42 protein-coding genes and 1 pseudogene (1 of these 43 running past the window's edge) are annotated in these 57,671 nt (G+C 71.3%); 19 read left to right on the top strand and 24 right to left on the bottom strand.

What is annotated here, in order from left to right:
• A protein-coding gene (locus ABZU74_RS26160; RefSeq protein WP_355428886.1) for an NTP transferase domain-containing protein crosses the window boundary here: on the top strand, positions 1-470 show its 3' portion. Its footprint begins 139 nt before the window's first position; the window shows 470 of its 609 coding nt (coding positions 140-609); its start codon lies beyond the left edge, outside the window; its stop codon occupies positions 468-470.
• Here ABZU74_RS26160 and ABZU74_RS26155 read toward each other — a convergent pair.
• From ABZU74_RS26155 to ABZU74_RS26135, 5 genes are all read right to left on the bottom strand, one after another.
• Positions 430-1,098 carry a TMEM175 family protein gene (locus ABZU74_RS26155; protein WP_355428883.1) on the bottom strand — a complete coding sequence of 223 codons (669 nt, stop codon included), beginning with the start codon at positions 1,096-1,098 and terminating at the stop codon, positions 430-432. The two genes, ABZU74_RS26160 and ABZU74_RS26155, sit on opposite strands and share 41 nt — an antisense overlap.
• Positions 1,099-1,207: 109 nt before the next feature.
• Complete coding sequence (locus tag ABZU74_RS26150; RefSeq protein ID WP_355428880.1) at positions 1,208-2,584, bottom strand: GH1 family beta-glucosidase; 1,377 nt, start codon at positions 2,582-2,584, stop codon at positions 1,208-1,210.
• A 29-nt stretch (positions 2,585-2,613) separates the two neighbouring features.
• The gene (locus tag ABZU74_RS26145) at positions 2,614-3,453 is read right to left on the bottom strand and encodes a carbohydrate ABC transporter permease (protein ID WP_130401223.1); all 840 of its coding nucleotides are present in this window, start codon (positions 3,451-3,453) and stop codon (positions 2,614-2,616) included.
• Positions 3,446-4,438 carry a sugar ABC transporter permease gene (locus ABZU74_RS26140; RefSeq protein ID WP_355428877.1) on the bottom strand — a complete coding sequence of 331 codons (993 nt, stop codon included), beginning with the start codon at positions 4,436-4,438 and terminating at the stop codon, positions 3,446-3,448. Before ABZU74_RS26140 ends, ABZU74_RS26145 begins: the two co-directional genes overlap by 8 nt.
• A gap of 70 nt (positions 4,439-4,508) precedes the next feature.
• Positions 4,509-5,807 carry a sugar ABC transporter substrate-binding protein gene (locus ABZU74_RS26135; protein WP_355428875.1) on the bottom strand — a complete coding sequence of 433 codons (1,299 nt, stop codon included), beginning with the start codon at positions 5,805-5,807 and terminating at the stop codon, positions 4,509-4,511.
• 236 nt (positions 5,808-6,043) lie between these two features.
• Here ABZU74_RS26135 and ABZU74_RS26130 point away from each other — a divergent pair, with 236 nt between their 5' ends.
• Both ABZU74_RS26130 and ABZU74_RS26125 read left to right on the top strand, forming a co-directional pair.
• Entirely contained in the window at positions 6,044-7,243 is a 1,200-nt protein-coding gene (locus tag ABZU74_RS26130) for an ROK family transcriptional regulator (protein ID WP_355428872.1), read from the top strand.
• Between the two features lie 228 nt (positions 7,244-7,471).
• Positions 7,472-10,105: a discoidin domain-containing protein gene (locus ABZU74_RS26125; RefSeq protein ID WP_355428870.1), complete on the top strand. Its 2,634-nt coding sequence runs from the start codon at positions 7,472-7,474 to the stop codon at positions 10,103-10,105.
• Positions 10,106-10,212: 107 nt separating this feature from the next.
• Here ABZU74_RS26125 and ABZU74_RS26120 read toward each other — a convergent pair whose 3' ends face one another.
• Complete coding sequence (locus tag ABZU74_RS26120; protein ID WP_355428867.1) at positions 10,213-11,535, bottom strand: FAD-dependent oxidoreductase; 1,323 nt, start codon at positions 11,533-11,535, stop codon at positions 10,213-10,215.
• 345 nt (positions 11,536-11,880) lie between these two features.
• Here ABZU74_RS26120 and ABZU74_RS26115 point away from each other — a divergent pair, with 345 nt between their 5' ends.
• The 3 genes from ABZU74_RS26115 (at position 11,881) to ABZU74_RS26105 (ending at position 14,646) form a co-directional block, all read left to right on the top strand.
• On the top strand, positions 11,881-12,237 hold the full coding sequence (locus tag ABZU74_RS26115) for a YciI family protein (protein WP_355428865.1): 357 nt from the start codon (positions 11,881-11,883) through the stop codon (positions 12,235-12,237).
• A gap of 2 nt (positions 12,238-12,239) precedes the next feature.
• Complete coding sequence (locus tag ABZU74_RS26110) at positions 12,240-13,448, top strand: RNA polymerase sigma factor (protein ID WP_355428862.1); 1,209 nt, start codon at positions 12,240-12,242, stop codon at positions 13,446-13,448.
• 67 nt (positions 13,449-13,515) lie between these two features.
• Positions 13,516-14,646, top strand: a complete 1,131-nt coding sequence (locus ABZU74_RS26105) for a glutamate--cysteine ligase (RefSeq protein WP_355428859.1) — start codon at positions 13,516-13,518, stop codon at positions 14,644-14,646.
• Positions 14,647-14,672: 26 nt separating this feature from the next.
• Here ABZU74_RS26105 and ABZU74_RS26100 read toward each other — a convergent pair whose 3' ends face one another.
• Positions 14,673-16,457: an N-acetylglutaminylglutamine amidotransferase gene (locus ABZU74_RS26100; protein ID WP_355428856.1), complete on the bottom strand. Its 1,785-nt coding sequence runs from the start codon at positions 16,455-16,457 to the stop codon at positions 14,673-14,675.
• 146 nt (positions 16,458-16,603) lie between these two features.
• A complete protein-coding gene (locus ABZU74_RS26095) occupies positions 16,604-17,035 on the bottom strand; it encodes a MarR family winged helix-turn-helix transcriptional regulator (protein ID WP_355428853.1) in 432 nt (143 codons plus the stop codon).
• Between the two features lie 97 nt (positions 17,036-17,132).
• Here ABZU74_RS26095 and ABZU74_RS26090 point away from each other — a divergent pair, with 97 nt between their 5' ends.
• Complete coding sequence (locus ABZU74_RS26090; RefSeq protein WP_355428912.1) at positions 17,133-18,911, top strand: ABC transporter ATP-binding protein; 1,779 nt, start codon at positions 17,133-17,135, stop codon at positions 18,909-18,911.
• 44 nt (positions 18,912-18,955) lie between these two features.
• Here the strand turns inward: ABZU74_RS26090 and ABZU74_RS26085 are convergent, their stop codons facing one another.
• The gene (locus tag ABZU74_RS26085) at positions 18,956-19,918 is read right to left on the bottom strand and encodes a TetR family transcriptional regulator (protein WP_355428850.1); all 963 of its coding nucleotides are present in this window, start codon (positions 19,916-19,918) and stop codon (positions 18,956-18,958) included.
• A gap of 110 nt (positions 19,919-20,028) precedes the next feature.
• Here ABZU74_RS26085 and ABZU74_RS26080 point away from each other — a divergent pair.
• From ABZU74_RS26080 to ABZU74_RS26065, 4 genes and pseudogenes are all read left to right on the top strand, one after another.
• Positions 20,029-20,937: pseudogene (locus ABZU74_RS26080) on the top strand (ABC transporter ATP-binding protein); the annotation flags it as partial.
• A 92-nt stretch (positions 20,938-21,029) separates the two neighbouring features.
• Positions 21,030-22,655, top strand: a complete 1,626-nt coding sequence (locus ABZU74_RS26075) for an anibiotic ABC transporter (protein ID WP_355428847.1) — start codon at positions 21,030-21,032, stop codon at positions 22,653-22,655.
• Positions 22,656-23,180: 525 nt separating this feature from the next.
• Complete coding sequence (locus tag ABZU74_RS26070) at positions 23,181-29,360, top strand: hypothetical protein (RefSeq protein ID WP_355428844.1); 6,180 nt, start codon at positions 23,181-23,183, stop codon at positions 29,358-29,360.
• On the top strand, positions 29,357-31,501 hold the full coding sequence (locus ABZU74_RS26065) for an MBL fold metallo-hydrolase (RefSeq protein ID WP_355428842.1): 2,145 nt from the start codon (positions 29,357-29,359) through the stop codon (positions 31,499-31,501). Before ABZU74_RS26070 ends, ABZU74_RS26065 begins: the two co-directional genes overlap by 4 nt.
• Before the next feature lie 80 nt (positions 31,502-31,581).
• Here the strand turns inward: ABZU74_RS26065 and ABZU74_RS26060 are convergent, their stop codons facing one another.
• Entirely contained in the window at positions 31,582-32,412 is an 831-nt protein-coding gene (locus ABZU74_RS26060) for a hypothetical protein (RefSeq protein ID WP_355428839.1), read from the bottom strand.
• Positions 32,413-32,771: 359 nt separating this feature from the next.
• On the opposite strand from ABZU74_RS26060, the gene ABZU74_RS26055 reads away from it, so the two are divergent.
• Positions 32,772-33,221, top strand: a complete 450-nt coding sequence (locus tag ABZU74_RS26055; protein WP_355428836.1) for a ribonuclease domain-containing protein — start codon at positions 32,772-32,774, stop codon at positions 33,219-33,221.
• Between the two features lie 75 nt (positions 33,222-33,296).
• Positions 33,297-33,662 (top strand): barstar family protein, encoded by a 366-nt coding sequence (locus tag ABZU74_RS26050; RefSeq protein WP_355428833.1) that lies wholly within the window; start codon positions 33,297-33,299, stop codon positions 33,660-33,662.
• Between the two features lie 157 nt (positions 33,663-33,819).
• Here the strand turns inward: ABZU74_RS26050 and ABZU74_RS26045 are convergent, their stop codons facing one another.
• The 8 genes from ABZU74_RS26045 to ABZU74_RS26010 all read right to left on the bottom strand — a co-directional run bounded on the left by ABZU74_RS26045 (position 33,820) and on the right by ABZU74_RS26010 (position 44,447).
• The gene (locus tag ABZU74_RS26045) at positions 33,820-35,313 is read right to left on the bottom strand and encodes an FAD-binding oxidoreductase (protein WP_355428830.1); all 1,494 of its coding nucleotides are present in this window, start codon (positions 35,311-35,313) and stop codon (positions 33,820-33,822) included.
• A 152-nt stretch (positions 35,314-35,465) separates the two neighbouring features.
• Complete coding sequence (locus ABZU74_RS26040; RefSeq protein WP_355428827.1) at positions 35,466-36,200, bottom strand: HD domain-containing protein; 735 nt, start codon at positions 36,198-36,200, stop codon at positions 35,466-35,468.
• Between the two features lie 82 nt (positions 36,201-36,282).
• Entirely contained in the window at positions 36,283-37,635 is a 1,353-nt protein-coding gene (locus ABZU74_RS26035) for a polysaccharide lyase family 1 protein (RefSeq protein ID WP_355428824.1), read from the bottom strand.
• A 35-nt stretch (positions 37,636-37,670) separates the two neighbouring features.
• Positions 37,671-38,849, bottom strand: coding sequence for a Gfo/Idh/MocA family oxidoreductase (locus tag ABZU74_RS26030; protein WP_355428821.1), 1,179 nt, complete (start codon positions 38,847-38,849; stop codon positions 37,671-37,673).
• Positions 38,850-38,874: 25 nt separating this feature from the next.
• Positions 38,875-40,368 carry a mannitol dehydrogenase family protein gene (locus ABZU74_RS26025; RefSeq protein ID WP_355428819.1) on the bottom strand — a complete coding sequence of 498 codons (1,494 nt, stop codon included), beginning with the start codon at positions 40,366-40,368 and terminating at the stop codon, positions 38,875-38,877.
• A complete protein-coding gene (locus tag ABZU74_RS26020) occupies positions 40,359-41,663 on the bottom strand; it encodes an enolase C-terminal domain-like protein (protein ID WP_355428816.1) in 1,305 nt (434 codons plus the stop codon). Before ABZU74_RS26020 ends, ABZU74_RS26025 begins: the two co-directional genes overlap by 10 nt.
• The gene (gene uxaC, locus ABZU74_RS26015; protein ID WP_355428813.1) at positions 41,660-43,093 is read right to left on the bottom strand and encodes a glucuronate isomerase; all 1,434 of its coding nucleotides are present in this window, start codon (positions 43,091-43,093) and stop codon (positions 41,660-41,662) included. The genes ABZU74_RS26020 and uxaC overlap by 4 nt, the downstream gene beginning before the upstream one ends.
• Before the next feature lie 25 nt (positions 43,094-43,118).
• Positions 43,119-44,447 carry a Gfo/Idh/MocA family oxidoreductase gene (locus tag ABZU74_RS26010; protein WP_355428810.1) on the bottom strand — a complete coding sequence of 443 codons (1,329 nt, stop codon included), beginning with the start codon at positions 44,445-44,447 and terminating at the stop codon, positions 43,119-43,121.
• Positions 44,448-44,683: 236 nt separating this feature from the next.
• Here ABZU74_RS26010 and ABZU74_RS26005 point away from each other — a divergent pair, with 236 nt between their 5' ends.
• Genes ABZU74_RS26005 through ABZU74_RS25980 form a run of 6 tightly spaced genes read left to right on the top strand, consistent with a single transcriptional unit; the run spans position 44,684 to position 50,639 of the window.
• On the top strand, positions 44,684-45,814 hold the full coding sequence (locus tag ABZU74_RS26005) for a LacI family DNA-binding transcriptional regulator (protein WP_355428807.1): 1,131 nt from the start codon (positions 44,684-44,686) through the stop codon (positions 45,812-45,814).
• Between the two features lie 19 nt (positions 45,815-45,833).
• On the top strand, positions 45,834-47,183 hold the full coding sequence (locus ABZU74_RS26000) for an extracellular solute-binding protein (protein ID WP_355428804.1): 1,350 nt from the start codon (positions 45,834-45,836) through the stop codon (positions 47,181-47,183).
• A gap of 28 nt (positions 47,184-47,211) precedes the next feature.
• Entirely contained in the window at positions 47,212-48,195 is a 984-nt protein-coding gene (locus tag ABZU74_RS25995) for a sugar ABC transporter permease (RefSeq protein WP_355428802.1), read from the top strand.
• Positions 48,195-49,094 carry a carbohydrate ABC transporter permease gene (locus tag ABZU74_RS25990; RefSeq protein WP_355428799.1) on the top strand — a complete coding sequence of 300 codons (900 nt, stop codon included), beginning with the start codon at positions 48,195-48,197 and terminating at the stop codon, positions 49,092-49,094. The genes ABZU74_RS25995 and ABZU74_RS25990 overlap by 1 nt, the downstream gene beginning before the upstream one ends.
• On the top strand, positions 49,078-49,797 hold the full coding sequence (locus ABZU74_RS25985) for a hypothetical protein (RefSeq protein ID WP_355428796.1): 720 nt from the start codon (positions 49,078-49,080) through the stop codon (positions 49,795-49,797). The genes ABZU74_RS25990 and ABZU74_RS25985 overlap by 17 nt, the downstream gene beginning before the upstream one ends.
• Positions 49,794-50,639, top strand: a complete 846-nt coding sequence (locus ABZU74_RS25980) for a PmoA family protein (protein WP_355428793.1) — start codon at positions 49,794-49,796, stop codon at positions 50,637-50,639. Before ABZU74_RS25985 ends, ABZU74_RS25980 begins: the two co-directional genes overlap by 4 nt.
• A gap of 19 nt (positions 50,640-50,658) precedes the next feature.
• Here ABZU74_RS25980 and ABZU74_RS25975 read toward each other — a convergent pair whose 3' ends face one another.
• The 6 genes from ABZU74_RS25975 to ABZU74_RS25950 all read right to left on the bottom strand — a co-directional run.
• Positions 50,659-52,881, bottom strand: coding sequence for a hypothetical protein (locus tag ABZU74_RS25975; protein ID WP_355428791.1), 2,223 nt, complete (start codon positions 52,879-52,881; stop codon positions 50,659-50,661).
• Positions 52,882-53,052: 171 nt separating this feature from the next.
• The gene (locus ABZU74_RS25970; RefSeq protein WP_355428788.1) at positions 53,053-53,832 is read right to left on the bottom strand and encodes a hypothetical protein; all 780 of its coding nucleotides are present in this window, start codon (positions 53,830-53,832) and stop codon (positions 53,053-53,055) included.
• 21 nt (positions 53,833-53,853) lie between these two features.
• Positions 53,854-54,315, bottom strand: a complete 462-nt coding sequence (locus ABZU74_RS25965) for a hypothetical protein (RefSeq protein WP_355428785.1) — start codon at positions 54,313-54,315, stop codon at positions 53,854-53,856.
• On the bottom strand, positions 54,312-55,241 hold the full coding sequence (locus ABZU74_RS25960) for a hypothetical protein (protein WP_355428783.1): 930 nt from the start codon (positions 55,239-55,241) through the stop codon (positions 54,312-54,314). Before ABZU74_RS25960 ends, ABZU74_RS25965 begins: the two co-directional genes overlap by 4 nt.
• Entirely contained in the window at positions 55,238-55,753 is a 516-nt protein-coding gene (locus tag ABZU74_RS25955; RefSeq protein WP_091398506.1) for a phage tail protein, read from the bottom strand. The genes ABZU74_RS25960 and ABZU74_RS25955 overlap by 4 nt, the downstream gene beginning before the upstream one ends.
• Positions 55,734-57,671 (bottom strand): baseplate J/gp47 family protein (locus tag ABZU74_RS25950; RefSeq protein ID WP_355428780.1); only part of this gene is annotated, 1,938 nt, incomplete at its 5' end. The genes ABZU74_RS25950 and ABZU74_RS25955, both read right to left, overlap by 20 nt.

Genomic DNA, 57,671 nt, shown 5'->3' with positions numbered 1-57,671 from the left:
TGGTGCTCGGCGCGGAGGCCGACGAGGTGCCCGACCTGCCCGGCGCGGTGCCGGTCCGGCACGACCGCTGGCCCGACGGGCTGGGCTCGTCGCTGCTGCGGGGCCTGGCCTCGCTACCGGCCGACGTACCGGCCGTCGTCGTGGTCCTGGTCGACCAGCCGCTGCTCAGCCCGGTCGCGGTGCGCCGGGTGCGCGCGGCGTACGCCGGTGGCGCGGTCGTCGCGGTCGCCACCTACGCCGGCCGCCCCGGGCACCCGATCCTGCTCGGCCGGGAGACCTGGCCGCTGCTGAGCGGGTACGCCGTGGGCGACCGGGGCGCCCGTGACCTGCTTCGCGACCGGCCGGACCTGGTGGTCGAGGTGCCCTGCGACGACGTCGGCTCCCCGGTCGACGTGGACACCCCGGCCGACCTGCTCCGACTTCGCCCGCTCAGCGACGGGTCAGCCAGCGGGGCAGCCCCTCGCTGGTGACCGCGTGATAGGCGATCATGACGATGACGCCGATCAGGCCCAGCAGCGGACTGACGAACCAGCCGAGCAGACCGCTGAGCCCGTACAGGATCAGGCCGGTGACCGGTCGCAGCCGCTGCATTCGCACGTACTCGGGGCTCACCCGAGAGTCGAGCAGCGCCGGGTGGCGGTGCAGATAGCCGAAGAACACCAGCCACGGAGCCGACATCAGGGCCGCGGCCAGCGCGTACAGGGCGACGGCCGCGCGTTGGTCGTCGGTGTCGCCGTGGGTGAACGCCGACGCCAGCACCGCGGTGGGGAAGGGGATGATCACCGCGCCGAAGAGCACGCCGAGATTGATCCAGCTCAGCGTGAGCGTGGTGCCGCGGATCAGCCGCAGCAGCGCGTGGTGGTTGAGCCAGAGCACCCCGATGTAGACGAAGGACACCACGAACGCCAGGTAGGAGGCGCCCTCGCCGAGCAGACCGGTGAGCAGCTCGCCCTCGTGGTATTCGGGCACCCGCAACTCGATGACCAGCAGCGTGATGACGATGGCGAAGACGCCGTCGCTGAAGGCCGTCATCCGGTCGGTGGCGGAAATTCGCCCCTTCGGATCGGGCTGCTCGACCTCGTCGGGTGCTGCGGACATTGCCGCAGGCTAGCCACTCGGCAACGCGGTCGGTGGCGGTTTCCGCCGATCGGGACGGGAACGGCCGCCCGGAGTCGACACCCCGAGCGGCCGCTCGCGCCGCCCCCGTTCAGGCCACCGGCGTCGCGGTGCCGGTCGCGCGGGCGAGCCGCTGGTGGGCGCGGATCACCTCGGCGTAGCGCAGACCGCTCGCCTTCACCGTCCGACGCTGGGTGGTGTAGTCGACGTGCACCAGCCCGAAGCGCTTGTCGTAGCCGTACGCCCACTCGAAGTTGTCCAGCAGCGACCAGACGAAGTAGCCGTCCAGGGGAACCCCTCGGGCCACCGCCGACGCGCACGCGGCCAGGTGCTGCTCCAGGTGGTCGGTGCGCTCCTTGTCCTCCACCGTGCCGTCGGCGGTGACCTCGTCCGGCCACGCCGAGCCGCTCTCGGTGACGATGATCCGGCCCGGCCGGTACTCCTCGTGCACGTCGACGAGGAGCCGTTCCAGGCCCGCCGGGTACATCTCCCAGCCCATCGCCGTCTCCACCGAGCCGGGCACCGGCACCTGCCGGGCGTACGGCGCCGCGCCGGTCGGGTCGTCGACCACCAGCTGACGGAAGTAGTAGTTCACCCCGAGGAAGTCCGTCGGCGTGGCGATCACCGCCAGGTCGTCGCCGCGTACCGGCGGCTCGACCCCGTAGGTGGCGATCATGTCGGCGGGGTAGCCACGCCCGTGGATCGGGTCCAGCCACCACCTGTTGACGTGCCCGTCGGCCCGGCGGGCCGCCGCGACGTCCTCGGGCCGGTCGGTCGCCGCCTCGATCGGGCTGAGGTTGAGCACCAGGCCCACCGAGGCCGGCCGGGCGGCGTTGGCCCGGATCGCCTGGGTGGCCAGCCCGTGCCCGAGCAGCACGTGGTGCGAGGCGTGCACCGCCCGGGTCAGGTCCCGCTCGCCGGGGGCCATGTTCCCGTCCAGGTGACCGATCCAGCACACGCAGAGCGGCTCGTTGACAGTGCACCAGTCGGCGACCCGGTCACCGAGGCGGGCGGCGACCACCGCGGCGTAGTCGGCGAACGCCTCGGCGGTGGCGCGTTCCGGCCAGCCGCCCCGGTCCTGCAGGACCTGCGGCAGGTCCCAGTGGTAGAGCGTGACGAACGGCCGGATCCCGTCGGCGAGCAACGTGTCGACGAGCCGGTCGTAGAAGTCCAGCCCGGCGGCGTTGACCCGCCCGACGCCGTCGGGCATCACCCGGGGCCAGGCCACCGAGAACCGGTACGCGTCCACGCCGAGTCGGCGCAGCAGCGCCAGGTCCTCCGGCCACCGGTGGTAGTGGTCGCACGCCACCGCGCCGGTGTCGCCGTTGTCGACGTTGCCGGGGGTCGCCGAGAAGGTGTCCCAGATGGACGGCGCCCGGCCGTCGACGTCGACGGCCCCCTCGATCTGGTACGCCGCCGTGGCGACACCCCAGAGGAAGTCGGGTGGCAGCTTGGACAGGTCGGGCACGGGTCGGTTCTCCTCTGGGGTTGGATGACTCACTTGACCGCGCCGGCGGTGAGGCCGGCGACGAAATAGCGCTGCAGGGCCAGGAACCCGACGACGACCGGGATGCTGACCACCAGCGAGGCAGCCATGATCTGGTTCCAGTAGACGTTGAACTGGGTGGAGTAGCCCTGCAGGCCGACGGCCAGGGTGCGGCTGCCCTCGTCGGTCATCACCGACGCGAAGAGCACCTCACCCCACGCGGTCATGAACGCGTACACGGTGACCGCGACGACGCCGGGCACGGCGGCCGGCAGGATGACCTGGAACAGGGTGCGCAGCGGACCGGCGCCGTCGACCTGCGCCGCCTCGTCCAGGCCCCGGGGGATCGAGTCGAAGTAGCCGACCAGCATCCAGATCGAGAACGGCAGCGAGAAGGTCAGGTACGTGATGACCAGGCCGGTACGGCTGGCGTACAGCTCGATGCCTGTGGCGTTGCCCAGGTTGACGTAGATGAGGAACAGCGGCAGCAGGAACAGGATGCCGGGGAACATCTGCGTGGACAGCACCGTCACCGAGAAGACACCCCGACCGCGGAACCGGTACCGGCTCACCGCGAACGCGGCGAAGATGGCCACCGCCACCGAGCAGACCGCCGCGATGCTCGACACCACCAGGCTGTTCACCAGGTACCGGGCCAGCGGCACGGTGCTCCACATGTCGACGAACGGTTGCAGGGTGGGCCGGCTGGGCCACCAGGTGAAGCCGTTCTGCACGTCCTGCAACGGCTTTGCCGCCGAGGTGACCATCACGTAGAGCGGGATGACGACGAAGAGGGCGAGCAGGGTCAGCACGATGCGCCGGCCCCAGCGCTCACCGGCGGTCTCACGCATGGTCGTCCCTCCGACGGTTGGTGATCAGCAGGTAGGCGGCCGAGACGACCAGCAGGAACAGCAGCAGGGCCACCGACATCGCCGACCCGGAGCCGAAGTCCCAGGTCTTGAAGGAGCTGCGGTAGATGTGGATGGAGATGAGGTCGGCCTGCTCCGGCGCGGAGCCGCCGAACAGCACGAACGGGGTGTTGAAGTCGTTGAACGTCCACAGGAACAGCACCAGCAGCAGCACCAGGTTGACCGGCCGCAGCATCGGCAGGGTGACCGAGCGCAGCCGGCGCCAGAACCCGGCGCCGTCGATCGCGGCGGCCTCGTACAGCTCGCCGGGCACGTTCTGCAGCCCGGCCATCAGGCACAGGAACGCGAACGGCCAGTTGCGCCAGACCGACACGACCAGCAGTGACCAGAAGCTGTTGTCGCCGATCAACCAGAACGGCCGATCGTTCATCAGCCCGAGCTGGTCCACGAGCACGTGGTTGACCAGGCCGGTGTCGCGTTGCAGCAGGAAGCTCCAGGTGATCACGGCGGCGTAGACCGGCAGCGCGTACGGGGTGAGGAAGAGCGCCCGCAGGATCGCCCGGCCCCGGAACGGCCGTTGCAGGACGACCGCCGCCGAGATGCCGAGCAGCCAGGCGAACCCGACCGAGAGCAGGCTGTAGGCCAGGGTGACCCAGAACGAGTGCAGCAGCTCCTTGCCGGCGGCGCTGTTCAGGTCGAGGGTCGCCCGGTAGTTCTCCAGCCCGACGAAGGGCGCGGTGGACCAGTCGCGAATGTGGAACTGGGTCAGCTCCAGCAGGCTCATCCAGACCCCGACCACCATCGGGATCACGTGGATGGCGAGTTCCAGCACGACGGCCGGTGCGAGCAGCAGATACGGCAGGAGCGAGCGGCGGGGGCCGCGGGGCCGGCGGGCCGGCCCCCGGGCCGGCGACCCGGCCCGGGGTTCGCGCCGGTCGGCGTCCGGCGCGGTGGTGCTGGTTGCCATCGGGGTCCTCTCGGAGGCGGTGGCCGTGGCCGGGCTCAGCGCCCGACCACGGCCACCGGTGACGCCTCGGTCAGCGCATCTTCTGCTGCGCGTCGGTCAGCTTGGCCTTCACCGACTCCTCGGTGACCGGCTTGCCGCTGGCCGCGTCCGCGAACAGCTCCTTCATCGCGGTGCCGACCAGGGTCTCGAAGGTGCTCTCGTCGGGCACCTGCGGCAGCGGGGCCGCGGTGGTGACAAGGGTCTCCTGGATGGTCTTCTGCTCGGTGGCGCTGAACGCCGGGTCGGAGGCCGCGGTCTTCACCGCCGGCAGCGAGCCGTACGTCTTGTTGAGGATCGTCTGCTCCTCGTCGCTCGTCATGAACTTGACGAAGTTCAGCGCGCCGTCCTTGTTCTTGGTGTGCTTGAAGACCGCCATGTTGATCCCGGCGACCATGCTGTTGACCTTCTTGCCGCCGGCCGGCGGGCTGGCCAGGAACGGCACCGGGGCCACCCCGTACGCGTCGGCGGGCATGTTCTGCGTCTTCAGGTTCGACCCGGCGGACTGCCAGAGCAGCATGGCGGCCTTGCCGTTGGCGAAGTCGGAGACCGACTGGTTCTGCGCGTACTCGGCGTTGCTCGGGTTGGTGATCTTGTCGGCGGCCATGAAGTCGACGTACCGCTTGATCGCCGAGACGTTCTGCGGGGTGTCGAAGGTCGGCTTGCCGGCCGAGTCGAACCACTCGCCGCCGTACTGCTGGCTGAAGGTGAAGGCGTGGTGGGCGTTCTCCGACGGGTTGGCACCCTCGATCGCCAGGCCCCACTTGCCGCCGGTGCTCAGCTTCTTGCCGTACTCGGCGAGCTGCTCCCAGGTGGTCGGCGGTGCGGTGATGCCGGCGTCGGCGAACGACTTCTTGTTGTAGTACAGGCTGTACGCCATGCTGTAGAGCGGCACGGCGGCCGGCGGCTTGCCGGGGGCGCCGGCGGCGGCGAGCGCGGCGGGCACGATCCGGTCCTTGCCGCCGACGGCCTGCAGGGTGGCGTCGTCGAACTCGACGAGCGCGCCGGTGGCCTGCAACGACGCCGACCAGGTGTTGCCGATGTTGACCACGTCCGGGCCCTTGCCGGAGGCGGCGGCGGCCAGCAGGCGGTTGAGCAGATCCGACCAGGGGACCACCTCGACGGTGACCTTGATCCCGGTCTGCTTCTCGAACTTGTCCAACTCCGGCTGGAGGATGGTCTTGTCGGCCTCCAGGCTGGCGCCCTGGTTGCTGGCCCAGTAGGTGAGCGTCTTGGGCGATGCGGCGGAGTCGTCGCCGGAGCCACCGCAGGCGGTCAGCGAGGCGGCCGCCAGTACGGCGGCGGTGAATATCCCGAGGTGTCGTCTCGACACGGGTCAGCCCTTCCGGTGCGTGGTGGGGGTCCGCCGACCTTCGTCGCCGATAGGGGTCGGGCGACGGGTGGCCGGCTGCGGACAGGGTTCGGGGGTGCGCCGTCGGGGTCCGTCGGCGTTTCCCGGGAGTTACATCACGGCTTAATTTATGTCGTCATTAAAGTTGCTGGCAGGTGGGTCGTCAAGCACGAGGCGGTTACAGTCGCCTCGAACGGCCGACCGGAACGAGGTGACGAGTGGAGCTGGCGCGTGCCACCAACCGCAGCGTGCGGCTGCGCAACCGGTCCGCCCTGCTGACCAAGCTCTTCCTGGACGGCCCGCTCACCCGGCAGGACCTGGTGCGCAGCACCGGGCTGAGCCAGCCCGCGGTCAGCAACGTGGTGGCCGACATGATCGACGAAGGGTTGGTCGCCGAGGCCGGCGCCGCCGAGTCCGACGGCGGCAGGCCCAGCATGCTGCTGCGGATCGCGCCCCGCTTCGCCTTCGTGATCGGCGTGGACGTCGGCGAGACCCGGGTCCGGGTGGAGCTGTTCGACTTCGCGATGACCCTGCTGGGCAGCGTCGAGTACCCGCTCGACCCGGCCCGGACCGAGCCCGACCTGGTGGCCGGGCACGTGCTGGCCGGCATCGACGCGGTCACCGGCTCGGCGGGGGTGGCCCCCGGCGACGTGCTCGGCGTCGGCATCGGCGTCTCCGGCGTGGTCGAGCAGGGCGCCGAGGCCGTCGTGCACGCCCAGGCCCTCGGCTGGGACCGGGTGCCGCTGGAACGGCTGATCGGCGCCGGCACCGACCTGCCGCTGCACATCGACAACGGCGCGAAGACCCTCGGCCAGGCCGAGATGTGGTTCGGCGCCGGCCGGGGCGCCCGGCACGCCGTCTTCGCGCTCGTCGGCTCCGGGGTGGGCGCGTCGGTGGTGACCAACGGCGCCACCTACCGGGGCGCGTCCAGCAGCGCGGGGGAGTGGGGGCACACCACACTGGTGTACGGCGGCCGGGCCTGCCGGTGCGGCGCGCGCGGCTGCCTGGAGGCGTACGTCGGGGCGGAGGCGATCATCGACCGCTACCGGGAGGCGCGCCGGGGTCGAGCGGTGCCGGGTGAGGACGAGGAGTCCCAGATCGCCGCGCTCGTCGCCGCGGCCGAGACCTCGGTGACCGCCCGCCGGGTGCTGGACGACACCGCCGGCTACCTCGGCGCCGGGGTGGCCAACCTGATCAACCTGTTCAACCCGGAGCGCGTGGTGCTCGGCGGCTGGGCGGCGATGGCGCTGGGCGACCTGCTGCCGGCCGTGCGGGAGGCGGCCGGCCGGCAGGCGTTGCGCCAACCGTACGAGCAGGCGTCGATCGAGCTGTGCCGGCTCGGGGTGGACGCGGTGGCGCTGGGCGCGGCCACCCTCCCGATCGCCCGCTTCCTCACCGAGGGTGGCGTCCGCCGCTGACGAGGCGCGACTCCGCAGCCGTCGGCAAATTACCCAAAAAGAATCCTCGGGATAAATAACGAAGTTATAGATCGATGTCTTGACGCCGTCGCAATCTCGCCGCAACACTCCTACGAGAGCGCTCTCCGACCCGCGACGCCGCATCGGCGGCACCACCCACGGCGCCACGGGGCGAGCCGATCCCATCCGCGCGGCACCCCCCGTAACCCCCTATCGACAGGCGATGTCATGACATCTCATGCAACATCCGCACGCCCGCGTCCTCGAAGGGCCGTCCGGCACCTGCTCGTCGGGCTCACCGTGGCCCTGGTCGCGGCGCTCACCCCTGCCGTGGCCACCGCGCCCGCGCAGGCCGCGCCCACCCTGCTGTCCCAGGGCCGCCCCGCCACCGCCTCCTCCAGCGAGAACGCCGGCACCCCGGCCTCCGCCGCCGTCGACGGCAACACCGGCACCCGCTGGGCCAGCGCGTTCAGCGACCCGCAGTGGCTCCAGGTCGACCTGGGCGCCCGGGCCACCATCAGCCAGGTCAACCTGCTCTGGGAAGGCGCCTACGGCCGGGCCTTCCAGCTGCAGACCTCCGACGACGGGGCGACCTGGACGACGATCTACTCGACCACGACCGGCACCGGCGGCACCCAGAACCTCACCGTCACCGGCGCCGGCCGCTACGTCCGGATGAACGGCACCGCCCGGGGCACCGGCTACGGCTACTCGCTCTGGGAGTTCCAGGTGTACGGCGAGACCGGCGGCAGCACGCCCACCTGCGGCAGCACCAACGTCGCGCAGGGCAGCCCGGCGACCGCCTCGTCCACCCAGGACGCCGGCCTCGCCGCGTCCGCAGCCGTCGACGGCAACCCGGGCACCCGCTGGGCCAGCGCCGCCAGCGACCCGCAGTGGCTGCGCGTCGACCTCGGCAGCACCCGCACCATCTGCCGGGTGACGCTCACCTGGGAGGCCGCGTACGCCCGGGCCTTCCAGCTCCAGACCTCGGCCGACGGGTCCACCTGGACCACCATCTACTCGACCACCACGGGCACCGGCGGCACGCAGAACCTCACCGTCACCGGCAGTGGCCGTTACCTGCGGATGTACGGCACCGCCCGGGCCACCGCGTACGGCTACTCGCTCTGGGAGCTGGCGGTGAACACCACCGGCGGCACCACCGAACCGCCGGCCGGCACGACCGACCCGTACAACCCGAACCTCGGGCCGAACACCTTCGTCTTCGACCCGAGCACGCCGACGTCGACCATCCAGAGTCGACTGAACACCCTCTTCACCCAGCAGGAGACCAACCAGTTCGGCCCGCAGCGCTACGCGGTGCTGTTCAAGCCCGGCACCTACACCGCCGACGTCAACCTCGGCTTCTTCACCCAGGTCGCCGGCCTCGGCATGAGCCCCGACGACGTCAACCTCAACGGCCACGTCCGCACCGAGGCGTTCTGGATGGGCGGCAACGCCACCCAGAACTTCTGGCGGGCCGCCGAGAACCTCTCGGTCACCCTGCCCGCCGGCCAGACCGTCGAGCGGTGGGCGGTGTCCCAGGCCGCGCCGTACCGACGGATGCACCTGCGCGGCGCGCAGAACCAGATCCAACTCTGGAACGGCGGCGACGGCTGGTCCAGCGGCGGTCTGATCGCCGACACCCGCATCGACGGCCTGGTCGTCTCCGGCTCGCAGCAGCAGTGGTACTCGCGCAACAGCGAGTTCGGCAACGGCTGGACCGGCTCGGTCTGGAACATGGTCTTCCAGGGCGTCGTCGGCGCGCCGGCGCCGAGCTTCCCCAACCCCTCGCACACGGTCATCGCCCAGACCCCGCAGGTCCGCGAGAAGCCGTTCCTCTACGTCGACGGCAGCGGCGAGTACCGGGTCTTCGTGCCGGCGCTGCGCACCAACTCCACCGGCACCAGCTGGTACAACAAGACCCCGGCCGGCTCGTCCATCTCGCTGTCGCAGTTCTTCGTGGTCCAGCCCGGCACCAGCGCCGCGACCATCAACGCGGCCCTCGCCCAGGGGCGGCACCTGCTCTTCACCCCGGGCGTGCACCACGTCACCGAGCCGATCCAGGTCAACCGGGCCGACACGGTGATCCTCGGCCTCGGCCTGGCCACCATCCAGGCCGACAACGGCAGCGTGGGGATGCGGGTGGCAGATGTGGACGGCGTGAAGGTGGCCGGCCTCATGTTCGAGGCCGGCACCACGAACTCTCCGGTGCTGATGGAGGTCGGGCCGTCCGGCTCGTCGGCGAGCCACGCCACCAACCCGACGTCGCTGCACGACGTGTTCTTCCGCATCGGCGGGCCGCACGTCGGCAAGGCCACGAACACGCTGACCGTCAACAGCGACAACGTGATCGGCGACCACATGTGGCTGTGGCGGGCCGACCACGCCGCCAGCGGCGTACCCACCGGGTGGACGCTGAACACCGCCGACACCGGGCTCACCGTCAACGGCGACAACGTCACCATGTACGGCCTCTTCGTCGAGCACTACCAGAAGTACCAGACCATCTGGAACGGCAACGGCGGGCGGACGTACTTCTACCAGAACGAACTGCCCTACGACGTGCCGAACCAGGCGGCCTGGATGAACGGGTCGACCCGGGGTTACGCCGCGTACAAGGTGGCCGATTCGGTTACCAGCCACCAGGCGTTCGGGCTGGGGAGCTACAGCTACTTCAACGTCAACCCAGCGGTGGTCGAGGAACGGTCCTTCGAGGTGCCCACCAACCCGAACGTGCGCTTCACGAACATGGTCACCGTCTCGCTCGGTGGCGTCGGCACCATCAATCGGGTGATCAACAACGCCGGTGGCACCGCGAACGCGGCCAACCAGACGGTGTACCTGACCACCTACCCCTGACCGGGGCGCCCGCGCCGGCCGGTCCTCTGTGACCGGTCGGCCGGGTAGCACCCAGGGCCGTGGCCGGCCCGGTCCCGCCGAGACCGGGCCGGCTGCGGTCGTGCCGCTCAGCCGGCCAGCACCTCGGCAGCCGCCCGTTCACCGGCGCGCACCGCGCCCTCCAGGTAGCCACTCCAGCGGGTGGCCGTCTCGGTTCCCGCCCAGTGCACCCGCCCCACCGGCGCCCGCAGGTGCGGGCCGTACGCCCGCCAGGTGCCCGGGGTGAGCGCACCGGAGAAACAGCCGCGGGTCCACTCGTCGGCCGACCAGTCGTACTCGACGAGGTCCACCAGGTCCACGGCCTGTGGCCCGACCACGCTGGCGAACGCCTCCAGCAGGCATCGCCGACGCCGCGCGGGGGACATGCCGCGCAGCGTGGCGGCGTCGGTGGAGTAGCTGAAGCCGGTCAGCACCCCGAGCGGCGACGTCGGGGTGGAGTTGTCGACAGTTTCGGTGAGCGGACCGGCGCTGGTGGTGGCCACCCCGGAGCGCCCGTCGGCACGCCAGAACGGCTCCGGGTAGACGGCGTGCACCTTCAGCGCCGAACCCATCGGCATGCGCTGGGTGAGGCCGTCCCGCACCGGGGGCAGCGGCGGGTCGTACCGGATCCGGCCGGCCAGCGCCGGGGCCAGCGCGACCACCACGGCGTCGCCGTCGATGCGCCCGGTGTCGGTCCACGCGGTCGCGCCGTCGACGGTCTGTTCGATGGCCCGGACCGGAGCGGCCAGCGTCACCGTCCCCGGCGGCAGGGCGGTGGCCATCCGCTCCGCCAGAGCTGGCGGCCCGCCCACGATCCGGTCCTGTTGCGCGCCGCCGGCCATCCCCAGCAACAGGTCGGTCCCGCCGGCGCTGCGCAGGTAGAACAGCAGGTGCAACAGGGACAACTCGTCCGCACCGGTGGCCAGCAGCCCGCCGGCGAGCACCCGCCCCAGGTAGTCGGCGGTGACGTCGTCCCCGGCCGTGGCGGCGAGCCACCCACCGAGGGTCGTCCGGTCCCACAGTGCGGCCTCCGGCGTCGCCCAGGGCGCGTCCGGGTCCAGTCGTGCGGCGTACTCGTCGAGCAGGCCGAGCACCCGGCCGACCTGCGCCGGCGGCTCGGCCCGGGGCGCACCGGCCCAGAGCAGTGTGGGCGCGCCGACCGAGGCCGAGGCGAAGGTGGCCAGCCCGTGCTCGGCGACCAGGGCGTACATCCGGTCCTGGGTCGGGCCGATCCACTCGGCCCCCAGGTCGAGTTGCGTGAGCTCGGGCAGCCATCGGGTCAGCACCCGACCGCCCACCCGGTCGCGGGCCTCCAGCACGCGAACCTGGGCGCCGGCGCGGCTCAGCGCCAGCGCGGCCGCGAGACCGGAAAAGCCAGCACCGACCACGACCACCCGCAAGCCGTCGACCACACCGGGGTCTACCCGCAACCGGCGCGGGCATGACTACCTGTTCCGGTCGCGGCCCGGGCGGGGGGACACCCACCTGTCCTTCGTCCTTTGCTCTGCACCCGCCGATGCGACACCCGGCCCTGCGCTCCCGTCGCCTCGGCGGGTGCAGAGCAAAGGGGGCGCCACCCTCGGGCCGGGTCGGGTCGGGCGCCGAGCGCACCCGTCGCCTCCGCGGGTGCAGAGCAAAGGGCGCCGGGGTCGAGGCGGGCGCCGAAAAGTTTCTGCCGACCTGTCGATTGGGGCGGCTGCCGATCGTATGGAGGATGAGAGGTCGGCGAGAGGCCGGCCGCCCCGCGAGGAGGAACGATGACGTTGTACCTGCTCAGCATTCACCAACCCCAGGGCGAGCTGCCACCTGAGCCGGAGTTCCTGGCCGGGGTGATGCGTCAGCTCGGCGAGCTGCGCAACGAGCTGGCGTCCACCGGGTCGTGGGTCTTCGGGCAGGGCCTGCACGGCCCGGAGACCGCAACCGTGCTGCGCCCGCGCGACGGCGAGGTGCTGATCACCGACGGACCGTTCGTGGAGGGCAAGGAGTACCTGGGCGGCATCACCATCATCGACGTGCCGGACCTGGACGCCGCCCTGGACTGGGGCCGCCGCTACGCCTTGGCGACCACGCTGCCGATCGAGGTCCGCCCCTTCCAGGGTGGGGCCGGAGACTGATAGTGCCCGACGTGGAGGCGGTGTTCCGCGCGGAGTACGGGCGCGCGGTCGCCGTCCTGGTTCGCCTCCTCGGCGACATCGACCTCGCCGAGGAGGCCGTCCAGGAGGCCTTCGCCACCGCGGTAACGCGGTGGCCGACCACCGGCCCGCCGCCCAGCCCGGCCGGTTGGATCATCACCACCGCCCGCAACCTGGCCATCGACCGGCTGCGGCGGGAGGCGTCTCGGCCCGACCGGCACGTCCAGGCGGTCCTGCTGTTCGCCGCCGACGAACCCGTCGAGGAGGGACCCGTGCGCGACGACCGGCTACGGCTGATCTTCACCTGCTGCCATCCGGCGCTCGCCCCGAGCGCCCGGGTCGCCCTCACCCTGCGGCTGCTCGGCGGCCTGAGCACCGCCGAGATCGCCCGAGCCTTCCTGGTGCCCGAGCCGACCATGGCACAGCGGCTGGTCCGCGCCAAGTCGAAGATCCGCAATGCCGGGATCCCGTACCGGGTGCCCCGCGACGCCGACCTGCCCGACCGACTGTACGGCGTCCTCGCGGTGCTCTACCTGATCTTCAACGAGGGGTACACGGCCAGCGAGGGCCCGCACCTGGTCCGCGTCGAGCTGTGCGCCGAGGCGATCCGTTTGACCAGGCTGCTGGCGGAGCTGATGCCGGACGAACCGGAGGCGGTCGGCCTGCTCGCGCTGATGCTGCTCACCGAGTCCCGTCGTGCCACGCGGACCACCGCCGCCGGCGACCTCGTTCCGTTGCCCCGGCAGGACCGGGGCCGGTGGGACACCGAGCTGATCGCCGAAGGACAGGCGCTGGTCCGCCGCTGCCTGCGGCGTGACCGCCCCGGCCCGTACCAGATCCAGGCCGCGATCGCCGCCGTGCACAGCGCCGCGAGGCGCACCGCCGACACCGACTGGGCGCAGATCCTTGCGCTGTACGACCAGCTGACGGTGGTCGCCCCCGGCCCGGTGGTGGCGCTGAACCGGGCCGTCGCGCTCGCCGAGCTGTCCGGCGCGGCGGTGGCGCTGGCCGAGGTGGACCGCCTCGACCTGGCCGGCTACCACGTCTACCACGTGGTCCGGGCCGACCTGCTGGCCCGCCTGGGCCGGGGCGGGGAGGCCGTCGAGGCGTACCGGACGGCTGTCGCCCTGACGGACAACGCTGCCGAACGGGCCTTTCTCACCGCACGCGCGACGGCCCTGGCGATGCCCTGAGGGGCGTTTGCCGCAGGGCCGGCCGGGAACCCGAGGCACCCGGCCGCAGCAGGGGATGGGAGGGGTCATGGCGTACCGGACCGCTGTCGACACCGCACCCGACCTGTCCACCCTCACACTCGGCGTGGAGGAGGAGTACCTGCTGCTCGACCCGGACAGCGGCCGGAACCTGCCGGTAGCCGACCAGGTGCTCGCCGCGCTGCGCGGACCCGCCCGGGACCAGAGCCGGCAGGAGTTCCGGCACAGCATGGTGGAGATGGTCACCCCGGTCTGCGCCGACCTCGCCGAACTGCGCGACCACCTGGTGGCGCTGCGCCGCTCCGCCGCCGAGGCCGCCACGGCGGCCGGGGCCCGGCTGGTGGCGGTCGGCGCCACCCCGGTGGCCGAACCGCACCGGACGGTCCCCGACGAACCGCGCTACCACGCGATGTCACGTCGGTACGGGCCGGTGGCGCACGACCCGGCGGTGTGCGGCTGCCACGTGCACGTCGGGCTGCCCGACCGGGAACTGGCAGTGCAGGTCTGCAACCACCTGCGGGTGTGGCTGCCGGTGGTGCAGGCGATCACCACCAACTCGCCGCTGCACGACGGGTACGACACCGGGCATGCCAGCTGGCGCTCGATGCAACTGGAACGCTGGCCCAGCATCGGACCGACGCCGTACTTCGACTCCGCCGCCGACTACGACCGCACCGTCGACCAGCTGATCGCCGCCGGCATCATGCTCGACGCGGCAATGGTCTACTGGTACGCCCGCCCGTCGTCGGCCTACCCGACAGTGGAGGTGCGGGTCGGTGACGTCTGTACCGAGGTGGACGACGCGGTGCTGGTCGCCGCCCTGGTCCGGTCCCTCGTGGCTACCCTCGCCGACGAGGTACGCGCCGGGGTGAGCGCCCCGGACGTGCGGGACTGCCTGGTGGCCGCGGCGCACTGGCGGGCCGCCCACGACGGTCTCGACGGCGAGCTGATCGACCTGCGTGCCGGTGGCACCCGACCCGCCTGGGCACTCGTTGACGAGCTGATGGCGGTGATCGCCCCGGCCCTGCTGCGCCACGGCGACCTCGGGTACGTGTTGGCCCAGCTGGCCCGGCTGCGCCGCGACGGCACCGGCGCCGCCCGGCAGCGGCAGGTGCTGGAGCGCGCCGGGGACCTGCGCGCGGTCCTCGACGACCTGATCACCCGTACGGCCACCGGCTGACCCCGAGCCGCAGCGGACCCGGGGGTTCAGCGGATGTCGTGGGTCTGGAGCCACAGCTCCAGCAGGCCGAGCTGCCACAGCTTGTTGCTGCCGGCCGCCGCCTCGGCCCGGTCCGGCTCGGTGAGCAGGTGGGCCACGTACTCCGGGCGGAACAGCCCCCGCTCCCGCGCGGCCGGCGCCTGCAACGCCTCGGCGACCAGCTCGCGCACCGGGCCGTCCACGTTGCGCAGCGCCGGCACCGGGAAATAGCCCTTGGGCCGGTCGATCACCTCGGCGGGCAGCACCTCCCGGGCGACCTCCTTGAGCACACCCTTGCCGCCCTGGGCGACCTTGTGCTCCGGCGGGCAGTGCGCGGCCAGGGTGACCAGGTCCTGGTCGAGGAAGGGCGTGCGCACCTCCAGACCCCACGCCATGCTCATGCTGTCCACCCGCTTGACCGGGTCGTCGGGGAGCATCAGGTGGGTGTCCAGGCGCAGCACGGCGTCCAGCGCGGTCTGCGCCCCGGGCGCGGCGAGGTGCCCGGTGATCAGGTCCCGGCTGGCGTCGTGCTCCAGCGCGTACGCCGGGCCGACGATGCGGCGCAGCTCGTCGTGGTCTCGGTCGAAGAACGCGGTTGCGAACGTCTCGGCGGCGCCGTGCCGGGGCGCCTCGACCAGCGGCTGGTGGTAGCCGTAGCCGGCGAACACCTCGTCGGCGCCCTGCCCCGACTGGGCCACCTTCACGTGTTGCGCCACCTGCTCGGAGAGCAGGTGGAAGGCGACCACGTCGTGGCTGCCCATCGGCTCGGTCATCGCCAGCACGGCCCGTCGGACGGCGGGCACCAGGTCGTCGTCGGCCAGTCGGATCCGATGGTGGTCCGTGTCGTACGCGCGGGCCACCAGGTCCGAGTAGTGGAACTCGTCGCCGGACTCGCCGTCGCGGCTGTCGAAACCGATGCTGAACGTGCGTAGGTGTTGCTGGCCGGCCTCGGCGAGCAGCGCCACGATGAGGCTGGAGTCCAGTCCGCCGGAGAGCAGCACCCCCACCGGCACGTCGGCGACCAGCCGTCGGCGTACCGCCGAGCGCAGCGCGTCGCCGATCGCGGCCCGCCAGTCGGCGGCGTCCATCCCCGCGTCGGCGGGCTCCCGCACGTAGTCGGGTCGCCAGTAGACCTCCTCGCGGCTGCGCCCGTCCGCCTCGATCACCCGCAGGGTGGCCGGTGGCAGCTTGCGCACGCCGCGCAGCACGGTGCGCGGCGCGGGCACGATGGAGTGCCAGGACAGGTAGTGGTGCAGCGCCACCGGATCGACGCCGGTGTCGACGTCGCCGGCCCGCAGCAGCGCGGGCAGGGTGGAGGCGAACCGCAGCCGCCCCGGTGTCTCGGCGAGGTAGAGCGGTTTGATGCCGAGCCGGTCGCGGGCCAGGATCAGCCGCCGCCGGGCCCGGTCGACCAGCCCGATCGCGAACATGCCGACCAGGTGGTCGACGAAACGTTCACCCCAGTGCGCGTACGCCACCAGGATCACCTCGGTGTCGCTGGTGGAGTGGAAGGCGTACCCGGCCCGGCGCAGCTCCTCGCGCAGCTCCGGGTAGTTGTAGATGCAGCCGTTGAAGACCAACGCCAGGCCCAGGTCGTCGCGGACCATCGGCTGCCCGCCCGCCTCGGACAGGTCGATGATTGTCAGCCGGCGGTGCCCGAGGGTCACCCAACCGTCGGTGAACAGGCCCTCGTCGTCCGGGCCGCGTGAGCGCATCGCCTCGGTCATCCGGGTGACCGCCGCCGCGTCGGGCGAGTGGCCGTCGAATCGCGCCTCCCCGCTGATCCCGCACATCAGGCGAGGCGGTGCTGGTTCAGGGCAGACATGGCCCTCCTGTCAGGTCTCCCCGACTGGTGGTGGCGGGGCCCGCGGTGGGAACGGGGCCGCTGGCTACCCGAGCATCAGGCGGGCAAACGCGCAGGTGATCCCGCGCGTCCGGCTCAGCCGCGCAGGGTGCGCAGGATGCGGGCCAGCTCGGTGCGGTCGGTGTCGTTGAGGTGGCCGAAGAAGCGGTCGGCCTCGGCCCGACGCGCGGCCCGGATGGCGGTGCTGACCCGGTCGCCCTCCTCGGTGAGCGCGACAAGGGTGGCCCGCCGGTCGGCCGGGTCGGGTCGGCGCTCGACCAGCCCCCGGGTCTGGAGGTCGTCGACGACCTCGGTCGCCGAGCGGGGCGCGATGCGCAGGTGCTCGGCGAGGGTGCCGGGGCGCACCTCGCCGTGCCGGGCCAGCACGCCGAGGGCCCGGGACTGGCTGGGGGTGACATCCCAGGGCGCCAGTGAGTCGCGGGTCTGCCGGCGCAGCCGGGACGCCACCGCCCAGAACGTCTCCGCCAGGCTCTCGTCGTCCGCGCTGTCGACGGTGTGCTCGGTCACCGGAATACGGTAGCAGGAGATGTGGTTGCTACCTCATGATGAGGTAACCTCAGCAATATCGCCGACGAAAGGCAGCACCCCCTTGGAACCCACCCCGATGGGCCGCGAGCGCGGCCACCGCACCCTCAGCGCCGAAGAGAAGTCGCAGGCCCGTCAGGTGTCGCTGCGCCGCATCGGCCGCCTGTTCACCCCGCACCGGCCCGCGCTGGCCGCCGTCACCGCGATCATCGTGGTCTCCTCGATCATCGCGATGGCCACCCCGTTCCTGCTGCGTGCCGTGATCGACCGGGCCCTGCCGCAGGGCGACGTGACGCTGCTGGTCTGGCTGGTCCTCGGCATGGTCGCCGTCGCGGCGGTGACCTCCGCCCTCGGCGTCGTGCAGACCTGGATCTCCACCCAGGTCGGCCAGCGGGTCATGCACCGGCTGCGGACCGACGTCTTCAGTCACCTCCAGCGCCAGTCGCTCGGCTTCTTTACCCGCACCCGCACCGGCGAGGTGCAGTCGCGGATCACCAACGACATCGGCGGCATGCAGTCGGTGGTCACCTCCACCGCCACCGCCGTCGCCGCCAACCTCACCACGGTGGTCGCCACCGCTGTCGCCATGGTCGCGCTCTCCTGGCAGCTCTCCCTGGTCTCGCTCGTGGTGCTGCCGCCCGCCATCTGGCTGACCCGCCGGGTCGCCCGGATGCGTCGCGAGATCACCGCCCAGCGGCAACGCGAACTCGCCGACCTCAACGTCACCGTCGAGGAAGGGCTCTCGATCAGCGGCGTGCAGCTGGCCAAGACCCTCGGCACCGGCCCCGCGCTGATCGACCGGTTCACCGCCTCATCGGCCCGCCTGGTCGACCTGGAGCTGCGCAGCGAGTTGGCCGGCCGCTGGCGGATGGCCTCGATGAGCATCATCTTCGCCGCCGTACCGGCGGTCATCTACCTCGCCGCCGGGCTGCCCGGCACCGCCGGCACGCTGAGCATCGGCACCCTGGTCGCCTTCACGGCCCTGCAGGGCGGCCTGTTCCGGCCGCTGATGGGGCTGCTCAACGTCGGTGTCTCGCTCACCGCGTCGCTGGCGCTCTTCGCCCGGATCTTCGAATACCTGGACCTGCCCGTCGACGTGGCCGACCCCGCCGAGCCGGTCCGCCTCGACCCGGCCCGCGTGCGCGGCCACCTGCGCCTGGAGGACGTCACCTTCGGCTACCCGGGCAGCGACACCGCCGCCCTCGCCGGGATCACCCTCGACGTGTCCGCCGGCACCAGCCTCGCCCTGGTCGGCGAGACGGGCTCCGGCAAGAGCACCCTCGCCGGGCTGGTCAGCCGGTTGCACGACCCGACCGCCGGCCGGATCACCATCGACGGCGTCGACCTGCGCGACCTGCGCCTGGCCGACCTGGCCGCGATCGTCGGCGTGGTGAGCCAGGAGACGTACCTGCTGCACACCACCGTCCGGGAGAACCTGCGCTACGCCCGGCCGGAGGCCACCGACACCGAGATCGAGGACGCCGCCCGCGCCGCCCAGATCCACGACCTCATCGCCGGGCTGCCCGACGGGTACGACACAGTCGTCGGCTCCCGCGGCCACCGGTTCTCCGGCGGTGAGAAGCAGCGCCTGGCCATCGCCCGGACGCTGCTGCGCGACCCGCGCATCCTTGTGCTCGACGAGGCCACCAGCGCGCTGGACACCGAGACCGAACGTGCCGTGCAGCGGGCGTTCGACGTGCTCGCCCAGGGTCGCACCACGATCACCATCGCGCACCGGCTCTCCACTGTCCGCGACGCCGACCAGATCGCGGTGCTCGACCACGGTCGGATCGTCGAGGCCGGCACCCACGACAGCCTGCTGGACCGCAACGGCCGCTACGCCACGCTGGCGGCCTGAACGTCGGCTCAGAACCGTCTCGAAAATGTCTTGAAACTGTCTCGTTATGACGCGGTCAGGTGCCGGTAGACGGTCGCCCGCGAGACCCCCAGCGCGGCGGCGATGGCGTCCACCGAGTGGGTGCCCGCCGCGTGCATCCGCCGGGCCGCCTCGACCTGCTCCCGGCCCAGCGCGGGCGGCCGTCCCGGCCGCCGTCGCCGGTGCGCCGCCGCGCTCGCCGCGCCCTGTGACGCCGGGTTCGCCCTCCCCGGGGCGGCGTCCCTCGCGCTCACGTGCGTCGGGGTCTCCCGCGCCGGCGCCGGGACCGTCGTGGTCACGCGCAGCCCGGCCGCGAGGTCGGCGCGCGCCCCGGCTGCCGTGTCCGCGTGCGACCGGGCTGCCGTGTCCGCGTGCGGCCCGGCTGCCGCGTCCGGGGGCGGCGCGGCTGCCGCGTCCGTAGGCAGTGGGGCTGCCGCGTCCGCGGGCAGTGGGGCCAGCAGTCGGCGTACGCCGTCGAGCATGTCGGCGCGCAGCACCTCGTCCGACACGTCGGTGAAAAAGACGATCGGATCACTGCATGCCGAAACCGCCTGCACCGCCCGAACCCGCTCCCGACGCCCGGCGTCCGGCCCGGCGATGAGGTCGTTGGCCCGCATCGCGATCACTATCAAGCGGTGGTACGTGTCGCCCCGGCCGATCAGCGCGATGTCGTGGAAGAGCATGCCGAGCGGTCGGCGATGGGCGAGCATGATGTCCACCCAGCCCTCCAGCACCGTCCACCGGGCCAGCTCGGTGGGTTGAGTCTGGGCCGAGTCGAGCAGCGCCTCCAGGTCGGCCACCAGGGGCTCGACCAGGGCGGCGAGCAGGTTCTCCTTGGTCGGGAAGTGGTACAGGATCGCGGTCTTGGTCAGCCGTAGCCGCTCGCCGATCTGACGCAACGAGGTGCGCTGGTAGCCGTGTTCGGCGAACAGGTCGAGCGCGGCGCGCAGGATCCGGGTGCGGGTGTCGTCCGCGGGATCGGCGGTCATGCCAGCCAGCCTAGCGACGCCCTGACCGGTGGGCACGATCCACCGTTGATTCGACTGACCGGCGGTCAGTAGAGTGGAGACGGTCGACGCAGCCAACGGCAGGAGGGGCCATGCCCGTCATCTCGATCGGCAACCTGGTCAAGACGTTCGGCGCCATCCGGGCACTCGATGGGCTGGACCTGCACGTCGAGCAGGGGGAGGTGCACGGCTTCCTCGGGCCCAACGGCTCCGGAAAGTCCACCACCATCCGCATCCTGCTCGGGTTGCTCCGCCGCGACTCCGGCGACGCCCAGGTGCTCGGCGCCGATCCGTGGCGCGACGCGGTCCGCCTGCACCGCCGGCTGGCGTACGTGCCGGGCGACGTCAGTCTCTGGCCCAACCTCACCGGCGGGGAAGCCATCGACCTGCTCGGCCAGCTGCGTGGCGGCCTCGACCGGCGTCGCCGCGACGAGCTGCTGCACCGCTTCGACCTGGACCCGACCCGCCGCTGCCGCACCTACTCCAAGGGCAACCGGCAGAAGGTCGCCATCGTCGCCGCCTTCTCCTCCCCGGTGGAGCTGTACGTGCTCGACGAGCCGACGTCCGGCCTCGACCCCCTCATGGAGGCGGTGTTCCAGGACGAGGTCCGACGGGTCAAGCAGGCCGGTGCCACGGTGCTGCTCTCCAGCCACGTGCTCGCCGAGGTCGAGGCGCTCTGCGACCGGGTCAGCATCATCCGCGAGGGCCGTACCGTCGAATCCGGAACCCTCGCCGAGCTGCGCCACCTCACCCGGACGGCGGTGACCGTCGAGACCGCCCGCCCGGTCACCGGACTGGACGCGCTGCCCGGCGTGCACGACGTGCACGAGGTCGACGGCCGTACCCACCTGGAGGTCGACCCCGCGCACCTCGACGCGCTGCTCGGCCAGCTCATCCGCTTCGGCGTCCGCGCGCTGACCAGCACGCCACCCACCCTGGAGCAGCTGTTCCTGCGCCACTACGGCGACGACCCGGCCGTCGCTGCCTCGGACGCCGGCGCCGCGGACGATCCCGCCGCCGGCGCCTCGGACCCTCCGGCCGCTGGCGCCTCGGACGCCGATGCGCACGCTGAGGCCCCGCAGGGCGGTGCCCGGTGAGCGCCCTCACCGGCACTACCCGGCTGGCCCGGCTCGTGCTACGCCGCGACCGGATCCGCCTCGCCATCTGGATCCTCGGCACACCCCTGCTCGGCTATGCCCTCGCCAGCAGCGTCGCCGGCATCTACCCCGACCAGGAGGCCCGGCTGGGTTACGCCACCACCTCGGCGTCCAGCCTGGTCGCCCGCGCCTTCAACGGCCCCATCCACGGCACCGACCTCGGTGCCGTGGTGGTCGCCGAGACGTACGTGACGCTGGCCCTGATCGTCGCGCTGCTGAGCACCTTCGCGGTGACCCGGCACACCCGCCAGAACGAGGAGACCGGCCGGGCCGAACTGCTCGGCGCCAACGTGGTCGGCCGGTACGCGCCGCTCACCGCCGCGCTGCTCGTCGTCGTCGCGGCGAACGCCATGGCCGCCGCCCTGCTGGCGGTCGCGCTTGTCGGCGCCGGTCTGCCGCTCGCCGGCTCCGTCGCGGCAGCGGCCGCGATCGGCGGCGTCGGGGTCGCCTTCACCGCGATCGCCGCGGTCACCGCCCAGCTCTCCGTCACCGCACGCGGCGCCAACGCGCTCGCCGCCGCCACTGTCGGGCTCTCCTTCGTGCTGCGCGCCGCCGGGGACGTGCTCGGCGAACAGAGCGCCGACGGCACCCGCGTACGCAGCGCCTGGCCGTCGTGGATCTCCCCGCTCGGCTGGGGCAACCAGGTGCGAGCCTTCGACGGTGAACGCTGGTGGGTGCTCGCCCTGCCCGTCGTCCTGCTGCTCGCCGGGGTGGCGCTGGCGTACGCCCTCGCCGAGCGACGCGACCTGGGCGCCGGCCTGATCGCCCCCCGACGCGGTCCGGCCACCGGCGCGCCACGGCTGCTCAGCCCCACCGGGTTGGCCTGGCGGATGCAGCGCGGCACGCTGCTCGGCTGGGCGGTCGGTGTGGCGGCGCTCGGCCTCCCCATGGGCGTCGCCGCCGACGAGTTCAACGACATGATCGACGCGAATCCGGCCGCCGCCGAAGCGATCAACGCGATGGGCGGCGGAGACGACCTGATCAAGGCGTACCTGACCGCGATGCTCGGCCTCTTCGCGCTGACCATCGGCGCGTACGTCGTGCAGGCCCTGCTGCGCGTACGCGGCGACGAAGCCGACGGAGTGCTGGAGGCAGCGCTCGCCACGGCTGTCAGCCGCACCCGCTGGCTCGGCACCCAGGTGCTCGCCGCGACGCTCGGCGCGGTCGCCCTGCTGCTCCTCGCCGGCGTGACCACCGGCCTCGGCTACGGCATCGTCACCGGAGACCCGCTCGGCCAAGCCGTCGAGCTGGGCGGCGCCGCGCTGTTGCGGCTGCCCGCCCTGCTCGTGGTGGCCGGGGTGGTGACCGCGATCTTCGGGCTGTTGCCCCGCTGGTCGGTGGTGCTGTCCTGGACGGCCCTGCTGGTCTTCCTGCTCCTGGGGCAGCTCGGCGCGGTGCTGGAGTTGCCGCAGGCCGCGCTCAACGTCTCGCCGTACACCCACCTGCCGGCCGTGCCCGCCGTCGACCCGGCGGCGCTTCCCCTGGTGGTGCTGGCGGCGGTGGCCGCGGCCCTGCTCGTCGTCGGCGTGGCCGCCTTCCGCCACCGCGACGTCCCGTCCTGACGTGTTCCCTGCCCTGAGGGGGCGGGATTCCGAGCACTCACGACGGTTCGGCAAGGCGCCCGACGCCACAGTGGACTCTCAAGGGATTCTGAGCGGCGAGGTTGGTGGAACACCTTCGGGGGCGTGCTGACCGGTGTTGAGAGGTCCGCGTTGGGAGGCCGGCCTCCGAGCCTTCGGCACGAATCGGGTGGCAAGTTTGACATCGACACCGACTCGCTGGGCACGGGGCGCGTACGAACGTATGGCTCTTGCGTTATTTGCGCTTCGACAACGAGTGGCGATGGGTAGGAGCGTTCGGCATCGCTGCCGGACCGGTAGCGGCCCCGCCGCAGCCGTAAGGGCAAGGCATTAACGCCGAACGGACGAATTCCATGATCGAAACCCAACCGGACACGACCTCGCCAGCCTCCGGGCTGGACCGGCATGTCGAAGAGTGCAATGGTGTTTCACAAATCTTCTGGGCGGCTCACCTGCCGCACTGGGGCTGGGCATTCGTTACCTGTTCGGCGCGAACGAGGAGAGCCATTGCTGACGACCTCGGGCCAAGGTGATTACGCCTTCGACCGCGCGGATGAGGACGCCGGGGCGCATCAGTCGCTCAGCGAGAGTGAGGTGCGCGAGTTCCGACGCGCCCACCTGGCGAAGTCGGCGGCGAACGACCTTCCGACCGAGGAACTCGCAGCAGAACTCCGGCTGCTCTCTGGGGCGGGGATGTCGAACCTCCAGCGCCTGCTGAAGGTTCGAAACGGAGCTCCGATGGCCGTGGTAGCCCAGTCGATGCGGTCGTGGCTGGCGCGTGCGAACGAGCAGGGTGCGGCGAACGCTCTGCACAGTGCGCTACACCATGGCGTGGGTGCCGCCGCGCTCACCGCCCGGCTGACCGAGAGGGAACTCGCCGGGCTGCTTGCGGCAGAGCCGGCCCAACTGAGGTTCTTGAGCGACGCCGAGATCCGGTATCCCTTGCTCGACAGCGGGCAATTCGGATCGACGCCGAGGGCCCGCACCGCCATCTGGTCGTCCATGGTGAGCAGCGGACATGCGGGCTCGGTCGCGGCGCTGGGCTGGCTCGTCGCCGACCCGCCACAGGGCTGGAGCGACGAGCAGCGTCATCTGCTAATCGAGGTGTGGCAGCAGGTCCGGGAACGCGTTCCATCGTTGCCGGAACAACCCGCATCACTCAGCCACCTCATAGATGTCGTGGTCGGACTGCAGCGAGACGGTAGCTTGGACCCGACCGCACCGGATCCGTCGATGTCGACGGCGGATGCTGACGAGGTTGATCCGGCGGAAGGCAATCCGTCGGGTCCGAACGCCTTCGACTATGAAGTGGAGGCGCCGCCGCAAGACTTGGCCGTTACCGTCGAGCAGTGTGACAGCGTCGAAGCCGCTCTTGTGGACGTCCGGCGTGACGACCTCCCGGCGCTGGTGCGGGCGCTTGAAGCGGGTGCGGCGCCACCGGATGCTGAACTCAAACGGATTGTCGGGCTTGCGCAAACCATTAAAGCCCTGTTGGATCGGGTAGCTACCGCCACCGGCGACCCTGCTCCCCTCACGATCGAGGAGGCGCGAATGCGCCTCGACGACCGGCTCGCTGCGGCGTCGACGCAGAATTTGCTGACCCGGATTCGTCGGCTTACTTCTCTGAGCACGCCGGAGTACGCGAGCGCTGAGGCTGCTCAGGTCTCCCACCTCGCTTCGACGGTCGACGCCGATACCGATGCCGCTGTCCTGGCTGGTCTCGACGCACTAGTCAGCGCGATCGAGATCGGGCCGAGTGACCCGGCGCGCAGTGCCGAGCAGGCGCGGGTTGTCCAGACTGGGCTTCCTCATTTGTCCCTCCTGGTCACGGTCGCGACGTTGGGCGCGTTGGCGTTCACTGACAAGAGCCAAGAAGGCGACGAACGAGGCGACGACGTTGGACCTGACCAGAACGGCGCCGAGCAGGACGACTCGCCGCCGCTCGACCTCGCCGCATCCGCGGTGCGAAATTCGCCGGATGAATCGGACGCGATAGGCCTCGACGAGATTATCGCCGGGCTCGATCTGACTTTGCCCGCTTCAACCGCCGGCGATTCCACCTCTGAACGTGTGGCACCTTCAGCGACCGTCGCAGCCGCAGACGATGGTGCCGACCCCGACCCCAAACCCGACACTGAGGGCGAGGGCGAGTCGGATCCACAAGCGAAGGCTGACGTCCTGTATGCGTCACTCTTGCGCGAGGGGCACCTCGCGCTCGCTTCCTGGCTGCTGACGGCGCTCGGCGCACCCGCGCCGATCATCGCCGCGCACCGGCTTGTCGCGTATGCAGCCGCGATGCGGACGTCAGCCGGAGCCAATGCCGCAGCTTTCGCCGACACCGTTCGTCAGCTCGATGCGGACGTGCTCCGTGATCGTCATGACATTCAAATGTTGGTCTATGCCGCGTCCGTCCGGGCGGGGCTGTTGTCGCCGACTGCAGGTGCCGCTGGACCTCTGCGTGATCTGACTAGCAGCATCGTGAAGTCTGGCCCCTCCGTGGAAGAACTCACCGAGGCCCTACTTGGTGCCATCTACAACGGTGCCTACCTCACCGCGCGCAGTACTGACGCCATCGCCGAGGCAGCCGAGGCCGAGCAGATCCACGCGTCACTCGCTCGTGAGGCCCGCATGATGCTTCAGTCCGCGCCGTCCCGGACGATCCGATACCAGGCCGCGACCGAGCTGTGGCAGGCGTGGATGGCTCCCGGCGGCTACCTTGGCGAATCGTTGACCGCCGTTGCCGACGGTTCACGGGACCCTGAACAGGTGAACGCCGTGCGGAGCCGGGTCCGCGAATTGCGTTCGAAGTCGAGTCTCTCGGCTGCCCTCGACAGGGACACCCGCCGCGTCGCCTCCGCCAAACGCAGCCGGGGAATCGAGGCGCGTGCGCGGGACAAGATTCTCGACTGGACTAACGACGTCACCGACCTGCTCACCCGCTGGGTCGAGGCAACCGAGAGCCTGACCGCACCGGCAGCTGGCACCTGGATGGCTGATCCAATGGCCGACCTGAGGGTGCGAGTTAACGGGGTGCGTGCCCAGGCACTCGCGCAGTTGCAGGTGCGAGGCAGGTCCGGCGACGTGATCCGCGACGCCGCCGTCGAAACTGGACTGGCGCTGCTGACCGAGTCGCTCGAACTCCTCGACGGGTCGATCACGCTCAGCGGGGCGGAGGTGCCGGCCGATCGACTGATCGGGAGTGCGCTTGCGTTGGCTCCGGACCTCCCGCTCACGGCGAAGCTCAAGCCAGCCCGCGAGGTGACAGTCGGCGACGTCGCCGCTGCCGTCGAGGCCCTGCAAAGGGGCGCCGCTGGCTGGACCGAGGTGTTTGACCGACGCGCGTCGCGGCACGACCAGGTCGGCACCCAAATCCTCATTGACGCTCTACGCCCGACCGACCCGCAGCTGGCCCAGCGACTTTCGGCTGCCCGTGACCGCGCTGTCATCGAGTCCACCGAGCAACTCGACGCTTACGTCGCAAAACTCGCCGGATCCATCGACTCGGACCGGCGGTTCGGGCGGATGACTGCCGACCAGTGGGCAGACCTCTCATCACGTGCCCGCGCCTACACCACGGGAGCGCGTGGGCTGCGACGTGACTTCGACGTCATGCTCCGCAGTGCGGCAGAGCTTGAGCAAGAGCGGGCGCAGGTGGTCCAAGCGGCGATTACGTCGGCGCGAGAGCAACTCGAAGAACACACGCTGGCCGAGGGTGTGCACTTCCGCATCGCAGGCCGCATCAACGAGGGCGACCTGACCACCGCCAACGAATATCTCGAGACTGTTCGTAGCGGACGGAGCCTGCCTGGACCGCGTGACGATGTCCAGCACCTTCGACTGTTCTACCCAAAGTTTCCTGCTCTGTTCTCGAGGTCCTTCAGCAACGCGCGACCGTCACCTCTGGTCGAGTTGAGGCGGGCCATGGACGACGGGCGGAATCCGACCGAAGGAGCCCTCAGCGAGGCGTTGAGCGCCGCGAGGATCGACCTGTCCCAGAACGGTCGACTCAAGAACGCCGCAAGCCGCATCGGGCAGTGGACCGCCCTATCCGAGTCAAAATCGTTGGACGCCAAGCTCGGCCACGTGAAGGCGGTGCTGGAGCAGCTAGGTTTCTTCGTCGACACCGCTGACACGCCGAGCACTCGGCGCGGTCAAGCCGCCGGCCGATCCTCCTGGATGCATCTCAGTGGAGTGCGAGCCACTGCGGGACGGGCATTAATCCCCGCCTTCGGCAGCGCGATCAGCCCGTCCGGCAACAGCCTTCGAGTGTTGGCGGTGTGGCGTTCGCCGACAGCACCAGAACTGGTCGAGTTGCTGCGTGCCGAACCTGCTGACCACTCGGTCGTCGTGCTGTACTTCGGTGCGCTCGACCTGGCGGCGCGTCGCGAGTTGGCCCACGAGTTTCGCAACGGCCGCAAGCTTCCAGTGACCGCGGTCATCGACGAGGCTGCCTTCGCGTATCTCGTCGCGCAACCGGAGCCCGGGCGCGACATCACCATGGCGATCACACTGCCGTTCACCTCGGCGACGCCGTTCACGCCGGACGTCGCCGGTCTGGTGCCGCAAGAGATGTTCTACGGGCGCGCCGAGGAACGCGACAAGGTCGTGGACATGATGGGTTCCTGCATCGTCTACGGTGGGCGCCAGCTGGGCAAGTCTGCACTGCTGCGCGCTGCCGCGCGCGAATTCGACGACGGTGAGTCTCGGCATGCGGTCTACCAATCTATCTACCGGGTTGGGCAGGCGAACCCGGTCGACGCGGTGTGGACCGCCCTCTGGCCGCAGCTAGCGGACAAGGGCATCGTCTCCCGAGACATTCCGTCCGGCGATGTCGCTTCAGCCCTCACCAGGCAGGTCGCCCGATGGATTTCCGGCAAGTCGGGCCGGCAACTGCTGGTGCTGCTGGACGAATCGGATTCCTTCCTTGATGCCGATGCCACCGATGGTCGTTTCACCCACGTCACGCACTTCAAGGAACTGATGGAGGTGACCGGGCGGGCGGTGAAGGTGGTGTTCGCCGGGTTGCACCAAACGGCTCGGTTCGAGCGGCTGGCAAATCACCCGCTCGCGCACTTTGGCGACCCGGTCTGCGTCGGGCCCCTCGCTCCCCAGCCCGCGTACGATCTACTCAGCCGGCCCCTGCAAGCCCTCGGCTATCAGTTCGCCGACCATGACGACGCCTCGCGCGTCTTGGCCCTTGCGAACAACCAGCCCGCACTGATCCAGCTGTTCGGGGCTCAGTTGCTGCGTGACCTGCAGCGGACGCCGCTGCCCGACGGAGCCCCGCCTCAGATGGTGACGCGTGACGACGTGGAAGCGGTATGGGCTGACAACTCCCTGCGTACCTCGTTCCGGAAGCGATTCGACTGGACCCTAAACCTCGACCCACGCTACAAAATCATCGCGTACAGCGTTGCGTTCTCCGCTCATGCTCACGGTGCCGCAGCATCTCTGACTCCTGCCCAGCTGCGCTCGGAGTGCGAACAGTGGTGGCCCAAGGGCTTCGCCGCCGAAGACGTCCGCACTGGCGAGTTCCGGGCGCTGCTCGACGAGTGTGTCGACCTGGGCGTCTTGGCTTACGCCAACGGTGCGTACCGCCTGCGGACGCCGAATGTGCTGGACCTGCTCGGGTCCCGTGACGAGGTCGACGAATTCCTGGAACAGGCCGAGTCGACGCCGCTTCCGGAGAGCTTCGACGGCAGCCTGATGCGGCCAGCCTTCGGCAGGAGTGCAACGCGTGCGCCGTTGAACTCACAGCAGATCGCCGACCTGCTCGCGGCTCGCAGTCAGGTGCGCGTGATCGCAGGCTCGGCGGCACTGACTTTGGAACGCTGCATCAGTGCTCTCAAGGCTGAGTACGACAACGCCGCGTCGGGCAGTCGTCGTAGCCACATCCGTGAGGCAACGGCGACCTCTCTGCGCACCGCGTGCCAGCAAGCGACACTTCGGGCCGCCGGCGGGCATGCTGTGGTGCTCGTCGATTTGACGACGGTGTCGCTTGAAGGCGCTCATGGTGCCTGGCGGACAGCGAGGGAACTGATCGCCGCGCATTCCGGAGGCACGCTCGGAGTTGTGCTGTTGACATCGCCGGTACAGGCACCGCTGTGGCCGGTTGCGGCACGTGAATCAGACGCGTCTTCGGGGATCACGGGCTTGCGCCGCTATGACCGCACTGATCTGCGACTCTGGCTCACCGACACCACCTTGCCGTTCCAGGATGACGCATCTCGCAGCGAACTGCTCGCGGTGACCGGGGGCTGGCCGGTGAATGTCAACAAGGTCGTCGAGGATTTGTCTCGAGAGCAAGACCCCTACACCCGCAGCGATCCGCTCGGGAAGCTGCGTGCTCAACTGGCCGACCCGGTCAACGCCGAGGCGCTCGTGGTCTATTCCGGGGTGCGATCCGACAGGGTGCTGCAAGAGGCGTGGCGGTTCCTGGTTTCCGAGTTCGGCGCCGACCGCGCCGACGTCGACACCGTTGCCGACTACCTAACCATGCACGGCGAGTCAGGCGACACCGAAGCCGACTGGCTTGCCGCGTACCGCCTTCAAGAAGCCGGTTACAGGTCGACAGTAGACGTCGTCGAGGTGTTGCGGACCTTAGGTCTGCTGGTCAGTAACGCGGAGGACGGCCAACTGCTCGTCGAGCCTGTGATGGCCGCTGCCGCGAGGACTGCGCGGGAATGACCAGAGCGCCGCGCCAACTCCTCGACGCCTTGGTCCATGACGCCGCACAAGTCATCCTTCAGTCCCCGCCCTATGCGGGGCAGGACATCGACGTGGCCGGGTTCGCCGCCGCGAACGCGGCCCAGATGCTCCTGTTCATAGCCCGGTTCGATCCACTACGCGCCGAGCTGGCAGAGCGGTACGAGACCGAACTCGCCGGTGACGTCGCCCTGGTGCGCCAATTAGTTGACCTGGATCGGGCAGTCGCCGGGACAGCTGCGTCGATACTCGGTCAGGAGCCGTCGAAGGGCAAACGGCCCGCAGCGAAGACCCAGCGCATTCCCAAGCCTGCGGCAACCGTCGAGGAGCGCCGCGCCGGGTGGGCGGCACGAGATCTGGCCGAGGCGCGTACGGCTCGCGACCGGGCGCGAGGGCAACTCGAGTGGGCAGTTCGGGAGCGCGATGCCGCCCTCCGGGATCTGCGCGCGGCCATCACCGACCGGGATGAGGCGCTGGCGATCATCGAGTCACTGCGCGCGGAGCTCGGGACTGAACGCCAACGCTCGGCCACCCTCGCGACCGATGTGATGAGCGCCGCTGAACTCCTTGCCAGCGTCCTGCGGCCGGCGGATGTGGTCGTATCGCCGGACACCGATCCCCGGGATCAGGAGCAACTGGCAGGCGAACCTGCCGACACAGCGAACCTTGATCCGAACCGTGACCGCCTGACTGGGGCCCTGGCCGACGCCAATATTGCGATTCACGCGTTTCTCGCCGTGCTGGACGTGATCCGGGCACCCGCACAGCCAATAACTGATCGACATGCGATCAGTCGTCAGCGGGAGATGTCGCTTACCCCACTGGGCGGCGGCAGCGAGATCGGCGGATCTTGCATGCTCGTCGAAGTTGGAGACGTACGCATACTCGTTGATGTCGGCCTGCGTCCCAGGCAGCCGCTCGACCGGGTCGGGCCGCTGGGTATAGACATCGCACGATCCGGACACCTTGATGCGATCGTGGTGACGCATGCGCACAACGACCATGCCGGATACGTGCCGGCGCTGACTGTCGAACATGCCAACCTGCCCGTGTTCTGCACGGCAGAAACTGCGGCGCTGTTGCCGACGATGTGGGCGGACTCGGTCAAGGTGTTCGATCGAGTCGCCCGTGAGCATCTGTCGTACAGTCAGTCGTCCACGATGCCGCCGTACAGTCAGAGCGACGTCGTCGCTGCCCAGCACCGTCTCCGGCCGGTTGGGTACGGCAGAGTCGTCGAGGTCGCCGATGGCGTAACCATTGAACTCTTCCCGGCAGGCCACATTCTCGGCGCGGCCGGTGTCGTTGTTGCGGCCGGCTCGAGCCGCGTGACGGTGACCGGTGATGTTTCGGACCTTGCCCAGGCCACGGTGTCGGGTCTCGTTGTCCCACAGTCCGCTCGCGGATCAGACTTGCTTGTCATCGAATCCACCTACTGTCAGCGACGGTCCCACCGGGATGTGGAAGTGGAGAACTTCCTAGCCACGGTATTGGAGACGGTCACCTCCGGTGGGCGAGTGCTTGTGCCGGCTTTTGCGTTGGGCCGAGCGCAGGAGGTGGCGATGACGCTGCGCAACCGTCTGCCCGACGTGCCGGTCCTGCTCGACGGCATGGCCAAGCAGATCACCCGTATCTATGAGCAGCAGACCGCTGAAGGGGACCGTCCGTTGCAGATTTACGGAGACCAGGTCCGGGAGGTGCCGCCGGATAAGCGTCGGCAGCTCATCACGTCATTCAGGCGGGGTGTCATTGTTACGACATCTGGGATGCTGACCGCTGGTCCCGCAGTCCAATGGGCTCGATCGATCCTGCCTGATCCGACTTCCGCACTGCTGCTCGCCGGTCACCAGGACGAGGAGTCGCCCGGGGCGGCACTGCTCGAGTTGGCCGAAGGTCATAACTCCACCTTCGCGCTCGATTCACAGGACTTCGAAGTCAAGGCGCGGGTAGCAAAGTTCGGCCTGTCTGCGCATGCCGATCGGCAGGGGTTGGCCGCCATCACTGACGACGTCGCGGCCAACCAGGTGATGCTGGTCCACGGTCTGTCCGGGGCGCAACGGGAGTTCGGGGGCCACCTTACTCGTCGCGGTCATCATGTCGTCGCTACCGAACGCTGGCAGTCCTGACCACTCGTGCCTGACTACCTGCTGATCTGGCCGATCGGCGGCACCGGAGGATGGGCGCAGACGGTACGGGAAGCGTGGCGTCAGGGCGATGGGAGGGGCGTGTCGCGGCCTTGCTGGGGCGGGATCAGTGGCGCGCTCGCTGGGTCGGTGGGGTGTTCGTTGTGGCGGTGGAGGAGTTCGGCTATCCAGCGTGCGGCTTCTCTTTGCGCGGCGAGCAGGTGGTCGCGGGCGTCGGCCAGGTCGTGGTCGTCGGCGTGGTCATCGAGGATCGTCGCCCACTGGCGGCTCAACTCCTCGGCGTACCGGGCCTTTCGGATCTGCTCGTCGAACTGGTATTCCAGCTTGACCAGGCGGTCGACGTGCGGCTGGAGCGCCGGCATGATCCGTTCGTCGAGTCGTACGGCGGCGTCGGGGCGGCAGGTGAGCGTGATGTCGCCCCGCTGGTAGTGCCACAGGGGGTCCTCGGCGAGCGCCCGCTGCAACGCCACCTCCAGGTCGCCGGCCCGGTGCGGGGGCAGGTCCCGGGCGGCGTCGGCGGCGAGCCGGGTCAGCCGTTGGACGGCGTTGGCTTGGAAGTACTGCACGTACCAGCTCAGCACTTCGGACCGCAGGCTCGCCGGCGACGACCAGGCGAACGTGGCGCGGATGTAGAACGAGTACACGTAACCGCGTGCGGGGACCGCGATCAGTCGGGGCGCGTCGCGTTGTTCGACGAGTGGACCGGAGGGCGACGGCGCGGCAGCGGAGCCGACAGGTGCCTCGTCCTGGAGCGCGGCGACCAGCCGATCCCAACTTCGGGCCCACCACCGCCAGCCGCGCACACCGGCGTCGCGGGCGATGGTCAACCCTCGCACGCCCCGGTGTCGCCACTGGTCCGCTGGCCTCGGCCTCCCGTCGGGGGCGTCCGTCATGGCACCCCTCCACGGTCACGGATCCGCATTTCACGCTAACAACCGGTGACCGAAATGCCCGCCGCCACGCCGTCACCGAGCAGACCGCATATCGACACGAACCAGGCCATGCGTCGTCGACGGTGGGACGGCCGAGCCGGACCGACATCGCGCCAGCCCCTGGTGATCGTCCGAACGTCGTGTGAGGGTCGGCCGCTGCTCCCGATCGGGCGCGCCGAGGCAGATGATCATCCGGGGTTAACCGAACATTGTGGAGCAGTTGGGGTGCCGAGGGGTGTTGTCGTCGACCGGCAGCGGTGAGACTGGGTCCGGTCCGACAATCACGCGGATCAATGGATCGGATGGTCTGGAGGCAGCCTGTGTCCACCCTCGTGTCCCCGCTGGCCACGCTCGGCGCGATCCGCCGGCGTACCACCACCCTCGCCCTGCTCCTCGCCATGGTCGCCGCCGCGCTGGTCGGCCCGTCCGTGGTCTCCCCTCGGTTGACCGACCCGGCCTCGGCGTCGGTCTACGGCTCCTGCACCATGAGCCGCTGCGCGGACGCCCGCACCGCCCGTTCGGGCTGGTCCGCCAAGGGGTTCCCGACCAGCCGAGGCTGGTACTCCTGGAGCGGCGGAAAGTCCAACTTCGCCGGCGGCCAGTTCTACAACTACGAGGGTCAACTGCCCACCAACGCCACCTACTACGAGTACGACGTGTACCCGCGCACCCAGGGCGCCGCCCGGGACGCGTACCGGATCGTGGTGAACCGCAGCACCGGGGTCACCTGGTTCTCGCCCAACCACTACACCGACTTCTACCGGCTCTGACCGACCTGGGGGCCGGCCGGCCTCGGTCGGTCGGCCCCGCTGCGGCGTCGTACCGGTCAGATCAGGAGGAACGTCATGGTCGACGAGCACGCGGGTCGGGTGCCCGATTGGCTGACCGTCTGCCACGACGCCGGCCTCGACGTGCCCGGCGCGGTGGTGTTGGCCGGAGCGACGACGCGGACCAGGGCCGGGTTCTTCGCCGCGCTCGCCGCCGTGCTGGCCCTGCCGGCGTACCTGGGGGAGACCTGGGACGCCCTTTCCGACGTGCTCCGGGACCGGCTCGACGCCGGTCCGCTCACCCTGCTGATCACCGACGCCGGCCAACTGCTCGTCGACGAGCCGTCCGATCAGTACGGTCTGCTGCTCGCCGTGCTCGGCGACCTCGCCACCAGCGCCCCACACCCGCTGCGTGTCGTCCTCAACGAGACCGCGCCGTCCTGACCGGCGATTCGAGCCTGCTGTCGGCGACGGGGGCGGCATCTCACGGTGGGTGACGGCCGCCGGGGCGCGCCTCCCTCCCGGGCACGAGCTTCCCGGGCACGAGGTTGGTGGCCCGGCGGTGCGGACGGGTGCCACCCGCACCGCCGGTCAGCCCGGGTCAGTGCGTCGCGGGCGGGATGCTCTGCTCGTACTGGAAGACGTTGTGCGGGTCGTACTTCGCCTTGATCTTGCGCAGTCGGGGGAAGTTGCGCCCCCAGTAGGCCTTCTCCCACTCGGCCATGCCGATGTTCGGCACGTTGACGTAGGCGCCGTCCACGTAGGGCCGCAGCGCCTGGCTGAACTCGGCGATCCAGGTCTGGGCGATCGGGGTGATGGCATCGTCGCTGTCGGGCTCGCCGCGGGTGCCCCAGCCCGCGCCGGGCTCCGAGTAGAAGAGCGCGTCGCGGTGCGGGAACGCCGAGCGGCCAAAGGGCTCCTGTTGTTGGGCTCCCCGGCCGAAGGCCTGGGTGAAGAAGTTGCTGTCGGGCGAGGGCGCCTTCTCCATGAACTCACGGACGATGCTGACCGCCTTCTCCGGGAACGGCTCGCGGGTGAACTGGGAGAAGAACTTCCACTTCGCGGGCTCGTCCTCGTTCGGGATCTGGAAGCCGGCGTAGACGTCGCCCCAGTTGCCGATCTGCACGGTGACCGTGGGGTTGCCGATCGACAGGATCGGCGCCAGCAGCTTCCTGGCCTCCGCCTCGGATCCCTCCGCGAGCACCGCGAACAGCAGGATCTCATCCGGGTGGACCTCGACCTGACTGCCGAGCCGGGGGTCGGTGAAGGGTGCGACGCGCTGCCAGGCGTCGAAGACCTCGTGCAGGTCGCCGAGACCGGGCCAGGTCACCTGCAGGTAGGCGACGCTGGTGAGCGGAGCGACCTTGTAGGTCAGGGAGGTGACGATCCCGAAGTTGCCGTTGCCCGCGCCGCGCAGCGCCCAGAGCAGGTCCGAGTAGTTCCACGGGTCCACCTCGAGAACCTTGGCCCCGTCGGCGCCCGCCGCCACGACGATCTCCGCGCCGATCAGGTTGTCGCAGGCCATCCCGAGGTAGCGGGTGAGGAAGCCGAAGCCGCCGCCGAGGGTGGCGCCGGAGAGGCCCACGGTCCCCTCCGTGCCGGTCGTCGCGGCCAGGTCGTACTCCCCGAGGGCGGTCACCGCCTCCGACTGGTTGAGCCCCGCGCCGACCTTCGCCGTGCGGGCGGCGGTGTCGATGTGGACGTCCTTCAGCTCGCTGACGTCGATCACGATGCCGTTGTCGACGTTCGACCAGCCTTCCAGGTTGTGCCGGCCACTGCGTACCCGCAGCGCGACGTTGTGCTGCCGCGCCCAGGTGAGCGCGTTGACCACGTCCTGGGTCTCCTGGGCGAAGACGATGACCAGCGGATAGTGCACGAACAGCTCGTCCCAGCCGAGGCTGGCCTCCGCGTAGTCGGGGCTCTGCGGGCGGACGATCCGGCCGGTCAGCTGTGCCGGGGGGAACGTCGTGTCGGAGGGCCACCCGGGACCGTCGGCCGCGATCGCCGAGCTGCCGGCGATCACGCTCGGGATAGCGACCGCTCCGGCGCCGACGGCCGTCGCCCTGAGCAGATCACGACGGGAAAGGTCGCGCATGGTCAGAATCCTCTCGATTGGTGACACGCCCGAAAAACGAACCGAGAGGGGCATTTCCTCTCATCTGGCGCAAAACCAACCGTAATGCCCGAGACTTCCCCCCAGATCTGAGAACTTGTCACGGAACCCGGTCGGGTGATCCGCGGGACGGGTCAGTTCGGGGCGGGCTGGTCCAGGATGGCGCTGAACCGCTCCTCGGCAAGGTCCAGCTGGCCGAAGATGTGCCGCTTCACCGCCGGCGACAACGGGGTGTCCGGCCGGCCGATCAGGTCCCGGAACAGCGGCACCAGCGGCCGGTACTTCCGGGCCGATGAGATCACCTTCGGCCCGACCGTGTGGATCACACCCACCCCGTTGTCGGTGAAGTCCGACACCTTGATCACCCGGGCCCAGGGCTCCCGGTCCAGGCTGACCGCCAGGTGCTCCCGGTACTGCGCGTTGCGGTCCCGCTCGGGGTCGTACACCGGATTGGTGACCGCGGCGACCAGGGTGGCCACCCGTGGCCCGAACCGCGCGGCGAGCGCGGCCAGCGCGGCCAGCGCGGCCCCGGTCGGGTCGGTGCCCGGGTCGCCGTCGGCCAGCTCGGCCGGGTGGTCCTCCACCGCGTCGTGCAGCAGACCGGCGACGATCACGTCCACGTCGCGCACCTGGTAGTGGTGCATCAGCCTGATCGCCACCCGCAGCAGGTGGTTCAGGTACGGCTCCCGGACGCGTCGATCGTCGCGGTGCAGCTCGGCGGCGAGGTCGAGCGCGGCGGTCAACCGCGCCCGGGCGGCGTCGTCGAACTGCTGGACCTCCAACCGGAAACGCTCCAGCAGGCCCGGTTCGCCGTGGATCTCGGTGATCGCGTGCATCGGCATGCTGCCCAGGTGCGGCGGGAAGTCCATGCGTCACTTATAGCCGATCTTCACCACATCGATGAGCCCGTACGTCGCCGAACCGACCGCGAGTCGCGGGCCCGCCGCGCCGTCAGATCGGCAGCCGGTCGGCACCGGCGAGCGGGCCCACCAGCAGGGGGACCAGCGGCGCCGGCAGGACGGGGTCGCGGCGCAGGGTGGGCGTCCAACCCGCGTCCGCGGCCAGGTCGGGGTCATGGCTCGCGTTGTGCGCCGCCAGCAGGTCGACCGGCCGGGCCGCCCCACCGCCCTGACGGACCCAGGAGCCGCGCTCGGTCAACGCGGTGCCGCCCCAGTCGTAGATCAGGTCCGCCGGGTCGACAGTCACGTCCAGGCTGAAGAAGTTGTTCTGCGCGTAGATTGCCGACTGGACGCCGACGCCGAGCGCGTACTGGAAGTCGTCCCCACCGAGTCGGTAGTGGTTGTTGTAGACGTCGACCTGACCGAAACGCACCCGGGGCAGCCGTTGCAGGACGCCGTCGAAGAGGTTGTGGTGCACTGTGACCCGCAGCCGGCCCACGTCCGGGCCGACGGTGTTGGACGAGCCGATCAGCAGCAGCTTGTCCCGACCCGTGAAGCGGTTCCACGAGGCGGTGACCAGGCTGGCGGTGTGCGTGACGTCGAGCGACCCGTCGTGCACCTGGTACGGCCGACCGAAGTACACCGGCTGGGCGCTGTCCGGGTTGTCGCCGTCGGTGAAGGTGTTGTGGTCGACCCAGACGTTCTCGCTGCGGCGTACCGAGATCTGGTCGTACTGGCTGTTCCAGTTGCCGGCCTCGCCGTCGGTCGGCGACCAGGCGGGGAAGCAGTCTCGGGCGTCGACGAGGGTCAGATTGCGGACGATGACGTTCGACGCCTGGTCGATCATGAGAGTGAGCCCGGTCAGTCGAGCGCCGCGTAGCCCGATGATCGTGGTGTTCGGCCCGACGTTGATCTGGGTCTGCCGGGTCTGGTTGGTCACCGAGCGCACCCGGGCCTCCTCCAGTGGCCCGCTCGGCGGCACCCGTCCCCACACCGCCGGGTCGTACGCGGCGAGGTAGGCGTCCAGCCGGTATCCCGGGTCGGCCAGGTCGGCGCAGCTCAGCGGCGTGCCGGCGGGTCCTTCGAAGCCGTCGATGACACCGTCGACGTAGATGAGCTTCGCTGTGGCGTCGGTGGCGTTGCCGGCGTTGTCGCCGCCCAGCGCGGCGACCAGTTCGGCCCGGTCGTGGACCACCCGGGTCCGGTCGGGGGTGGCCGCCGAGCCGCCGGTGGTGCCGGGGCCGTCGGCCGCCCAACCGTCCCGCGCGGGCAGCGCCTGCCGGCCGAGGTGACCGGCCGCCCAGGAGAGCCGGTCGGCGGACGGGACATCCGGGTGGGCGGCGGCGGCCGGGGCGGCGCCGAGGAGGATGGCGACCGCTGTGGAAGCGGTGAGGATTCTGCGCATCGACTCGCTCCGTTCGTCGGTGGTGAGGGTCTCGTCTATCCCGCCAGCTCGGCGCGGTACGCGGCGGACGCCCACGGCACCGCCAGCTCGCTCGGCAGCGCCCCCCGCTCGGCCGCCCGGCGCAACACGTCGACGACGCCCCGCAGGTGGCGGACCCGCTCCCCGCCCTCGCCGAGAGTGGTCACCAGATCGCCGTCGAGCAGCCGGGGCTCCGGCGCGGGCCGCAACGCGTCCAGCAGCGCGGTGAACGGCGCGGTACGCGCCAGCGGCGCGATCAGCGGCACGCCCGCCGGGTCGAGCCGGTGGGCGAGCAGGTTCTCCAGCAGCCCCAGCCGTCCCGGCACCCGGCGGGTCACCACGTCCCCGGGTAGGCGCAACCGGTCGGTCGGGTACTCCAGCACCGCCTGCCCCGTCGTACCGGTCACCACCACCTCGCCCGCCACGAACTCCTCGGCGGCCAGGGTCACCGCCACCAGCACCGGCGGCCCGGCGCGGAACCGGACCCGCAGCACGGCGGTGTCCTCCACCTCGATCGGCCGGACCCGGTAGCGTTCCACCTCGATCGCGACCGGCCAGGGCGTCGCCCCGGCGAGCGCCTCGGCGATCGCCAGGCACTGCATCACCGCGTGCGCGAGCGGGTTGGCGAGCGCGCCGTCCAGCACCGGCCGGCCGTTCAGACTCCGTCGACCGGCCCAGGGGGAGCGGGCGTAGTAGGCGTCCGGCCGTTGCCAGGCAGCGATGGTGGAGATGCCGGTGACAGTGCCCAGCCGGCCGGCGGCCAGCGCGTCGGTCAGCGCGGTGAGGGCCGCCGAGCCGAGCGCCTGGAAGCCGACCTGGGCCACCCGGCCGGCGGCGGTCAGCGCCCAGGTCAGTTCCTCGTGCTCAGCCAGCGACAGCACCGGCGGCTTCTCCAGCAGCAGGTCCGCGCCGGTGGCTAGGGCGTCGCGGGCGATCGCCAGGTGGGTGTGCGGCGGCGTGCAGATCACCACCACCTCCGGCCGGGTGGCGGCGAGCATCGCCCGGTGGTCGGTGAAGACCGCCACCCCGGGCGGCACCGGGGCGGCCGGGTCGTCCTCCACCGGCCGGACGTCGACCAGGGCGACCAACCGCAGCCGACCGGCGGCGTGCAGGGGCGCGATCACCCGCCGGTGCCAGCGACCGTGCCCGTTCGCCCCGATCACCGCCACCCGGGTCGGCGGCGTGGCCCCGTTCACGGCCGACCGGCCCGGGGCGACCCGGTCACCGGGCACCGGCCAGGGTGGCCTCGACGCCGTGCCGCTCCAACGCGGTCAGCCAGGCGATCACGTCGGCGCGGACCTCGTCGTCCTCGGCCACCTCCACCGGGATGACGTCGCGCAGCGCGAAGACCGCGTCGACCGCGCCCGCCGGGCTCTGCGCCCCGGCGTCCAGCGCGGCCCGGATCGGCCCGGCCAGTGGGTCCTGGAACGGCAACGGCCGGCCGTCGTCGGCGTACCCCAGCGCGAAGCGCAACCAGGACGCCACGACCAGCGCGCCCCAGCGCCCGGACCGCCCGGCCGCGCGCAGGTCGGCGATGGTGTGCAGGACGCGTTGCGGCAACTTCTGCGAACCGTCGGTCGCCACCTGGAGGGTGCGGTGGTGGATCGCCGGGTTGCCGAACCGGGCGAGGGCCTGCTCGCCGTAGTCGACCACCCGGACCCCGTCCGGCGGGGTGAAGCTTGCCGCCACGTCCTCGGCGATCAGCCGGCGCAGCACGTCGCGCAGGTGCGGGATCTCCAGCGCGTCGGCGATCGTCTCCCGGCCGGCCAACGCCCCGAGGTACGCGATGGCCGAGTGCACCCCGTTGAGGGCGCGCAGCTTCAACCGTTCCCACGGGCCCGCGTCGTCGGTGAGCACCGCCCCGGCGAACTCCCAGCCGGGCCGGCCGCCCGGGAAGTCGTCCTCGATCACCCACTGCGCGTACGGCTCGGCGGCCACCGCGGCCAGGTCGGTCACGCCGAGCGTCCGCCGGGCCGCCTCGATCGTCTCCGGGGTGCTGGCCGGCACGATCCGGTCCACCATGGTGCCCGGGCAGGTGACGTTGCCGGCCACCCACTCGACCAGCCCGGCGGGCACACCGCCGGCCCGGTCGACGGCCTGGTCGAGCATGCCGCGCAGTCGTCGACCGTTGGCCGGCAGGTTGTCGCAGCTCACCAGGGCCACCGGCCCGGCGTCCGCGGCGGCCCGGGCGGCCAGCCCGCGCAGCAGCAGCCCCGGCACGGTGGTCGGTGCTCCGCCGCCGGCCAGGTCCGCGGCGAGCGCCGAGTCCGGGGACAGTTGACCAGTTACCGGGTCGAGTTGGTACGCCTTCTCGGTGACGGTCAGGGTCACCACGCGGACCGCCGGGTCGGCGAGCAGCGCCACCACGGCGTCCGGGTCGCTGGGCGCGTGCCGGACGCCGCTCAGGGCGCCCACCACCCGGGTGGCGCTGCCGGCGGCGGAGAGGGCGCTGACGCTGAACAGGTTGTCCTGCGCGGCGATCGCCTCGACCACGGCGGCGCTGCGCGGGGCGACAGCCACGATGCCCCAGTCACCGCCGGCCGCGCCGACCGCCGCCTCGGTGAAGACGGCCTGGTGGGCGCGGTGGAACGCGCCCAACCCCAGGTGTACGACGCCGGTCGGCACGGTGCCCGGCCGGATCAGCGGGCGGGCCTCGGCGGGCAGCCGGCGCAGCATGCCCAGGCCGAGCCGGGAGGCCCCGACGGTCACCGCCATGCCGGACCGTCCGGGAAGCGGAACTCCGCGATCGCCGCGGGCTTCATGGTGGCGCTGTAACCGGGCCGATCGGGCAGCAGGTAGCGGCCACCGCGGGTCCGCACCGGGTCGACGAAGTGTTCGTGCAGGTGGTCGACGTACTCGATCATTCGACCGTCCAGCCCGGTGCCCACCCGCAGGTAGTCGAAGATCGCCAGGTGCTGGACGTACTCACAGAGGCCCACGCCGCCGGCGTGCGGGCACACCGGCACGCCGAACTTCGCCGCCAGCAGCAGCTCGGCCAGGACCTCGTTGACACCGCCAACCCGGCAGGCGTCGACCTGCATCACCCCGATCGCCTCGGCCTGCAGCAGCTGTTTGAAGATCACCCGGTTGGCGGCCACCTCACCGGTGGCGACCCGGCACCGCCCGCCGGTCAGCTCGTCGACCGCGCGGGCGATCCGGGCGTGCCCGAGGATGTCGTCGGCGTGGGTGGGCTCCTCGATCCAGTACGGGTCCACCTCGGCCAGCGCCGCCATCGCGGTGATCGCCTCGTCGACGTCCCAGACCTGGTTGGCGTCCATCATCAACAGCGCGTCCGGGCCGATCTCCGCCCGGATGATCCGGGCCCGCCGCACATCGTCGGCGAGCGGGCCACCGACCTTCATCTTCATCGCCCGCCAGCCGTCGGCGTACGCCTGCCGGGTCAGCGCCCGCACCTTGTCGTCGGGGTAGCCGAGCCACCCGACCGAGGTGGTGTACGACGGAAAACCGTCACGTTCGAGGGTGGCCAGACGGTCCGCCAGCCCGTCGCGCCCCTTGTCCAAAATGGCCGCCGCCTCGTCCGGGGTGAGCGCGTCGGTGATGTGCCGGAAGTCGACGCTGGCCACCAGGTCGTCGGTGGGCAGGTCGGCGAGGAAGCGCCACATCGGCTTGCCGGCCAGGGTGGCCCGCAGGTCCCACACCGCGTTGACGAGCGCGCCGGTCGCCATGTGGATGACGCCCTTCTCCGGGCCCAGCCAGCGCAGCTGCACGTCGGCGCTGAGCGAACGCCAGAACGCGACCGGCTCGGCGGTGATCTCCTCGACGGTGCGGCCCCGCACGTGGTGGGCCAGGGCGTGCACCGCCGCGCAGGTGATCTCGTTGCCCCGGCCGTTGGTGAAGGTGAACCCGGCGCCGGTCGGGCCGGCGTCGGTGCCCAGCTGGACGTACGTCGCCGAGTAGTCACCCCGGTTGATCGCGTCGGAGCCGTCGCCCCGGGCGGCGGTGGGGAACCGCACGTCGTGCACCTCGACGGAGGTGATGGTGACTGTCACTTGTGGTTTCCTCCGAAGTTGAAGACCCGCTTGGGCAGCCGGTACGCCAGGTCGACGATGGTCTCGGCGGCCTCGTCCAACGGCAGCCGGTGCTCGGCGACCAGCCGGGCCAGGAAGCCGGCGTCCACCCGGCGGGCCACGTCGTGGCGTACCGGGATGGAGCAGAACGCCCGGGTGTCGTCGACGAACCCGGTGGTGTTGTAGAAACCGGCGCTCTCGGTGACCGCCTCCCGGAACCGGCGCAGCACCTCCGGGGAGTCCAGGAACCACCAGGGAGCGCCGAGCAGCAGCGCGGCGTACCCGCCCGCGAGGGGCGCCAGCTCGCGGGTGAAGGTGTCCTCGTCGAGGGTGTAGAGCACCAGTCGCAGCCGGGGGTCGTTGCCGTGACGCTCCAGCAGCGGCGCGAGCGCGTGCACGTACTCGGTGGCCTGCGGGATGTCGCCGCCGACGTCGCGGCCGTGCCGGGCGTGCAACCACCGGTTGTGGTTGCGCACCGCGCCGGGGTGCAGCTGCATGACCAGGCCGTCGTCGAGCGACATCCGGGCGAACTCCATGAGCATGTGCGCCCGGAACGCCTCCGCGTCGGCGGCGTCGGCCTCGCCGCGCCGGCCCCGGTCGTAGAGCCGCTCGGCCTCGGCCGGGGTCAGGTCGAGGGTGCGCGCGGTGGGGTGGCCGTGGTCGGAGGAGGTCGCGCCGGCGGCGATGAACGCGGCGCGTCGGGCCCGCAGCGCGGCCAGGTAGCCGGCGTAGGTGCCGGTGTCCTCACCGGCCCGATCCCCGAGCCGGTCCACATTCGTCGACCAGCCCTCGAACTCCATGTCCACCACGTCGTCCGGGCGGAACGTGGTGACCACCCGGCCGCCCGGACCGCCCCACCCGTCGGCGGCGAGTGTGGCGTGCTGCGCGAGGTCGTCCAGCGGGGACTCGGTGGTCGCCAGGACCTCGATGTTGAACCGCTCGAAGAGCGCCCGGGGCCGGAAGTCCGGCTCGGCGAGCCGGGCCGCGATCTCGTCGTAGAGGGCGTCGGCGGTGCTCGGACCGAGCGGGGTGTGCACCCCGAACACGGTGCGGAAGGTCTGCTCCAGCCAGAGTCGCGACGGGGTGCCCCGGAACAGGTGCCAGTGCGCGGCGAAGCGCCGCCAGATCACCCGGCCGTCGGTCTCGACCGGGCTGCCGTCGCGGGTGGGCACCCCCAGATCCGCCGGGGGTACGCCCTGACTGAGCAGCATCCGGGTCAGGTAGTGGTCGGGCACGATGAGCAGCCGCGCCGGATCCGGGAAGGGGCGGTCCTCGGCGAGCAGGGCCGGGTCGACGTGCCCGTGCGGCGAGATGATGGGTTGCGCCGCCGCCAGGGCGTACAGCTCCCGGGCCAGCGCGCGCTGACCCGGTTCGGGCGGCAGGAGCAGATCGGTGTTGTCGAACGTGGGCACGGGGTGGGGCTCCTCGTCTCCTGTGTCAGCGGGGGGTGAGCAGGTCGGCGACGCGGACGGGTTGGCCGGTCTCGAAGGACCGGTTGGCGGCCAGGCCGGTGAGCAGGGCCAACGCGCCGTCGTCGGCGGTGGCGGCGCGGCCCAACGGGTCGGGTTGACCGCCGAGGAGCACCCCGGTCATCCGGGCGTCCGCGCCGCCGTGCCCGTGCCGAGTGCGACCCTCCACCGGGATCTGCCGGGGCGGGGCCCAGAACGGGCGCACTGTCAGCGTCGCACCTCCGCCCTCGGCCGGCGCCTCGGCGCCGTGCAGGGCGGCGCCCTTGACCGCGCCGGCGGTGCCCCGGTCGACGAAGTCGTTCTCGGCCACGTCCAGCTCCAGTCGACCCCGGCTGCCGTTGACCATCACCCGGTAGCCCTCCCAGGGCGCGTACGCGGTGAGGTGGTAGGTCATCGTGGCGCCGGTGGAGTAGCGGGCCAGCACCGCCATGTCGTCCTCGATGCTCACCCCGGGCGCGAAGACGTTGCGGTCGCGCTGGTAGCCGTCCTCGGCCTCGGCGTCGAGGTACAGCTCGCGCAGCCGAGGGTGCGCGTCCAGCCGCAGCGCGAACGGGTCGTCCGCGGCGGCGGGGGAGCCGTGCGCCCGGTCGTAGTCGCGGGCGTAGCCGTGCCGGCGACCGTCCGCGCCGTAGAAGAAGAGTCGGCCGGCCGCGTAGACCTCGACGGGTGTGGCGGCCAGCCACCAGTTGACCAGGTCGAAGTGGTGGCTGGCCTTGTGCACCATCAGCCCGCCCGAGGTGGCCTTGTCGCGGTGCCAGCGGCGGAAGTAGTCGGCGCCGTGGCGGACGTCGAGCAGCCACTCGAAGTGCACCGAGCCGATCTCGCCGACCGCGCCCTCGGCGAGCAGCCGGCGAACCTGTTCGTGCAGCGGGTTGTAGCGGTAGTTGAAGGCGACTGTCACCCGACCGCCGGTCTCGGTCACCGTGTCCAGGATCCGCCGGCAGCGGGCCACGTCCACTGTCATCGGCTTCTCGGTGACCACCTCGCGGCCGGCACGCAGCGCGGCCACCACGTACTCGTCGTGGGTGACGTCCACACTGGTGACCAGGACGACGTCGACGCGTTCCTTGTCGAGCATCGCCGCGAAGTCACCGGCCGGGTACGTGGGCACCGGGCGGTGACCCAGCTCGCCCAGCCAGCGGTTGTGTGCGTCCATCCGGGCCTGGTTGATGTCGGCGAAGGCGACCAGCTCGGTGGTGTCGGCGTGGTCGAGCACCAGCGCCCGGACGAACATCTCGGCCCGCGCGCCGGTGCCCACGACGGCGTACCGGGTCCGTGCGGCGGCTCTCGGTGACATGCGGTCGCCTTCCGTGATGCTGCAAAGGTTTGCAATGAAGTAATCACGATCGATCCGATCGCGTCAACGACGACAGCGGGATCGGCGTCATTTGTTGGTGTTTGGGGGGCAACAGATCACCAAGGGGAGCGCCGGTGCAACGAAGCCGTAACCGTTGACCGTTGACACTGGCGCAACCGTTTGCATTAATGGGCCACACCTGCGTGACCGCCACCACATCGGACGAAGGGGCCGCCGTGCCAGTCACCATCCGGGACGTCGCCCGGGCGTCCGGTGTGCACATCTCCACCGTGTCCCGCACCTTCTCCGCGCCGCACCTGGTCAACCCGGAGACCCGGGTACGGGTGCTGGCCTGCGCGGAGGATCTGGGCTACCGGCCGAACCGCGCGGCCCGGGCCCTGATCACCGGGCGCACGCACAACATCGGGCTGATCATCGCGGACATCGCCAACCCGTTCTTCCCGCCGCTGATCAAGGCGGCGGAGAGCCAGGCCCGACACCGCGACTACCACGTCTTCGTGGCCGACACCAACGAGGACCCGACCGCCGAGGAAGAGCTGGTCCACGCGCTGGCCAAGCAGGTGGACGGAGTGCTGCTGTGCAGCCCTCGGATGAGCAACAGCCTGATCGAGCAGCTCAGCCGCGAGGTGCCACTGGTCGTGGTCAACCGCCAGGTGACCGGCCTGCCCTGCGTGCTGATGGACGTCGGGCAGGGCGCCCGCTCGGCGATCGAGCACCTGGTCGGCCTGGGGCACCGCAGCATCGCGCTGCTCGGTGGCCCGCGCAGCTCGTGGACCAACCGGGAGATGCGCCGTGCCGCCACCGCGGCCGCCCGAGCCGGCGGCGCGGAGCTGACACTGCTCGGCCCCAACGCGCCCACCGAGGTCGGCGGCTCCGCCGTCGCCGAGCAGGTGCAACGCAGCGGCGTGTCGGCGGTGCTCGCCTACAACGACCTGATGGCGATCGGCCTGATCGAAGGGCTGGACGCGCTCGGGGTCCGGGTGCCGCAGGAGGTGAGCGTCGTCGGAGTCGACGACATCACCCTGAGCCGGCTGACCCGCCCCAAACTGACGACGGTGGCCACACCCACCGGGGCCGCCGGCCGGACGGCCGTCGACATGCTGCTGCAACAGGACATCGAGTCACCGCGCGGTGCGCGGGGATCCGGTGCCGGCACGGCGCTCGGCGTCCGTCGTACCACAGCACAGGTAATGCTCCAGACCGACCTGGTCATCCGCGACTCGACCGGCCCGGGCCCGTACGCCCGACCGGCACGTCCCCTGGCCGCACCACGTGGCCCGGGCCCGCATTGCCCTGCGGACCCGGGCACCCCGACTGCGGCCACCGGTGACGCCGTCGCCTCCTAATGCCGAGGAGTGAGCGCACATGCACCCCGCAACGCCCCCCACCACTGACACGCCCGTCGGGCGCGCCCACCGTACCCCGCTGCCCCGGCGGCACCTGCTGCGTGGCCTGCTCGCCGTGACGGTCGCCGCACCGCTGATGTTCGCTGCCGCCGCCTGCGGAGACGACAGCGGCGGCGCCGCCGACCCGAACGCGCCGGTCAAGCTCTCCATCTTCTGGTGGGGCGGCGACGCCCGGGCCAAGCTGACCGAGGACGCGCTGGCCCTCTACACCAAGAAGCACCCGAACGTGACCTTCGAGAAGACCTGGCAGGCCAACCAGGGCTACTTCGACAAGCTGGCCACGCTCACCGCCGGCGGCAACCCGCCGGACCTGTTCCAGATCGACGACAACTACCTCGCCGAGTACGCGGCCCGCAACACCACGCTCGACCTGACCTCCTACCAGGAGTCCGGAAAGCTGGACACCTCCAAGTTCCCCAAGAGCCTCTGGCAGTACGGCGTCGTCGACGGCAAGCTCGCCGGCCTGGCCGCCGGGGAGAACACCCAGGGTCTGGTCTACAACAAGACGCTGCTGACCAAGCACAACCTGCCCGAGCCGACCACCGGGATGAGCTGGGAGCAGCACATCGCCTGGGCCGAGCAGGTCACCGCCAAGACCAAGGTGCCGGGCACCCAGGACCCGAGCGCCGACTACAAGGCGCTCTGGGTCTGGCTGCGTCAACAGGGCAAGGACCTCTACAAAGGCAAGGAGCTGGGCTTCACCGCCGAGGACGTCACCGCGTGGTTCGACCTGTGGAAGGGCGCCCGGGACCGCAAGGCCACCCCGACCGCCGACGTCATCCACGAGGGCAACTCCAGCGACGTCACCAAGCAGCTGGTGGTCACCGGCAAGTCGGCGACCTCCTGGGTCTGGGCCAACCAGATGCCGGACCTGAAGAAGAACACCAAGGACGAGCTGGGCGTGATCGCCTACCCCGGTGACCCCAGCGCCCAGTGGGCCCGGGCCTCGATGTACTGGTCGGTGTTCAAGGGCAGCAAGCACAAGGACGTCGCGGTCGACGTGATCAACTTTCTGAACAACGACGTGGAGGCGGTCAAACTGCTCGGCACCGACCGCGGCCTTCCGTCCAACCTGGACCTGCGGCGGGTGGTCAGCGACGACACCACCGACCCGGCCATGAAGCAGTCCATCGCCGTCGAGGCGGAGCTGACCCAGAAGTTCGGCGAGTCACCGCAGGTGCCGATCAAGGGGCACAGCAAGGTGAAGTCCGAGCTGATCAAGGCCGCCGAGAACGCGCAGTACGGCCGGGCCACCCCCGCCGAGGCCGCCGCCCAGTTCGTCGAGGCGTGCAAGTCCGCCATCGCCTGACGCCGCGAGGCGAGGAGAGGAGCTGTTCGTGGCGTTGACCACGGCGCCCGACCCGACCCGACGCGGCCCCGGATCCGCCCGGGCCCACGCTGAACGGCGTGGGCCCGGACGCTTCCGGCACAGCGAAGGTCTGGCGGGGTACGTCTTCCTGTCGCCGTGGCTCATCGGCCTGATGGGTGTCACGGCGGTCCCCATGCTGCTGTCGCTCTACCTGAGCTTCACCAACTACGACATCCTCACCCCCTTCTCCGAGGTGGAGTGGGTGGGGCTGGCCAACTACGAGCGGATGTTCACCACCGACCCGTCGTACTGGCACGCCGTGCGGGTCACCCTGACGTTCGCGCTGGTCGCCGTGCCGCTGAAGCTGGCCGCCGCGCTCGGCGTGGCGTTACTGCTCAACCGTGCCTGGCGCGGTGTCGGGCTGTTCCGCGGGCTGTTCTACCTGCCGTCGCTGCTCGGCGGCAGCGTCGCGCTGGCCATCGTCTGGGTCAACATGTTCAACCGCGACGGCGCGTTCAACTCGCTGCTGAGCCTCTTCGGCATCACCGGCAAACCGTGGGTCAACGACCCCGAATGGGCCCTCGAAACGCTCATGGTGCTGGCCATCTGGCAGTTCGGCGCACCGATGGTGATCTTCCTGGCCGGGCTCAAGCAGGTGCCCACCGAGCTGTACGAGGCCGCGTCGGTCGACGGGGCCGGCCGGTTCCGCCAGTTCCGCAACGTCACACTGCCGATGCTCTCCCCGGTCATCTTCTTCAACCTGGTGCTGGAGACCATCAACGGCTTCCAGGGCTTCACCGCCGCGTTCGTGCTCAGCAACGGCACCGGCGGCCCGGTCGACTCCACACTGATGTACACGCTGAACCTCTACATCACCGGCTTCACCGACCTCAACATGGGCTACGCCTCGGCGATGGCCTGGGTGTTCCTGCTCGCCATCGCGGTCATCACCGCGATCTTCTTCAGCACCGGACGGTTCTGGGTGCACTACTCCGACGGGGAGGACCGGTGATGGTGACGGTGACCCCGACGACCGCGGCGCCGACCGCAGCGCCGCCGAACGTGCGCCGCCGGCCCGGCGGACGGCCCGTGCTGCGACTGCTGATCCTGGTGGCGATCGTCGCCGTGGTGCTCTACCCGCTGATTTGGATGGTGGGCACCTCGCTGAAGTCCCAGGAGGAGATCGTCAACAACGTCGGGCTGCTGCCCGAGCGGTTCACCCCGGGCAACTACACCGCAGGGTGGTCCAACTTCGACATCAGCTTCGGCCGGTTCTTCCTCAACAGCACGATGGTCAGCCTGCTCACCGTCATCGGCAACGGGCTCTCCTGCCTGCTGGCCGCGTACGCCTTCGCCCGGCTGCGGTTCCGGCTGCGCGGCATGTGGTTCGCCGTCATGATCGGCACGCTGCTGCTGCCCCAGCACGTGCTGATCGTTCCGCAGTACATCCTGTTCCGCACGCTCGGGCTCGTCGGCGGTGACTGGCCCTACCTGCCGCTGCTCATCCCGCAGTTCCTGGCCACCGAGGCGTTCTTCGTCTTCCTCATGGTGCAGTTCATGCGCGGCGTCCCCCGGGAGCTGGACGAGGCGGCCCGCATCGACGGCGCCGGCCCGTTCGGCATCTTCCGGCACATCATCCTGCCGCTGAGCCGCCCGGCGCTGGTCACCACGGCGATTTTCTCGTTCATCTGGACCTGGAACGACTTCTTCCGCCAGCTGGTCTTCCTGTCCCAACTGGAGGACTACACCGTCCCGGTCGCGCTGACCCTGTTCATCGACTCGACCAGCCAGAGCGCGGTCGGCCCGATGTTCGCCATGTCGGTGCTGTCGCTGCTGCCGGTCTTCCTGTTCTTCGTCGCGTTCCAGCGAATGCTCGTCGAGGGGATCAACACCAGTGGCATCAAGGGCTGAACCGGCAGCACGGACCGGACCCGTCGACACCGGCGGGCGGCGGGACTGGCGCGACGTCGCCCGCGATGCCGCGGACCTCGCGCTGCTCGGCATCCTGCTGACCCTCGCGGCGGCGCCCCTGCTCACCGTCGCCGCGGCGGCGGGCACCGCCAGTGCGGCGGTGCACGACTGGACGCGTACCGGCAGCTGGCCGTCGGCGCGCACGACCGTACGCCGGTTCGGCCGCTCGGTGCTGCCCGGTGTGCCGGTCAGCCTGCTCGCGCTCGCCGGCGCCGCGCTGCTCGCCGCCGACCTGGCGGCGCTGGCCACCGGCCGGGTGCCGGGTGGCCCGGCGGCGCTGCTGGTGACGGCGCTGATCGCGGCCGGCCTGGCCGGGTACGCCGGGCTGGTCGTCGTCGAGGTGGGCGGCAACGGGGGCGGGCGGTGGTGGGCCCCGGCCCGGTCGGCCGCCCGCGCCTGCCTCGACGCGCCCACCCGCTGGGCGGCACTCACCGGGGTCGTCGCGTTGGCCGGGCTGCTCGCCGTCCTGGTCACCCCGGTCGCGGTGCCGATCCTCGCCGGCTACACGGTGGCCGCCCTGCACGCCGTCACCGTCCGCCGGCCGGGCACGGCCGACCTCACCGCCCGCTGGCCGGTCACGGCCGATCCCACCGCCCGCCGGCCGGTCACGGCCGCCGCCGTCGGCCGCCGGGAGCTGCCGTGAGTGCCGAGCCGGTGCGGTTGACGGCCGGGAGCACGGAGGTGGCCGAGTACGTGCTCGACCCGGCGCTGGACCCGCGGCACGGGCCCCGACCGTACCTGCACCCGGTCCGCACCCTCGGCGGAACGGTGGTCACCGACGCGCTCCCCGCCGACCACGTGTGGCACCTTGGCGCGTCCCTCGCGGTGCAGGACGTCGACGGCAGCAACCTCTGGGGCGGGCGCACCTACGTCCGCGACATCGGTTACACCTGGCGGGACGACCACGGCGTCATCGCGCACACCGGTGAGGTCGAACGGTCCCCGGGCCGGTACGTGCACGACCTCCAGTGGCGGGACCGGGCCGGCGGGATCCTGCTGACCGAGCGGAGATGGCTCGCCGCGTCGGTGGTCGCGCCGGACGCCTGGCGGCTCGACCTGGAGTCCGTCCTCGTCGCCCCGGACGATCGGGAGGTGCGGCTCGGAAGCCCGGCCACCAACGGCCGCCCGGGCAGGGCCGGCTACGGCGGGTTCTTCTGGCGGGCCGCGGCCGACGGCGAACCAGCGGTGTTCACCGCCGACGCGGCGGGGGAGGAGACGGTCAACGGCAGCGCGGCGCCGTGGCTCGCGCTGACCGGCGTCCGGTCGGGCGCCGGGGCGTACACCCTGGTCTTCGCGGGCCTCAGCCGGAACGACAGGTGGTTCGTGCGGACCGGAATATATCCGGGGGTCTGCGTGGCGTTCGCGTTCGACCGCCCGGCGGTGGTGCCGGCCGGTGGGAGCCGGCACGGCCGGTACCGGGTGTGGGTGGCCGACGGGACCCTCGACCGGGACGGGGTCGCGGCCCTGGTCGCGGCGGTGCGGTGATCGTGCCGAGCGGCCCCGGTCAGCGGGAGCGGTCGGTCAGCTCGCGCACGGCCAGCTGGTAGGCGGCCTGGGTGTGGTACGGCCAGTGCCCTTCGATCGGCGGCGGCACGGTGTCCGCCGGGTCGATGGTCAGGCCGCGGGGATCACGCAGTCGAGTGTCGACGTCCACGCCGGGCGGTGGGCCGTCCGGGCCGGCAGGGAAGATCGGCCCGCCGATCGGGTCGGTGTCGCGCCACAGGTTGCGCCACCGCCAGCCGATCCGCCCGCCCAGGTCGCGCAGCGTCCGCGGCCCGAGGTACGCCGGGTAGAGCCGCGCGTAGGTGCGTCGCAGCGGTGAGCCGTAGGTCAACAGCGACACCCGGGCCAGCACGGACGGCGGTAGTTGCAGGATGGTGGCGGCGGCGAGCACCGAGCCGTGGCTGTGCCCGGAGATGACCACCGGCCCCCGCGCGGTGAGCCCGGTGATTCGTTTCGCCAGCTCGGGAACAGCGCGGGCGGCGTAGCAGGGCGGCGCGAACGGGTGGACCGTTCGGGGCCAGAACGTGCCGAGGTCCCACAGCACGGCCACCACCCGCCGGGTCTGGGAGGATCGGTACGCCCGGAAACCGAGGATCATGAGGCAGATCACCAGCAGGCTGATCACCCAGACTCCGGCGTCGGTGACGTACGCGACCAGCACGGCGAACGCGCCCCCGTGTCCGCCGAGGCGGGCCGCGAGCTGGGTGGGACCGATCCCGATCACGTCGAAGGCGACGGTGGCCAGCCCGAGCGAGGCGATAACCAGGAACGCGATCAGCACCGGGCCGAGTTCCTCGGTGATCCGGGACCGGGCGATGGTCTCCCGGACCAGGCGCAGCCGGTGCGTGTCCTGCGCCGGCACGTCGGGGTAGTCCCGTTCGATGATCCGCGCCGCCAGTCTCCGTCGTCGCCGGCGGCTCAGCAGGAGGGTGGCCGAGGTCACCGCCGCGCCGATCAGCAGCGCGGCGAGCCCGGCGAGCGCCGCCCACCAGTAGGCGACCGGTGGTTCCAGCGGGCCGACGACCGGCGGGTTGGGTCGGATCGGATCGGGGATGTCGCCGTGGTCGAGGGCGTCCGCGACGCGGTAGACCAGGGTCGCGGTGAAGGCGGCGCCGACGCTCACCGCCGCAGCGGCCATGATCGGGGTGCCGAGCCCGCGCAGGAAGGGGCGCTCGCCGTCGCGGGTGGCACGCTGCCGGGTGTACGTGACGATGGTGAGCACGACGAGCAGGACGCCCTGCGTGGCGACCACCCCGGCGGCGGCGCCCTCGTACCCGGGCAGCTTGCCCAAACCGACCGGTGCCGGGTCCGCGAGCGTGGCCGTGCCGAGGCAGCACACGGTCACCACAGCGGTGACCGCCCAGAGAGGGCGCAGGAGCCGTCGGGCCCTCGCCGGGCTGGCAGGGACGGGAAGGGCGAGCAGGACCACCTCGACCACCAGCAGCCCGACGGCGATCCCGAACAGCACGCCGTGACCGGGCGCGCCCACCCCACCCGGTGAGATGCCGGCAAGCAGGGCGACGTTCAGCGTCCCGACGCCGAGCACCACGTGGAGTTGGCGCAGCCAACCGGTGGTCTGTTCGTCCTGCCAGAAGTCGGCGTCGGTGAGACTCTCGGCCCGGCCGCCGGACCGGCGTGGCGCCGACGACGGGCCGAACCCCTCGAAGGCCCGCGCCGACCGGGTGCCGATGGCCCAGACGACCCGCAGCGCCAGCAGCGGCACGATCGACAGCAGCGCCAGTCGGGGCCCGGTCGGGAGGGTCTGCAGCCAGGCCAGGTAGGGGCGGCCGGCCCGGCATCCGGGGTAGGGCACGCACTGCCAGCCGACCAGGTCCAGCGTGACGCCCACCGCCGCCAGCATGAACGTGGCAGTGAGGGTGCCGGCGAGCAACCGGCACAGCGCGCCGAGCAGCCCCCACCGGTCGCGCCCCGGCGGGCGGAGCCAGATCGCCAGGTTGCTCAGCATGAAGGGCAGCAGCAGCAACATCGAGGCCGTCCGGACCGCCGCGCCGGCTGTCAACGAACCCCAGCGGTACGCTTCGACGGCGACTCCGTCGGTGGCCCCGCCGGCGGTGCCGCTGCCCGGCCGGGGCCGGAAGAAGCCGGCGTGCGCGTCTCCGGCGACCCGGACCACGATCGGGTGGTCGAGGATCCGTTCGGCGGTGACCCCGGAGATGCCGTGTACGCGCAGCTCGACGGCGTCGCGCTCCGGCGTCCTGTCCACGCCGTCAGGGTCACAGACAATCCACTCGGGCGCTGCCGATACCGCAAAGCGAGGCGATCGCGGTGCTGGACCCGTCCGGCCGGAGCTGATCCCACCCAGCCGCCAGGCCCCGCAGGTTGATCATGAAGTTGTTGCCACTCCACTCGGCGTGTCACAGCAACAACTTCATGATCAACGGGATGAGGGGCGGGTGGTGGTGCGGGCGGGGAGGGCTGCCGTGACCCGGATGGCCTTGACGATCGCCGGGATGGAGCCGATGAGCAGCACCAGCCCCCAGATGATCGCGATGATCGCGAAGACCAGCGCCGCCACGTCGTCGACGATGCTGACCAGGATCACCGGCACCAGGTTGTGCAGGAACTCCAGCACGACAGTGCACAGCAGGGTGGTGAGGATCAGCAGGACGAGCCCCTTGTTCTGCAGGAAGCGCGGCTGGGCCAGCACCAGCATCCCGGCCCACACCAGCTTGAGCAGCAGCACCAGCCCGAGCAGGACCGCCGCCTCGCCGACCGGGAAGAACCCCCACAACGCCAGGTACGCCAGGGTGCCGAACGGGACGGCCAGGAACAGCGACACCATGATGGACAGCTCCACGAACGCGACGACCAGCGCGACCAGCCCGACGATGATCAGGATGATCGAGAAGATCAGGCTGGCGACGCCCTGCACCCGACCCTGGACACGCTCGGGCAGCAGCAGGCCCAGGCAGAACAGCCCGGTGCTCCAGACCGCCACCCCGTCGATCAACGCCAGGTAGCCGGTGCCCCGGCCGGACGGCTCGCTGACCCCGGACACGTCGTCGATCTCCACGTCCAGCGCGCCGGCGCTGTCCGCGAGGGCCGCACCGGCGTCGGCCCCGCCGAGCAGCAACCCGGCGCCGAGCTCCACCCCGATCGCCAGGACGATGGCGAGCATGGCCAGCAGCAGGAACGGCTTGCGCAGGTCACCCACTGTGGCACCCTCCCTCCGCGTTCACGACGTGGCCACGACGACAGTGCAGCCGCCCAGGCCGGGGCAGACCAGGCCGACCTCGGTGGCCTGGTCGACGGCGATCTTCGCCACCGCGCCGGTGCCGTCCGCCGCCGGCTCGACCTCGTCGCGGATGGTGAGGTCGGTGTCGCCGGGTGCCGGGGCGACGACAGTGAACCGCGCCGGGCTGCGCAACACCAGGGTGCGCAGTCCGCCAGGGTCCGCCACCCGCACCACGCAGCTGCCGGAGAACGCCAGCCGGCCCGTCTCGTCGGCGCAGTCGGCGCTGACAGTCGCCGGATCCACAGCGGAACGCGCCCCGCCCAGCGCGCCCAACCGGTCGACGAACCCGTGCCGGGCCCCCGGATCACCCCGGTCGTCGCGGCCCACGCCGACCGCGACCACGAAGAGCGCCACCAGCAGGACGGCGAGCACCCCCAGCAGCGCCTTCTGCCGACCACTCATCGCGCCACGGCCTGCGCCACGATCTCGGTGAACCGGATCTCGTCGACGCCCGCGAAGTAGCGGTTCGTGCCCTGCGTCTTGCCGACCACCAGCAGCGCGACCTGGTGCGGGCCTTTGGCGAGCCGGACCGTGCCGACGTCCAGGAACTCCGTCTTCCGCACCGTCGGCGTGAAGCCGAGGAACGTGCCGCCGACCTGGTTGCCGTCGATGGCGAAGACGGTGTTGGCGTAGTCGAGGGAGGTGGTGCGTACCGCGGCGAAACGCCAGGTGCCGTCGGCCGGAATCTGCACCGTCACGGTGACCTTGTCGCCGATGGCCAGCCCCTGGAAGAACAACTGCTTGTCGCCGGACCAGGTCACCCCGCAGCAGTTGGGTTGCGCCTCCACCTTCGCGCCGTTCTTCGCCGGGGAGTCCACCACCGCGCCCGGCACCAGGCTCTCCGCCTCGACGGTGACCACCCGCGGTTCGCCGGGGGCCGGGTCGCCGTCGCGGGTCAGCAACACCACCCCCACGGCGACCACCACCAGCACCAACGCCGCCGCGGCGGCGATCCACAACCACGGGGTACGCCGTGGCGGCGCGACCGCCCGCACCTCGTAGGTGACCCGGCCGCTGGAGCGGGAACTCTCCTCCGGCGCGGTGTTCGCCGAGTACGCGAACCCGGTCATGTCGTAGCGCCGCGGCGGGGTGCCGGCCGGCACGGCCAACTTGACCAGGAACGACACCGAACCCTGGCCGGGTACCACCCGTTGCGGCTCGGCGACGGTGAACCAGGCGCGCTGGGAGCCGTCGCCGGGCGCCACGTCGAACACCACGGTGTCCGGCGCGTTGCCCGGGTTGGAGACGGTGAAAGTCAGCTCGCCGCTGTTGCGCGGGTCGAGGGTGAACTGCTCGGCGGCGGCGACGACCGCCCACTCGGTGGTCATGACGACTCCTCTTCCAGGACGATCTCGACGGTGGCCGAGGCGGGTTTCTCCGCCTCGACGATGCGGGTGATCACGGCGAGCTGACCGGCGGCGGCGACCGGCACCCGCACCACGACGTGAAAGGCCCGCTCGGCCGGCTCGTCGATGGCGAAGCCCGACATCCCGGTGGCCAGCTCCAGGGCTCGGCGCATTCCGTACGGGGTGCCGCGCCAGCGGGCCAGCAGTGCGGCGTTGGCCACCAGGTCGCGCAGCCGACCCACCGGCAGCGGCAGCGGGGTGTCCGGTCGGGGCGAGGCCACCACGTGGTCCATCGCCACCCAGCGGGTCAACCGCACCACCAGCCCGTCCGGCGCCCGGTACGGGTCGAACAGCGCGTCCACCTCGGCGAGGATCGCCTCGTCCGGGGCGTGCAGCCCCTCCATCACGTCCAGCAGCGCCCAGAGCACGCTGCCCGGCACGCAGGCCCGCTGGTAGGCGGCGGGCAGCAGCCGTTCAATCGCCGAGCGTCGCATCCTGGCGCACCACCTCGATGTCGTGCTCGCCGGAGCAGAGCAGCCAGGTGTCCGGGACGGTCACCACGTCGGCGGTGGCCTGGTTGGCGCTGGGCGTCCAGGTGACGGCGTCGGCGCTGCGGTGCACCCCGCGTTCGCCGCTGGCCAGGATCAGCCGCTCCGCCGCGCCGGTGCCACCGGCCGTCGCGCTGCCGGCCGCCGTGCCACCGGTTGCCGTGCCGCTGCCTCCGGCTGTCGCGCTGCCGGCCGTCGGGCCGCTCACCGCGATGGCGTCGACCGGCACGAACCGGGTCCGGTCCCGCAACGGCATCCCGCAGTTGACCGACACCGCCTGCCACTGCGGCTGGGCGGCCAGGGTGTCCAACCGCAGCACCCCGCCACTCTGTGAGGCCGCCACCGCCTGCTGACCGGCGAACGCGAGGTCCCGGCAGGTGCCGCCGATCCAGCCGGCCTGCATCGACTGCCACTTCACGTCGGACTCGAACAGCCGGGTGCGGTGGCAGCCCTGGCCGGGCTTCTTCGGATCCGGTTCGCCGGCGCCGCTCCACAGCAGGGTGGCCGGGCCGTCGTACTGCACGGCGAGGACCCGGTTGTCCACGTTGGCCAGACCGACGTGGGTGAAGCTGCCGGGCCGGCCACCGCTGGTCGACAGGTACACCCCGAAGCTGGCCTGCGCGGCCACCGCCACGCCCGGCGCGCCCCGCTCGGAGACGAACGTGCGGACCGCGTAGAAACCCCGGTCGGCGTCGGACGGGTCGACCAGGATCTGCAACGGCACCGCCCCGGGCAGCAGCGACACCTCGTACAGGCCGGTGTCGGTGGCCACCAGCAGCGCGCCCGCGCCGTCGCGGTCCAGCCAGGCCACGTCGGAGATCCGTGCATCCAGGTCGGTGAGCAGCGACCACGTCTCGCCCAGGTCGGTGCTCAGGTGCACCCGGGAGCCGCCTGTGGCGCGCAGCGTCACCACCGCCACCGAGCCGGGACGCGCGACGATGCCCGGCCGCACCGGCGCCGGCGCGGGCGCCACCCGCAGCACCGTCTCGCCGTCGAAGCGACCGGCCGGTTCCCAACCGGCACCGCCGTTGCTGGAGCGGAACAGCACCGGGCCGCGCCCGGCGTACCAGGTGCGCGGCTGGTACTGGTCCACGGCGAGGGCGCGGACGTCGGCGTCGGGCGCCTCGTCCACCACGAACCGCACCGACTCGACGTAGCGCACCCCCGGCTCGGCGTGCTCCAGCAGCCGGTACACGTTGGACGCCCGCAGTGGCTCGCCGAACGGCCAGCCGGTCGGGTTGAGCGCGGTGGGCAGTGGGCTCAACGTCTGGTGCAGCCGGTCGTGGATGCGGCGACGGACCGCGTCCACGTCCTCCTCGCGGCGGACCACCACCCGGGCCCGCACCGACACCGCCTTGAACCGCGCCCAGCTGGCCCGGGAGCGGATGCCGAGCATCCGGCGTTCCTCCAGGTCCGCCTCGACCCGGTGGCGTGCCTCGGGCACCTCGTGTTCGCGCAGCACCGCCACCGGCAGCCGACCGCCCGGACGGGCCGCCTCCGGCACGTACGGCACCAGCACCACCTCGACCTCACCCGGTCGGGCGAAGCTGTACACCGCAGCGCGGGTGAACGCCCGCGCCCGCGCCACCGCGCCGGAGCTGGTCGCGAGGACCTCGAAGTCGCGGGCGGTGACGGCCCGCTGCTGGGCGAAGAACTCGTAGGGGCCGCGCAGCAGCACCGACTCCAGCGCCTCCACCTCCCGACCGCCGGCCGCCGGGGCGGGGTTGTCGACGCGTACCCCGGGTAGTGGGTCGCGCAGGCTGGTCAGGGTGCCCGCCGCCACGTTGCCGGTGGGCCCGCCGCCGGCGCGGTACCAGAGCCGGACCTGCCGCCCGGCCGGCGGCACCGCCGCGACCGTCACCGG

This window comes from Micromonospora sp. NPDC005171, assembly GCF_040608575.1.
Lineage (GTDB): Bacteria > Actinomycetota > Actinomycetes > Mycobacteriales > Micromonosporaceae > Micromonospora.
This window is presented reverse-complemented; position numbering and strand designations above follow the sequence as displayed.

Bases quoted from the DNA above. Each gene is read 5' to 3' on its own strand.
- ABZU74_RS26090 (WP_355428912.1), top strand. From the start codon at position 17,133: ATGGGCCGCGAGCGCGGCCACCGCACCCTCAGCGCCGAAGAGAAGTCG.
- ABZU74_RS26040 (WP_355428827.1), bottom strand. From the start codon at position 36,200: ATGGACTTCCCGCCGCACCTGGGCAGCATGCCGATGCACGCGATCACC.
- ABZU74_RS26085 (WP_355428850.1), bottom strand. From the start codon at position 19,918: ATGACCGCCGATCCCGCGGACGACACCCGCACCCGGATCCTGCGCGCC.
- ABZU74_RS26010 (WP_355428810.1), bottom strand. From the start codon at position 44,447: ATGTCACCGAGAGCCGCCGCACGGACCCGGTACGCCGTCGTGGGCACC.
- ABZU74_RS26050 (WP_355428833.1), top strand. From the start codon at position 33,297: ATGGTCGACGAGCACGCGGGTCGGGTGCCCGATTGGCTGACCGTCTGC.
- ABZU74_RS26045 (WP_355428830.1), bottom strand. From the start codon at position 35,313: ATGCGCGACCTTTCCCGTCGTGATCTGCTCAGGGCGACGGCCGTCGGC.
- ABZU74_RS26145 (WP_130401223.1), bottom strand. From the start codon at position 3,453: ATGCGTGAGACCGCCGGTGAGCGCTGGGGCCGGCGCATCGTGCTGACC.
- ABZU74_RS25955 (WP_091398506.1), bottom strand. From the start codon at position 55,753: ATGCGACGCTCGGCGATTGAACGGCTGCTGCCCGCCGCCTACCAGCGG.
- ABZU74_RS26000 (WP_355428804.1), top strand. From the start codon at position 45,834: ATGCACCCCGCAACGCCCCCCACCACTGACACGCCCGTCGGGCGCGCC.
- ABZU74_RS26025 (WP_355428819.1), bottom strand. From the start codon at position 40,368: ATGGCGGTGACCGTCGGGGCCTCCCGGCTCGGCCTGGGCATGCTGCGC.
- ABZU74_RS26065 (WP_355428842.1), top strand. From the start codon at position 29,357: ATGACCAGAGCGCCGCGCCAACTCCTCGACGCCTTGGTCCATGACGCC.
- ABZU74_RS26105 (WP_355428859.1), top strand. From the start codon at position 13,516: ATGGCGTACCGGACCGCTGTCGACACCGCACCCGACCTGTCCACCCTC.
- ABZU74_RS26125 (WP_355428870.1), top strand. From the start codon at position 7,472: ATGACATCTCATGCAACATCCGCACGCCCGCGTCCTCGAAGGGCCGTC.
- ABZU74_RS26100 (WP_355428856.1), bottom strand. From the start codon at position 16,457: ATGTGCGGGATCAGCGGGGAGGCGCGATTCGACGGCCACTCGCCCGAC.
- ABZU74_RS26140 (WP_355428877.1), bottom strand. From the start codon at position 4,438: ATGGCAACCAGCACCACCGCGCCGGACGCCGACCGGCGCGAACCCCGG.
- ABZU74_RS26155 (WP_355428883.1), bottom strand. From the start codon at position 1,098: ATGTCCGCAGCACCCGACGAGGTCGAGCAGCCCGATCCGAAGGGGCGA.
- ABZU74_RS25960 (WP_355428783.1), bottom strand. From the start codon at position 55,241: ATGACCACCGAGTGGGCGGTCGTCGCCGCCGCCGAGCAGTTCACCCTC.
- ABZU74_RS26035 (WP_355428824.1), bottom strand. From the start codon at position 37,635: ATGCGCAGAATCCTCACCGCTTCCACAGCGGTCGCCATCCTCCTCGGC.
- ABZU74_RS26060 (WP_355428839.1), bottom strand. From the start codon at position 32,412: ATGACGGACGCCCCCGACGGGAGGCCGAGGCCAGCGGACCAGTGGCGA.
- ABZU74_RS25990 (WP_355428799.1), top strand. From the start codon at position 48,195: ATGGTGACGGTGACCCCGACGACCGCGGCGCCGACCGCAGCGCCGCCG.
- ABZU74_RS25965 (WP_355428785.1), bottom strand. From the start codon at position 54,315: ATGAGTGGTCGGCAGAAGGCGCTGCTGGGGGTGCTCGCCGTCCTGCTG.
- ABZU74_RS26115 (WP_355428865.1), top strand. From the start codon at position 11,881: ATGACGTTGTACCTGCTCAGCATTCACCAACCCCAGGGCGAGCTGCCA.